Below are 55,845 nucleotides of genomic sequence, written 5' to 3' on the forward strand. Positions count from 1 at the left end.
GGCCTTCGACTTCAATATCTTCGCCTCGGAACTGTTCTCGAAGGTGGAGGTCGAGAAGACCTTCGAGGCGGCCCAGAACGAGGGCGGCATGGCCGGCACCGTCGGGCTGTTCACCGGCAAGCCGTTCGACTACGCGCCGGGCGCCAAGGGCGCCATCTCGGTCAAGGCTGGCACCAATCAATATACCAAGGACACCCAGCCGCGCGTCGCCGGCCTGTTCAGCTACAACTGGGACAACAAGTTCGGCGTGGCGGTTTCGGTCGCCTACAGCAAGCGCGAGACCACCGAGCAAGGTCACAACACCTATAACTACGACAAGCCCAGCGCCTCGGACATGGGCAAGCTGGTCGCCAACGGCTTGGACATCTCCCACCTGTCCGCCGCGCAGCAGGCCAAGTTCCTGTCCGGCGACCTGTATATCGCGGATGGCAACCGCATCTCGTCTTGGAACTCGAAGGCCGAGCGCCTGGGCCTGACGGGCGCCGTGCAGTGGAAGCCGGCGGACAATCTGCTGCTGACGCTGGACGTATTGCATGGTGAGTTCACCACCCACCGCGACGAGTATCACCTGGCCACGCGGCCACTGGGGTCGGGTACGAAATCCTTTGCGTTCGACACCCCCGCGGGCGGGGTCTGGCCGTCGCAGTTCCAGAAGGGCTCGGTGCTCAACAACCTGGCGTGGGACAGCAGCAACTACGTCACCATGACCGACGTCACGGGCACGACCTTTGGCAGCGAGCATCGCCGGTCGCTGAATGAAAACCGCTTCAACCAGGTCGCGCTGACCGGCAAGTGGGACCTGTCCGATCGCTTCTCGATCGATGGTCACGTCGGCTACGAGAAGTCGACCTACAAGACCCCCTATGACGACAAGCTCTATATGCGCGCCAAGGGGAATATGGTCGCCAACTACGGCGCCGATGGCCAATCGGCGACCTTCTCCTATCCGAATTTCGACGCCACCAACCCGGCCAACTACGCGTTGGATTCCTTCTACTATCGCGGTTTCAACAACCAGTCGGAACTGAAGGAAGGCGTGCTGAACGCCAAGTATGAGCTGAACGACACGTGGACTCTGCGCGCCGGCGTGGCCTATCACAAGTTCACGCAAGGCGGCCGGGACCTGTTCTATGACGACAACGTCAATGGAACCCGGTCCAAGATGCGCGGCATGTCGGTCTCTGGCGTGACCTCGGTGTTCACCAACGCCTTCGGCTCGTGGCTGGTCGGCGACTACGACAAGACCTTCGCCAAGTACAACGAGTACCACCGCTTTGGCCCCAACAAGGACGGCACGGGCGGCGCGCTGCAGGACATCGAGAACGTCTACGAGACCTCGGAAGCGACCGTGTCCGAGTATGTTCAGGCGGATTGGGACAGCGAGCTTTTCGGCAAGCGCTTCCGCGGCAATGTCGGCCTGCGCGGCTATCAGAGCGACACCCACGGCACCGGCTGGATCCAGGGCGACAGCTACGCCTATCTGGGCACGACGGACGTGAAAGGCAGCTATGACGGCGTGCTGCCGGCCATGAATTCGGTTCTGGAACTGACGCCGCAGGTGATGGTGCGCTTCTCCGCCACGCAAAATCTGAACCGTCCGGGTCTGGGCTCGATGGCGGCCAAGGGCAGCGCGTTCCAGGCCGACAGCGGCGATATCACGGCCTCGCGCGGCAACCCGAACCTGAAGCCCTACAAGGACAGCACGCTGGACCTGGCGGCGGAATACTACTTCGGCCAGGACGGGCTGCTCTCGGCGAGCGTGTTCCACAAGAGCATCAAGAACTTCATCGGCACGCAAACGCTCGAGAACGTGCCGTTCAGCCAGACGGGCGTGCCTTACTCCACGATCCCGGGCGCTACGGCGACTTCGATCGTCAAAGAGTTCGAGATGCCGATCAATATCGCCGGCACGAAGCAGTTGACCGGCGTTGAGCTGGCCGCGCAGGGCCAGTTCTCGTTCCTGCCCGCGCCATTCGACAAGCTGGGCGCGGTGGTGAACTATACCTATGTGGACGCCGACGAAGCCCTAACCGGCATTTCCAACACCAGCTATAACGCCACGCTCTACTACGAAACCGAGCGCTGGGGCCTGCGCGGCTCCTTGAGCCATCGCAACAAGTGGTTCACCGGCCACAGCGACAGCCTGATGAGCGCCAGCACGCGCGGGTTCCAGGGCTCCACCTATGTGGACGCCTCTGCCTTCCTGAACGTCTCGAGCGCGCTGCAACTGACGCTGAACGCGATCAACCTGACGAACCAGAAGGACACCCAGTTCTGGGGCCAGAACGAGTATCTCTATAACCAGACCCAGAGCGGCGCGACATACATGGTCGGTCTTCGCTACAAGTTCTAAGACGAACAATCCTGGTCAACACCGCGCCCCGACCCGCCTTTCCGGCGGGGAGGGGCGCCCCCTTTTGCGTGGGCTCGAACGTGATTGTCTCCCATCGCCATCGCTTCATCTTCGCCGCGGTGCCCAAGACCGGCACCCATTCGGTGCGGCGCGCCCTGCGCGAACAGCTTGGCGACGAGGATGTCGAGCAGGTGGGGCTGTTCCTCAACAAGCGCTTCCCCTGGCAGGATCTGGCCGAGATCCAGCATGGCCATCTGTCGCTGGAGCAGGTCAGGCCGCATCTGGGGGAGGAGGCCTTTGGGGGCTATTTCAAGTTCGCCTTCGTCCGCAACCCGTTCGACCGCTTCGTGTCATACTGCGCCTTCATGCTGCGCGGCGGCCATGTCTTCCAGCAGCGCCCGCGCGATGTGATGCGTCACTTTCTCTTCGCCGAGCCGCCGGAGCAGCACATCCTGTTCAAGCCGCAGGCCTCGCTGCTGGTCGGCGACGACAGCGCGACCCTGCTGACCGACGCGATCGGCCGGGTAGAGGACATGCAGGGGTCCTACGACGCCATCTGCGCGCGGATCGGCATTCCTTCCCATCCGCTCGAGCACGTCAACGGCAGCCAGCACGGTGACTATCGCCAATACTACGATCAGGCCCTGATTGACGGCGTCGCGGCTCGCTACGCCCAGGATCTGGAGCTGTTCGGCTACACTTTCGAAGGCCTGCGATGAGCGCCGCGCCCGACGCCAATCCGCGCAAGACCACGACGGTCCGCCAGCTCGGACTGGTCGACATCGCCGCCTTGCGGACCGCCGTGCTGGCGATTCCCGAGGCGGTTTGGGCGGCGGAGAACGCTGATAAGCCGAACCGGTTCGAGGCGCTGGGCGCCACGCGCCACATCGTCTTCCGCTTCATCGACAGCCCGCGCGACTGGCGCGGGTCGCACGATCGTCCGGCCTGGGCTCCATGGCGCGCTCTGCTGGAGCCGGTGCTGGCGAAGACGGGTAGCGAATACGGCTACGCGAGAGGCATGTTCCCGCGCGTGATGCTGGCCAGCATGCCGCCGGGCGGGGTGATCCACCCGCACATCGACGCCAACCCCGCCGCGAAGTGGCCGCACAAGATCCACGTCCCCCTGACGACCAATCCCGGCGTGGTGGCGTTCTTCGGCGGGAAGGAACGCCATTTTCCCGTGGGCGAGGCGGTGGAGGTCGACAATCTCGGCCCGCACTGGGTGCGTAACAACGGCGACACCGATCGCATCCACCTGATCTTCGAATATTACGACGCCGACCAGCCGGATCCGGACTGGCTGGCGCCGTTCCTGGCGGCGAGCGCGACGCGGTGACGGAACGCGACGCCTTGCTGCGCGAAGCCCAGAGCCTGCGCGTCGGCCAACGCGTGCCGGACGCCCTGGCCACGCTGGCGCGGCTGGAGGCGCTGCACCCCCGGTTCAGCCGCCTCCACCAGGAACGGGGGCACTGCCTCATCCTGCTGCGAGACGGCCCAGCGGCGATCGCGGCGCTGCGTGAGGCCGTGCGCCTGAACCCGAGCCTGCCGGCCAGTTGGGACATGCTTGAGCAGCTCTATCGGATGCAGGGCGACATCGCCCAGTCGGCCATGGCGGGCCAGCATCTGGCCATCCTGAAACAGCTGCCGCCGGCGGTGGTGATGGCCAGAAGCCTGTTGGCCGATGGCGACCTGGAGCCGGCCGAGGAAGTCCTCAGCGACTATCTGCGCCAGGATCCTCTCAATGTCGGCGCGTTGCGCCTGTTCGCGCGGATCCGCCACGAGCGCGGCGACCTCGCCGAGGCCGAGAGGCTGCTGGAATCGGTGGTGGAGCGCGCGCCGGACTACCACGCCGCCCGCTTCGACTACGGAATGGTGCTGCTGCAACGGCAGAAGCCGGCGCAAGCGCGGCGGGAGGCCGAGCGCCTGCTGCGGGACGATCCCGACAACCGCGACTATCTCAAGCAATATGGCGCGGCCTGCGTCGCCCTGGGTGACCATGAGCCCGTGATCGATCTCTATGCGCGCCTGCTGGACGGTCTGCCCCCGACGGGTCCGGAAGTCGCCGACCTGCGCCTGTGGCGCGCCAACGCCTTGAAGATCACCGGCCGGCGGGCGGAGGCCATCGCTGACTATCAGGCTTCGCTGGCGGCGCGACCGGACAATGGCGTGGCCTGGTTCAGTCTGGCCAACCTCAAGACCTATCGCTTTACCGATGACGAGGTCGCGCGGATGGGCGCCCTGGAGGCTCGCAACGACCTTCAGGACATGGACCGCGTCTATCTCGGCTTCGCCTTGGGCAAAGCGCTCGAGGATCGGGGCGAACACGAAGCTTCGTGGCGCGCCTACGCTCGCGGAAACGCGGTGCGCCGCGACCTCGGTCGCTGGCGACCGGAGGTGACGGAGGCGTACGCCGCCCGCCTGAAGCAGGTCTTAACCGCCGAGGTCTTCGCCGAACGCGCCGGCTGGGGGGCGGAAGATCCGGCGCCGATCTTCGTCCTGGGCCTGCCGCGTTCGGGGTCGACCCTGATCGAACAAATCCTGGCCTCCCATTCCCAGGTCGAGGGTACGCAGGAGTTGACCGAGATCGGCCGCTATGTCGGCGAGGTCTGCGGCCGGGATACGAACTGCGGCCTGCCGCTGCAGCCCGAGGCTCTTCTGGATCTGACAGCCGAAGAGGCGAGGGTGCTGGGCCAGCGTTTCCTGGCCGACACACGGACCTATCGGCGGCTGGGCCGGCCGTTCTTCGTCGACAAGATGCCGAACAACTTCTGGCATATCGGCCTGATCCACCTGATCCTACCGCGCGCGACGATCCTCGACGTCCGGCGCGAGCCGATGGCCTGCGGCTTCAGCAATCTCAAGCAGCTGTTCGGCACGACGAACCAAGAATTTACCTACGGGGTCGACGATATCGCCCGCTACTACCGAACCTATCTCGAGGTCATGCGGCACTGGGACAAGGTGCTCCCGGGACGGGTGCTGAGAGTCTCGTACGAGGACGTGGTCGACGATCTCGAAGGGGGCGTGCGGCGGATGCTGCTCCATGCGGGGCTGCCCTTCGAGCCGGCCTGCCTGACCTTCCACGAAACGCGGCGCAGCGTGCGCACGCCCAGTTCCGAGCAGGTGCGTCAGCCGCTTGGCCGGGAGAGTCTGACCCAGTGGCGGAACTACGCGCCGTGGCTCGAGCCGTTGCGTCATGCGCTAGGCGACGCCGCGACCGGCTACAAGGACTGACCGATGCGGCTATCGCGCCCCTTCTTCCAGCTGCCTGTGCTCTTCGACGTGGCCCGCCTCCAGGCCGAGGTCGCGGCGTTGCCGAGCGAGGCCTGGGTCTCTCACCCGGATCGCCTGCCCGGCAACAGCGCCGCTCGGTTGATCAGCGTCGGGGGGGCCGAGACGGACGCCGTCCACGGACAGATGCTGCCGACGCGTTGGCTGGAGGGCATGCCCTATCTGCGGCAGGCTCTGGCGGGATTCGGCGTGGTCTGGAGCCGCTCACGGCTGATGCGACTGGCGCCCGGCGCGGGCGTGCCCGAGCACGCCGACATCAACTACCACTGGCACACGCGGGTGCGGCTGCACATCCCGGTCTTCACCCAGCCGGCGGTGCGATTCCATTGCGACGGCGAGGCGGTGCACATGGCCGCCGGCGAGGCCTGGATCTTCGACAACTGGCGGCGGCACCACGTCGAGAACAACGCCGACGCCGAGCGCATCCATCTGGTCGCCGACACTACCGGCACGGCGGCGTTCTGGCGGCTCGCCTGCGGGCCGACGCCGCCGCGCCCGCAATGGCGCACGGTGGCCTGGGACCCGATCGCCTCTCCGGACCTGCTCACCGAGGACGACCAACGCTCACCGGTGATGCCCGCCGCCGAGGCGCAGTGGCTGATCGACGACCTGCGCTCTGAGCTGGCGGCCGCCGTCGACACCGCCGACGCCGGGGTCCGCATCGCGCGCTTCGGCAAGCTGCTGGAGAGCTTCGTGTTCGACTGGCGTCAGCTGTGCGCGTTGCACGGCGTCAGCGGCCGGGGACGACCCGACTTCCAACGCCTGGCCGGCGCTGTCCGCAAGGCCGCCGAGCCGCTGGCCGAGGGGTTGGTCATGCGCACCAACGACGCCAGCGCTCTACTGGTGCTGGAGAAACGCGTGCTGCGGCACCTACTCGCGGACTAGATCTTACCCTCGCGATCGATCAGGTCGCGCAGAAGATCGTGATAGGTCTCGAAGCCAGCCACTTTGGCGTCGGGGGCCTTGCCGGCCTCGTCGTAGCCGCGCAGGCGCAGGGCGGTCTGGGCCGACGGATCGGCCAGGAAATCCTCGATCTCGGCGGGCGACATCGGTCCGCCTTGCAAGGCCAGGCTCTGCAGCGAAGCGGTGCTGAGACGCTGGTGATAGTCCGGATCCACCGCGACCCGATAGCGCTTGGCCGCCACGTGCAGGCGGATCGGCTCGGTGACCCCAGGGCCAAAGGCGCGAGCCAGATAGCCGGCGCTGATGTGCTCGTGGCGGGTGTCGATACCCAGGTCGGCGGCGTTCTCGCCGACCTTCTGCATCAGGTGACCGACGTCGTGCAGCAGGGCGGCGGCGACCAGTTCCGGCGGCGCGCCGTCTAGCTTGGCGTGGTGCGCGGTCTGCACCGCGTGCTCCATCTGGCTGACGCCCTCGCCGTAGTGCAGGCCGCCCAGGCGCGTGAAAAGGTCTGTCAGTTCGGCCACGTAAGCGTCGGCCGCAGGACGAGAAGTCATCGAATATCCGTGTACTGAAGGCTTAGAGGCGCATCCGGCCGATGCCGGGATCGGTGCGGCTGGCGCGGCCGGTTTCGAGGTGTCCGGCCAAGCGTTGGGTGAAGCTGGGATCGTCGGCCAGCGAGAGGGCCAGGTCGTACCAGTGGTCGCTGCCGCGCAGGTCCCAGACCGAACGGACGACGCCCTTGGGCTCCAGCATCACGGTCTCGCGGGCTTCGCCCTCGGCCAGCGGATAGTCCTCGGCCATGCGGAGAGTCGCCAGACCGGCGCCTCTCAGGCTGACGACCAGGCGCGCGCGGGCGTCGGCCGCGACCGTGACGATCGGCTGGGGCTTGGACGTATCGCCGGCGAAGCGGCGATAGAAGCCGTTCGGACCGTGGACCGTCAGGTCGTAGGGGCCGGGCGCTCGGCCCACCTTGTTCCAGTGACCCGCAGCGTATTTCTGGCCAGCCGCCAAGGTGAAGCGCCAGGGGCCGTCGCGGTCGGTGTTGTCGAACACCTGGAACACCGCCCCGGCCCGGCCGGCGTTGATCAGGTCGATCCACAGCGCGCCGTCCGCGACGCGAGCGTCGGCCGACAGGACGTAGGGCAGGGGACGCGCGCCGCGCCGCGGGCCGTCCTGGACCGAGGGGCTCTGCTTGACGGGGATCTTCAGGCTTGGCGCGGCCTTGGAGCGGGCCACGCGCTGCATGTAGTCGGCGGTGGCGGGTAGGGTCAGGGCCGTCCAGTCCTGGTTCGGCGTGGCGAAGTCGAAGGCCGAGGTCAGGTCGCCGCAGACCGTACGGCGCCAGTCGCTGATATTGTCCTCCCGCACCCCGAAGCGCTTCTCCAGGAACTTCAGCGTCGAGGTATGGTCGAACACCTCCGAACAGACGAAGCCGCCCCGGCTCCAGGGCGAGACGATGATGGCCGGCACGCGGATGCCCAGGCCCAGGGGGTAGGCGCCCTTGTTGACCCCATCGGCGTCAGGTCCATAGGTCTTGGCCTCACCGGCGACCGACACCGAGCTCCAGCCCTGCTCCGACGTCAGCGGCGGCATTGGCGGCTGCATGTGGTCGTAGAATCCGCCGGCCTCGTCGTAGTTGACGATGAAGACCGTCTTGGCGAACACCTCGGGGTGGTCGACCAGGGCCTTGATCAGTTCGGCGCAGACGTGCTCGCCCTTCGACGGCTCGGCCTGAGGGTGTTCGGAAAGGTCGGCGGCGGTGACGATCCATGAGATACGCGGCAGGCGGTCCGCGGCGACGTCGGCGCGGAAGGCCTCGACCAGTTGCTCGCCGTCCGAGCGGGTGCGGTCCGGACCGGTCTTGCCTTCGGACACCCAAGAGCGCCCGCGCGCATAGAGTTCGGAGTCCTTGGCGCAGGGGCGGAAGGGCTTGAACACCGACAGGATGTTGTCGCCGAAATTATCGTACTCCTGGTAGACCTTCCAGCTGACGCCGGCCGCCTGCAGGCGCTCGGCGTAGGTCGTCCAGTCATGCGGCCCGTTGGCCATGAGCTTGTCTTCGGTCATGTCGGCGCTGGGCGTCTCGTCCTCGCCGTAGTTGCTCATTTCCGGATCGCCGCCGACCTTGCCGCCGCCGTTGCAGCCTGTCCAAAGGTGCAGGCGGTTCGGATAGGTCTGGGTCAGGGTCGAGCAGTGATAGGCGTCGCAGACCGTGAAGGCGCTGGCCAGGGCGTGGTAGAATGGCAGGTCGGAGGCCTTGTAGTAGACCATCCGCTTGTGCAGTTCGCCCGAGTGGCCCCACTGGTCGTAGCGGCCGCCGTTGACGATGGTGATCGCCGCCTGATGGCCCTGGTCCGAGCCGTCGACGGTATAGGCGTTGGTGGCCGAGGCGTCGCCGTGGAACGGGGCGACGAAGCCGTCGGGGTGCTCCTTGCTCGGCTGGCGCCAGACCGAGGCTCCGCCCGGCAGGCGCTGCGGGCGGGGATCGCCCAGGCCGCGTACGCCGTTCAGCGCCCCGAAATAGTGATCGAAAGAGCGGTTTTCCTGCATGAAGATCACGACGTGCTCGACGTCCATGATCGTGCCGGTGCGATGGCGCGCGGGAATGGCCATGGCCTTGGCCACCGTGGCCGGCAGCAGGCCGACAGCCGCGCTGGCCGTGGCGGCGGCGCGCAGGAAAGAGCGGCGGTCGGTCGGCATCGGCCCATCTCCGAAATTCAGCGTTGGTATAGACCAGATAGTCGAGGGCTTTGGCGAAACTTTCATGACACCGTGACGAGTGGCGGGTGTGCTTGCGTCTGGTCCAATCCAGTTCCTTGACCCTGGGGGAGCGCCCTCCCATCCTCGTCGCTTGGCGGGATTCGACCGCTGGCCAGGTCGCCCGATGCAGCAGCCCGAAAGCCTTCAGTATATCGGCGTGCGCGACGAGATCGCCGCGCGCATCGCTGGCGGCGAGTTCAAGCCGGGCGAACGTCTGCCGTCAGAGCGCCAGATGCAGATTGGCGGCGGCGTCGCGCGCGGCACCGTCCGGGAAGCCCTGTTCCAACTGGAGGCCGAGGGGGTCGTCTACCGTAAGGAGCGTAGCGGCTGGTACGTCTCGCCGCCGCCGGTGGTTTATGATCCGACCCGCTGGGAAGGCTTCATGTCCTATGTCGAGGCCCAGGGGCGGCAGCCCTCGACCGAGACCCTCAGCAAGATCGAGATCGCCTGTGACGGCGTGCTGGCCGAGATTTTCTCGCGCCCGGTCGGGGCGCCCATGTACTGGATCCGTCGTCGGCGTTCGGTGGATGGTCGGGCGGTGCTGTTCGAGAGCATCGTCGTCGACGCGTCTCTGACTCCAGGCCTGATTGATCACGACCTGAACGGGTCGCTGACCAGCGTGCTTAAGTCGGTCTATGGCATCGGCGTCGCGCGCAACAAGGTCGACATGCGCCCCTGCGCCCTGACCGGAGAAGAGGCCGAGGCCCTGAGGGTCAAGTCCGGCTTGCCTGGGCTGAATCTGGTTCGGGTTTGCTACGACGCGCAAGGGCGGGTGGTCGAGTTCGACCGCGAGCACTGGCGTCACGACGCGGTGAAGATCAGCGTCGACATCCGCGTCCGCTAAGCGCGCGCGACCGTCACCGAGCTGACATGCAGTTGGTCTAGACCAAAACGCTCCATTGAGGGGCGTTCCCATGACGACTGGTCCCAAGCGCTGGCTGGAGCGGGCGAACCCGCTGGTCTTCACTCTGTTCGCCGGGCTGGCCGGCTTCTGCGCCTATTTCTCGATGTACGCCTTCCGCAAGCCGTTCGCGGCGGCGACGTTCGGAGCGGTCGAGGGCTGGCATTTCGCGGTCGACTACAAGATCGCCCTGGTTCTGGCCCAGGTGGCGGGTTACGCCGCCTCCAAGATGATCGGGGTCAAGGTGATCTCCGAGATCGCGCCGCGTCATCGCGGCGTCGCCATTCTGGGCCTGATCGGCATATCGTGGGTGGCGCTGCTGGCCTTCGCGGTCACACCAGCGCCTTGGAACGTCGCCGCGCTGTTCCTGAACGGCCTGCCGCTGGGCATGATCTGGGGCCTGGTGTTCGGCTTCATGGAAGGCCGTCGCACCTCGGAAGTGCTGGGGGCCATTCTCTGCGCCAGCTTCATCCTGTCGTCGGGCGTGGTGAAGTCGGTCGGCAAGTGGCTGATGGTCGACCTCCACGTCTCGCCGTTCTGGATGCCTGCCGCCACCGGCGCGATCTTCATGCCGCTGCTGGCGGTTTCGGTATGGGCGCTGGTGCAGATGCCGCCGCCCAGCGCCGCCGACGAGGCCGCCCGCGTGCGTCGCCAGCCGATGGATCTGGTCCAGCGCCGCGCCTTCCTGGCCACCTACGCGCCCGGCATCGTGTTGCTGGTGCTGGCCTATATCCTGCTGACGGCCCTGCGTGACTTCCGCGACAACTTCGCCGCCGAGATCTGGACGGCCCTGGGCTTCGGCGAAGCCTCGGGCGTGTTCACCGCCAGCGAGCTGCCGGTCGCGGTCGTCTCTCTGGCCGTGATGGGCGCGGTGATGCTGGTGCGCGACAACCTGCGGGCCCTGCTGGTCATGCACGGGGTGATCCTGGCCGGCTTCCTGCTGCTGGGCGGCTCGACCCTGGCGTTCCAGGCCCATATGCTGACGCCTCTGACCTGGATGATCCTGACCGGCGCGGGGCTGTACATGGCCTATACCCCGTTCAACGCCATGCTGTTCGACCGCATGATCGCCTTCAGCGGCCGGGTCGGCACGGCGGGTTTCCTGATCTATGTGGCCGACGCCTCGGGCTATCTGGGCAGCGTCGTCCTGCTGGTCTGGCGCAACTTCGCCATGGTCGATCTCGACTGGCTGAGCTTCTTCATCAACAGCGCCTACGCCACCAGCGCGGTGGGCGCGGTCTGCACGCTGTTCGCGGGCCTCTACTTCCTGCGTCAGCGCGTCAGGTCCGGCGAAGGACAGGGCGCGGCGGCTTTCCCGGCCGCCGGCCAGACGGTCGAGTCGTGACCATGGAGCGCGCCTTCGATCTCGCCGTGGTCGGCGCCGGCATCGTGGGCTTGGCCCATGCCCTGGCCGCCGCCCGCCTGGGCAAGCGCGTCGTGGTCATTGATCGCGACGCCCAGGCCAACGGCGCCTCCGTGCGGAACTTCGGCTTCGTGACGGTCACGGGCCAGGCGCGCGGCGAGGTCTGGCGGCGCGCGCGGCGCTCGGCGCGGGTCTGGGACGAGGTCGCCGGTCCGGCCGGGATCGAGGTCGTTCAGCGCGGCCTGACCATGGTCGCCCGTCGCCCCGAGGCCAAGGCCGTGTTGGAAGCCTTTCTCGAAACCGAGATGGCTGAAGGCTGCGCCTGGCGCGAGGCCGTCGATCTCGACGATCGTTTGCCGAGCCAGGGCGCGGTGCTGGGCGCTTTGACAAGCGCGGTCGATCTGCGGGTGGAATCTCGCACCGCCATTCCGCGTCTGGCTGCATGGCTGGAGGCCGCGCATAGCGTGACCTTCCTACGCGGCGTCGCCGTTCATGGCGTCGAGACCGGTCGCCTGGAGACGTCAGTCGGAGACGTGCTGGCCGAGACCATCGTGGCTTGCCCCGGCGATGACCTGATCACCGTTTTCCCAGACGCCTTCGCCCAAGCCGAGGTGACGCGCTGCAAGTTGCAGATGCTGCGTCTGGCTGCCCCCGGCTGGCGACTTCCCGGGCCGGTGATGTCGGACCTCGGTCTCGTTCGCTACCTTGGCTATGCCGCCCTGCCGGAAGCCGCCGCCCTCCGCGTGCGACTTGAGGCCGAGCAGCCGGCGCATCTGGAGCACGGCGTCCACCTGATCGTGGCCCAGAGCGCCGACGGCTCGCTGGTGGTCGGCGACAGCCACCACTATGCCGCCACGCCCGATCCCTTCGCGCGCGACGATGTCGACGCCCTGATCCTTGACGAGTTCGCCAAGGTGTTCGGCCAGGCCCCGCCGCCGGTTCTGGAGCGCTGGACCGGCACCTATGCCTCGGCCGCCGGCCACAGCCTGGTCGAGGCTCCGATGCCGCGCGTGCGTTTGGTGACCGTGACCAGCGGAACCGGCGCTTCGACCGCCTTCGGCCTGGCCGAGGACGTTATCGCGGGCCTCTACGACCTTCCCCGGCAAGGAGCCGCCGCATGAGCCCTATCCAGGCCGTCGTCTTCGACTGGGCCGGCGCCATGATCGATTTCGGCTGTCGCGCGCCGGTCCTGGCCCTGAGTGAGGTGTTCGCCGAGGCGGGGATCGAGATCTCGGAGTCCGAGGCTCGCGCCGACATGGGCAGGGCCAAGCGCGATCACGTGCGGGCCTTGCTGGCCATGCCGCGCGTCGCCGCCCTCTGGACTGAAAGCCACGCCGCGGCCTCGACGGAGGCCGATGTCGACCGTCTGCACGACGCCGTCGAACCGAAGATGCGCGCCGCCGCCCGCGACTGCGCCCGGTTGATTCCCGGTGCGGCCGAACTCGTCGCCGACCTGCGGGCGCGAGGCGTGAAGATCGGCTCCACGACCGGCTATACCCGGCCGATGATGGCGGACATCCTGCCGCTGGCGGCGGAGCAGGGCTATGCGCCCGACGTCGTTGTCTGCGCCGGTGAGACGATGGCGGGGCGGCCTTCGCCCCTGATGATGTGGAAGGCCCTGGTCGAGCTGGGCGCCTGGCCGGCCCGGGCCTGCGTCAAGGTCGATGACGCGGTCGTCGGCATCGGGGAGGGGCTGGAGGCTGGCGCCTGGACGGTTGGCCTGTCGGCCTCGGGCAATGGTGTTGGCCTGACGCGCGAGGACCTCGCCCTGCTGCCGGAAGCCGAGCGCGCCGAGCGGATCGAAGCCTCCGCTCAGGCTCTGCGCGAGGCCGGCGCGCACTACGTGGTCGACAGCGTCGCCGACCTTGGGCCAGTCCTGGCCGCGATCGAGACGCGGATCGCGCGCGGCGAGCGTCCGGCGGCCTGACCTCGGGACGACCCTATTCGGCCGCCAGGGCCACGCCCCCGAAGCGCTGGGCGCGGGCGGCGCTGGAGCGCAGGTCCGAGAAGCTCTGCGCCACCAACGGATAGTCGGCCGGCAGGCCCCACTTGGCGCGATACTGGTCCTCGGTCAGGCCGAGCTGGTTCAGGTGTCGGCGCAGCGAACGATAGCGGCGACCGTTCTCGAAGCTGACGATGGCGTCGGGGGTAATGCTGGCGGCGATCTGGTCAGGCGTCGGCGGCTCGACGGGCGAGACGATGGTCGCCGGGCCGGCGAAGACCGCTTCCAGCGCTGCGTAGGTGCGAGCACTGAGCGCCGGCAGATCGTCCACCGACACGGTATTGCGGCTGAGATAGGCGCATAGCAGCTGAGCAGCGATCTCGGCAGCGCGTTCCTGGGCCTTGGTCATGAGACTCCCTCTAGACGTTGGGAAGAAACCCAGGGGCGCTGGGATCGCGCCCCTGGGCCAGTTGGCGGGCGAACGGTGGGTCAGTGCGCGCCCGCGGCTCGGAGGCGATCGCCGAAGGCGCAGGCTGGCGGCAGCTCGACCTTCACTCCGGCGCGCGCCTTGCTTTTCAGCCAGTCGCTGAGGGCCTCGGCGACGGTGTGGTCCAGGCTGGTGAGGCCGCGGGTGTCCAGTTTCACGCGACCGTTGTTCGGCGCGCCGTCGAGGACCTTGGCGATCTTCGGCAGCTGGATGAACGTGGCCGCGCCCTCCAGTCGGATCTCGCTCTCGTCGGGACCCAGTTCGTGCTGGGAGACGCTGAGGCGCATCTTCTTCAGGTTCGGGATCAGCTCCAGCAGCGTCAGGCCCATGCCGACCAGCACGCCGGTCAGGAGGTCCGTCGCCACCACCATCACGAAGGTCGCCGCCCAGATCATCGCCGGCAGCAGGCCGTAGCGGGCGAACAGGTGACGGACGTGCTGCAGGCTGACCAGCTTCCAGCCCGTGACGACCAGCACGCCGGCGAGGGCGGCGCTGGGCACCATGCGCAGCAGCCAGGGCAGCAGGGCGACGAACGCCAGGATCCACACGCCATGCAGGATCGCCGACAGGCGGGTCATGGCGCCGGCCTGGACGTTGGCCGAGCTGCGCACGATCACGCCGGTCATCGGCAGGGCGCCGACCAGGCCGCACAACATGTTGCCAACGCCCTGGGCGCCCAGCTCCTTGTTGTACTTCGTGCGCTCGCCATCGTGCATTCGGTCGACGGCGGCGGCCGACAGCAGGGTCTCGGCCGAGGCGATGAAGGCCACCGCGATGGCGGTCACCAGCAGCATCGGATCGGCCATGCGGGCGAAGTCCTCCACGCCCGGAATAGCGATCGCCGCGGCGATCGATTCCGGCACGACGATCTTCTGGACGTCCAGGCCCAGGACCGTGGCCAGCACTGTGCCGGCGACGACGCCCAGCAGAGCGCCCGGAACCAGCTTCAGCGCCTTGGGACGGAACTTCTCCCACAGCAGGATCGAGCCGATCGTCACCACGCCGACCGCCAGGGCGGCTTCGACCTGGGTCAGTGTGGCGAACTGGACGCCGGCCAGGGCCGAGGGGATAGTCGCCAGATTCTGCAGGCCGTGGGCCTTGGGCGAGTCGCCGAACAGGACGTGGAACTGGCCCGCCACGATCAGCACGCCGATGCCGGCCAACATGCCGTGCACGACGGCGGGCGAGATGGCGCGGAACCAGTTGCCCAGTCTGGCGGCGCCGGCGATCAGCTGGATCAGGCCGGCGACCACCAGGATCGGGCCCAGCATGGTCAAGCCATGCTTGGCGACGATCTCGAAAACGATGACGGCCAGGCCAGCGGCGGGGCCGCTGACCTGCAGGGGCGAACCGGCCAGGGCGCCGACGATGACGCCGCCGATGATGCCGGTGATCAGGCCTCGCTCGGCTGGGACGCCGGAGGCGACGGCGATGCCCATGCAGAGAGGCATCGCCACGAGGAAGACGACGATCGAGGCGATGAAGTCACGTGACAGGATCGTCGAGAAGCCAGGCTTCACGCCCTGGGGAGAGGAGGCGACAGCTTGGGTCATTCCGCGGCGATGCCCAGGTGGTCGGCGGCGACCATGCGGCGCGACGGGCGCTGGGCGACGGGCAGCGGAGCGCCTTCATAGACCTGCTCGAACTGGCCGGTGTCGCCGTTATAGGCCTGGATCTGGCCGGTCTCGATCTCGAAGAACCAGCCGTGCAGGGTCAGTTTACCCTGGGCGATGGCGGAGGCCACCGACGGGTGGGTGCGCAGGTGGTTCAGCTGGACGACGACGTTTTCCAGCGACAGGGCGCGGGTCGTGCCATGCTCGTCCAGGCCGTGATAGGCGTTGCAGACGACGCTGTGGGCGGCGTGGGCGTGGCGCAGCCAGGCGGCCACGTTCGGCATCTTTTCCAGGGCCGCCGGGTTCGAGAACGCCTTCATCGCGCCGCAGTCCGAGTGGCCGCAGACCACGATGTCGCGAACGCCCAACGCCATGACGGCGTACTCGACCGCCGATGAGACGCCGCCGTTGGCTTGGCTGAACGGCGGGACGATGTTGCCGGCGTTGCGGCAGACGAACAGGTCGCCGGGCGCGGCCTGGGTGATCAGTTCGGGGACGACGCGGGAGTCGGCGCACGAGATCATCAGGGCCGAGGGGCTCTGGCCGTGGCTGGCGAGGCGTTCGTAGAGGGCGCTCTGAGCGGGGAAGACCTGGCCGCGAAAGAGCGCGGCGCGTTCGAGAAACTGTTCCAAGGGACCTCCATGAACTGATCGCCGCGACGCCCAAAAGGGGGGCGGGCGCCGCGGCGAGCGTCACGGCGAGAAGCGCCGGATGCGTCGATGAAGGTCGTTCGAGGTCTTTGCTGCGATGCAGCGGCTTTGTGACAAAGGATGTCTTGGGGATTGGGAGCCGCCTAGAGCGCGGGCAGGCGGATTTCCACGCGCAGACCGCCTTGCGGGCGGTTCCGTAGGGCCAGGGTTCCGCTTTCACGCTGCAGAATCTGCTGAACGATGGTCAGGCCCAAACCGAGACCGGCCGTGTTGCGGGTCCGGGCGCTGTCCAGGCGATGGAACGGCTGCAACACATGGACCATCTCGGCCTCGGGGATGCCGGGTCCATTGTCCTCGATCACCAACACGGCCGTGTCGCCCTCACGGGTGAGGGTGAGGGCGGCGTCGCCGCCATAGTGCAGGGCGTTCTCGACGATGTTGCTGATCGCCCGCTTCACCGACAGGGGACGGGCCAGCACGGGCAGATGGTCGAGGCCGGCATAGCGGGCTGGTCGTTCCGCGTCGACGGCGTCATTGACGAGGGTCATGGCCATGGCGGCCAGGTCCGTCCGCCGACGGGGCTCGGGATCTTCCTGACCGCCCAGATAGGCCAGGAGCGAGTCCAGCATGGAGGTCATCTCGTCGACATCGGCCTCCAGCGCTTCACGCGCGTCGGCGTCCGTCACGAAACCGGCCCGCAACCGCAGGCGCGCCAGGGGTGTTCGGAGATCGTGGCCGACGGCCGCCAAGGCCTCGGTGCGGGTGTTCAGCAGGCCGGCGATGCGGTCCTGCATGGCGTTGAACGCCTTGGCCAGCAGCTTCAGGTCGCCGGCCCCGCTTTCGGCGATCCGGACCTGGGCGCCCTTGCCGACCTTGTCGGCGGCCTCGGCCAACGCCCGCAAGGGGCGGCTGAGATTGCGCAGCACCAGCGCCGCGGCGACGATCACGCCCAAGCCCAGCGTGAAGGCCGAGCCGACGCCGCTGAGCAGCACCGCCCAGGGCGCGACATGGATGCGCGTATTCAGCGCCATCCAGCTCCCGTCGCGCAGCTTCAGCGCCACCTTCAGATGGGTGTCGCGCGGCACGGTGTGGTCGATGTCGGCGCGCAGACGCAGGTCACGGCCGCGCAGGCCTGGCTCCGCCTCGAGGAACTCCTCGCGGAATTCCCGCTCGGCGTCGCGCCCGCCGTCCGCCAGGGTGGGCAGGACCGACCAGCTCAGTTGGGTGATCCGGGTGGACATGACGGCCGCCCGCGCGGCGCGGTCGTCGGGGGAGGCGTCTTCCAGAAGCGCCTCGGCGGTGACCAGCTGTTCGGCCACCCGCTTGGTCTGGTTCTCGAGATCGGGATAAAGGCGACTGCGTTCGAACAGAAGCGAGCTGCCGATGAACTCAAGGGCCACGGCCAGCATCAGAACCAGGGTGACCTGGCCGACCAGACGCTGCGGCCATAGCCGCAAGGGCCTCATCGACGCTCCCAGTTCATCGACGTTCTACTGTGGCCGTGAAGATGTAGCCGACGCCGCGCACGGTGCGCAGCAGCGGTTCGGCCTGGCCGACGACGGCCAGCTTGCGGCGCAGGCGGCTGACCAGCACGTCGATGCTGCGGTCCGAGGCGTCGGAGAACCGTGCGCGCGACATCTCCAGCAGGCGCTCTCGGCCGATCACCCGTTGAGGCGAGCTGACGAAGGCCAGCAGCAGGTCGAACTCGGCGCCCGACAGGTCGACGAAGGCTCCGTCCGGCGACAGCAGTTCGCGGCGGCCAGGATCCAGGCTCCAGCCGGAGAAGGTCATTCGCTGGTGACCGCGCGGTTCGCTGGCCTGCGATCCGCTCTTGGTTCGGCGCAGGATGGCGCGGATGCGGGCGATCAGCTCCTTCTTGCTGAAGGGCTTGCCGATATAGTCGTCAGCGCCGAGCTCCAGGCCGATCAGGCGGTCGGTCTCGTCCTGGCGGGCGCTGAGCATGACGATCGGAACGTCGCTCTCCCGGCGCACCAGGCGGCAGAGATCGAAGCCGTTGCTGCCAGGAAGCATGACATCCAGCAGGATCAGGTCGACCGTGTTGGTCTCCAGCACGCGGGCCATTTCGGCGCCGTGGGCGGCGCTGAGCGGCTGGAAGCCTTCCTCGCGCAGGAGGCGCATCAGCAAGGTGCGCAGAGCCGGATCGTCCTCGACGATGAGGATGGTGGGCGCGAGCGGCGCGGTCGCCAAGTCGCGCGGCAAGGCGGTCAATCCGTGGCCAGAAGAATCCATATGCTCGGGCTAGTTAGGCGCCACGGCGCCGTGAACAAGGCCGGAGCCGACGATTTCTCGCCGGCTCCGCGCCAAAACTGGGGATACCCTTGGGATCCCGCGAAACTGGGCCCTCGCGCGCATTTTGCAGGTAGGGGAGCACGCGAGGGCGGGCCACCGTTGACGATGAAGCTACGGCGACCGTCCCGGACGCCGCGCTAGCTGGCGCGGCAGGTGTCGATGGCGCCAGGCGTGGCCGCGTCAGCGGCCTGGGCCTTCGGCCTGGCGCAGTCGACGACCGCCTGGGCCTTGGCGGCGCGTTTCTGGAAGTTCTTCTTGGCGACTTCCTCGGTGAAGGTCAGGCCGGTTCCGGCGGGACCCGCGAGGGCCGGGGAGGCGAGCAGACAGGCGGCGGCGAGGCCGAGGGATACGAGGACTTTCATAAGCGGTACAGACTCCGGGGAACTTCTGGGACTAACCGCCCGCGGCGGTGTCGGCTTGCGCCTGGATGGCGGGCAAGGCGCGGCGGTAGGTGTCGACGGCCTTCAGAAGGCCCTCGATCTCTGCATGGGTGATGGCGGTCCGGTGCTCATAGCCCTTGGCCGAGATGAACTTGAACGCCCATGCGCCCGGCGTTGCGGCGGCGCGGCGCAGTTCGCTCTCGGCGACGCCGAACGAGACCTCCTCGCGGCAGACTTCCGGCGCTTCGAACAGGAAGCAGTGGCTGGCGTTGTCGCGGATCTTGGTCAGCGGCGCGGCGACCGGCCAGTGACCGGTTTGGTGCGAGACCTCGCTGTAGCTTCGGATCGAGCCCGGATAGGTCAGGGTCTGGCGGACCTCGAAGCGCGTGGCGCCTGAGCGTTTGTCGACGACCGCCCGCAGGTGGTTGTCGTTGCTGGGCGACTTGAAGACGCCCTTGCCCGTCTGGAAGCCGCGCTCGGTGCTGATCACCGTCTCGATGTCCAGCGGATCGTCGATGACTTGCGTGCGGGCGTGGAAGTGGTCGGCTGTCAGGGCGGTCTGCTTGGCGGGCAGGCGGACGGTCTCGGCGCGCGCGGCGCCGGCGACGGCGAATCCCGCGACGGCGGCCAGGGCCAACAGGCGGGTATGGGTCTTGCGCATCCTTGTTCTCCCGAACAGGGGCCGCGCCATCGGGTGCGGCCTTTCAACGGTTCGAGAGTGGCGAGGTCGCCTTGCGGCTCTGCATCGCGATTGTGACAAAGCATGACAGGCGATGGTCGCTCGCGTGACGACCTTCGTTTTCGGCTTTCGCTGAAAGGCCGGAGTCTAGGCCGGCAGGCGCACCGCGCCGGCCTCGCGCAGGGCCTTGATCGTGGGGAAGCCGTCGACGGCCATCAGCAGGTCGGCCTCGGCCAGCAGAGAGCGCAGGACGTGGACCGCGCCTTCGGTCCCGCCCAGGGCCAGGCCGTACGAATACGGTCGCCCGACGCCGACCGCCGTCGCGCCGATCGCCAGGGCCTTGGCGACATCGCTGCCCGAGCGGATGCCGGAGTCGAACAGCACCGGCATGTCGCCCGCCGCCTCGACCACGCCGGGCAGCATGTCGATCGCGGCGATGCCGCCATTGGCCTGCCGGCCGCCGTGGTTGGAGCAGTAGACGCCGTCGACGCCCTCGTCCTTGGCGCGTCGCACGTCGTCTGGATGGCATATGCCTTTCAGCACGATGGGCAGCTTGGTCAGCGACCTCAACCACGGCAGGTCGCTCCAGGTCAGGACCTTTCCGAAGGTCGCCGCCCAGGTCATCACCGAAGCCTGGAGATCCGTCTTCGGATCCTTGCCGACCATGGCGTGAAAACGCGGGTCCGAGAAGTAATTGGCCAGCACATGACCGCGCAGCTGCGGGAAATTCGAGTCGTTGAGGTCGCGCGGCCGCCAGCCGGTGACCCAGGTGTCTAGAGTGACAACGATGGCCTTGTAGCCGGCGGATTCGGCGCGGTTGACGAGGCTGGCGGCCAGCTCCGGGTCCTTGGGCGTATAGAGCTGGAACATCCCGGGCGTGTCGCCCATGGCGGCTGCGACGTCTTCCAGCGGGTCGTTGGTCAGGGTCGAGACCACCATCGGCACGCCGGTCGCGGCGGCGGCGCGCGCGGCGGCGAGGTCGCCGTGGCCATCCTGGGTACAGAGCCCGGTCACGCCAATCGGGGCCATGAACAGTGGGCTGGGCAGCTTCATGCCGAACAGTTCGATGGAGAGATCGCGCGACGAACAGTCGACCATCATCCTCGGGATCAGCCCCCAGTGCTTGAAGGCCGAGGCGTTGCTGTCCTGGGTGTGCTCGTCGCCGCAGCCGCCCTGGACATATTTCAGGGTCGAGGGCGACATGGCCGCCTGGGCGCGGGCCAAGAGGCCGGCGAAGTCTACGGGATACTTCGGCAAAACGCCGTGAAGGCCCTGGAAATAGATCTCGGTCTGGTAGTCGCCATAGTGCGGCATGGTTCGCTCCCCGTGCTGCTCGACGTCTGGGCGTCGATGCGTCAAACCGATTTGACGCGATCGCGCCGCCGGCCGCTAGTCCTCAAGCGCGCGATCGGCGCTCCAGCCACCACAGAAGGCCGAGCACGGCCAGCAGGCTGGCGGCCCAGGGCCAGGAAGAACCGGGCGTCGTACGACCGGCGCGGGCGCCGCGCATGACGCTGGCCGCCACCGCGTCGAGCGTCGCGGCCCGGCTGGTGGCCTGGGCCAGCGAAGGCGCGGCGTTGGCGGGGTGTACATAAACGGCCGCGCCGTCCGAGACCCTGTGCCAGCCGGCCTGACGCGGCCAGTAGGCGGCGCAAGCGGCGGGGCCGGTCGCCGGATCGACAATAGGCCGGCTTTCGACGCCATCTGGGGCGACGATACGGATCGATCCGGTGACGCCGCAGAGCGCCGTGCGTTGGCCCACCCGCGCGATGTCATCCAGGCGAACGCCCGCGCCGTCGCTGGGACGCGCCAGGGTGGAGAATAGTTCGCTCCAGAGTTCCCCGTAGCGATCGGCGTGGCCGGCCAGGGTCAGGCCGTAGCTGTCGGCCACGATCCATAGGCCCACGCGCCCCTGGCCGCGCGGACGCCAGGCGGCCAGCGGCGCGCCGGCCTTGTCGCGGATCATCGGCACGCCGTCGCGCGGGGCTTGCGCCAGGTCATAGCGGCTGAGTTCCAGGTCGGATGGGCCGCCCAGCCGGAAGGCCTGAGCCTCGCCGTCGCCCGAGGTCGCTATGCCCAGGCTGGTCCAGTCGCGTCGGGTCGCGGCCGAGAGCGGACCGGTCGGCCGCAGCAGCAGGCCGAGGCCATCCTGGGTCGCCGCGGCCAGGGAGGCCTGGGCGCCGGGCGACAGGCTTTCCCAGCGGCGATCGTCCACCACCACCAGGTCGATCTCGGCCACGCTCGCCCGGGTGATCGGCGTCGGCGGATCGCCCAGGACCACGCCGCCGCCCACGTCGATGTCGACGCTCAACGCGATGCCGGCGTCCTGGGCCCAGCGGCGCAGGTACTTGGTCTCGGCGCTGGGCGCGCCTGCCAGGACCAGCACGCGCGGCTGACGCTGGGCGCGGGTCTCGACGGGGATGTCGATGTTCTCGACCAGACGACCCGCGCCGTCCTTCAGGCGCAGGTCGAACAGCGCCAGACCGGGCGCGCGGGCGGTGGCCGACACCTGGAAGCGTCGATTGGCGGCCACGGCGGTCTGGTCGACCAAGGCGCCAGAGGGATCGAGCAGTTCGATGGTTCCCGCGCCCTCGACCTGACCGGTGACCGTGAAGCGCGCGCCCGGGGCGATGGGCTTCGGCGGCGTCAGGTCAACAAGGCCTTGCGGGGGCGGTGAGGGCGCGAACGTGGCGGGTCGATCCAGCGGGATCCGATCGCGCGGCGTCAGGCCGTCGCCCTCGATCAGAAGGCGGCCAGGCTCGGGATAAAGCCGCAGCGCCGAGCCAAGGTCGGGCAGGCGGACCGCGCCGGGCAGCGGGCCGGCTTCGGGCAGGGCGACGAGTACGTCTCCCGAGGCGCGTACCGCGGGCTTCGCGCCGTGGGTGGCGACCACGAGACGACCGGGCGCGTTGCCAACCGAAGGCGGGAAGAGCGTCAGATAGAGCAGCGTGGCGCTCAGGGGCTGCAGAGCGATCAGCGCGGCGAACCGCCAGGTGGGACCGCGTGTGTCGGCTGACCGTCGTCGCAGAACCGTCCGCGCGATCCCGCCCATCGTCGCGACCGTGATCAGGATCGCCGTCCAGAGTTCGAAGGCCCCCGTCATCGCAGCGCGTCCAGATAGCGTCGGCCCCGCGCGTCGGCGGGATCACGGCGACTGACGGCGGCTGGCGGGCGCTCCAGCGCGGTCCACAGCAGGGCGCGCAGCTTGCGGCGGCAGTCCTGGCACTGGGGCTCGTTGCGGACCGTGTCGATCGCGGCCGACAGGGCCAGCGGATCGGCCAGGCGCTTTGGGTTGGCGTTCACCCAGCGGGCCAGGGCGTCGAGCTGGAGCGGCGCGCTGGGGCGCTCCCCCAGCGCGCGCCAGACATCGACGGCCGGCGTGTCCGCGGGATCGCGGCGTGTCGGCGCCAGTCGACCGGGCGCGATACCCTCGCGTTTGCCGGTCAGGCGGCGCGAAAGGTCGACCGGTGGCAGCTTCGGCGGCGTGCGCGCCAGGAAGATGCGTCCGGCCTGCTGGGCGGTCTTCAGCAGGTTCAGGGCCTTGTAGGCGTGGGGCAGGGCGTCCTTCGGCTTGCCTTGGCGCAGGGCGCGCTCGGAATCCCACATGGCGTCCAGCGCCTGGGCCAGGGTCGAGCGCGTGCCCGGATCGAACAGCGTCGCGGCGTCCCCCGTATCGTGGGCGTGGCCGTATTTGGCGACGACGTCGGTCATGTCATTGAGATTGGCCCCGCCGCCATGGTCGTGGCCGTCATCGTCGTCGTGATGCGCCTCGGCCTTGGCTGGCGCAGCGGCGGGGGCGTCGTCGGTCGGCAGGGCCGGCGCGTCATTGGTCGGCAGGTCGAGGCCGCCGCCGCTGCTCTCCCCCTCGGCCTTCTCGCCCATGAACTGGCCGTAGCGCAGGCGCAGTTGGGCCTGGTCGGCGCCGAGGCCGTTCGAGCGGTCCAGGAAGGCGTCGGGCGTGATCTTGCCGCGCTGGGCGATCAGGGCCTCGGCGTCGATGATGATCTGGCGCTGGCTGCGAAAATAGACGGGCATCACCTGCTTGGCCATGCCGTCCAGGCCCTCGGCCAGCCCCATGGCGGCCGGCCAGCGCAGGATCACGCTCGGGCCTTCGACGATCTGGCGGCGGGGGCTACGATTGTCGCTGACCACCAGCTGCACGATCATGTCGCCACCCGGAGCCAGACCCTCGCGCGCCAGGTCGAGGGCGGCGGTGAAACGCTTGAGCCGCGCGGCGCCCTGGCCTGCCAGAGGCTGGGTCCGCTGGGCGGTGTTGATGTTCTCGCCTTCGCCCTTGGTGACGGTGATGCGCAGTTGGGCGACGCCGTCGACGCCGTAGTCGTCGCGGACCTCGAACACGGGCGCCCATCGGCTCTGGCCGGGCGTGACCAGAGTCAGAGAACTATCCGGTGCCACGACGCGGACGACCGGCGGGGTGTCGGGGATCAGTTCCAGCCGATGCAGGCGTTGCCGGGCAAGGCCTGCAGCCTCGACGCGATAGAGCGCCGAGCGTTCGAATACCCGCCCGCCCAGCCAGCGTCCGCCGTCGCGGCGTAGCGGTAGCAGGGCCTCGCCCGGGAAACTCAAGGCGGCGGTGTCCGGATGCGGCCGGAAGCTGACGGCCCACTCGATACGCGAGCCCTCGGGCGCGCGGGCGTCCAGACCGCCTTGCTCGAATGGGCGCTGGCCGGTGTAGGCGGGCGGCGTTATCCGCAGCTTGGCGCTGGTCACCCTGGGCGCGCCGGGCGGGGACGCGGTTTCCGCCTCTTCGGGGCCGAGCGGGACGCTGGATGCGGGTGGCCAGAACAGGGCGGCGAGGATCACCAGGGCGCTGACGCCGGCGGTCCAGGGGATCCAGCGACGGGACCAGTCGGGACGGAGGTCGACGGCGGCAGCTTCGGCGACGCGCGCCTCAAGGCGGGCGCGCTGCAGGGCGGCCAGACCGTCGCCGGAGGATTGGAACAGGAGGGCGCTGCTGTCCTCCAGGCCGGGCGCGTGGGCGTCGAGGGCGGCGATGAGCCAGGCTTGGTCGAAGCGTCGGCTGCGTCGGATGGCGACCCAGCCCAACACGAGGGCGCCGATCACGAGGGCAGCCACCGCCCCCACGACCTCGAACCCGCGTAGAGCCAGCGCGGCTATCGCCAGGACCACCGGCAGACCGACGGCCAGCGTGTCGAGCACGCTTCTTTGCCGGGCCGCGCGCGGATGACGGGCGAGGGCGGCGATCATGCGGCTACCGGGCGGTCGCGCCGCGTCGCCAGCCAGCGCTCGGCGGCGAAGATCAGGGCGATCAGCAGGGCCAGCCAAGGGCGCAGGCTGACGGGATGCGGGTTGTAGGTCACTCCGCCCGCCGCTGGGCGGACACTCGGGGCATAGTCGGCCGCCGCGACCCGGTTCGGCGCGGGCGGCGGGGCCAGCAGCGTCCAGAGTTGCTCGGGGAAGTCCGGCTCCACTAGGATCGGCATAGCGCTGGGTTCAAGGGCGCGTGTAAGGCGCAGCACGCGGCCCTTGCCGAAGCGGCCGGCCGTGGCCAGTGGCGCGCCTTGGGCGTCACGCCAGACCGTGGGTTGGGCGCCTTCGACGGGCGAGGGCGCATCCTGGGCCAGAAGGGCGACGCCGCCGGCCTCGATCCAGTCGAGCGTGGCCGCCGGCATGGGCGCGCCGGACAGCCAGACGAGATAGCGCGCGGCGCGAGGCGCGGAAACGTCGGTGGAGGCCGCGTCGAAGGCGGTAGCCTTGCCGGGGTGGGCGAAAGCCGCTGCGGCGGCGCGAAAATAGCCGACGGCGGGTTCGCCGCCGGGGGCGTAGCGCACGGTCAGGGCGGGCGGCATGGGGGCCGGGATCGCCGCCGAGCTTCGCGCGGGCTTGCCGATCCGCCATTCCACCTTACGGGACAGGTACAGCCGCTCGGCGTCGGCGCCGCTCACTTCCGGCGGCGCGACGACCGTGATCGCCGTCTTGCCGGGCGTCTCGGCGTCCAGTTGGCGCGCAAGGCTGGCGAAGTCCGCCGATGGCGCGGGAGGTGGACGGTCGAGGCCTGGGAAGCCGGGCGCGAGCCACACCCGCCGCTCGCCATGGTTCGGAACACTGCTGGCGTCGACCGCTGGGGAGACGGCGATCACGGCCCGGCCATCGCCGCTCGGCCGCGGTACGGGCTCGGCCAGAGCCAGGACGACCGCGACGACCAGGGCGATCCGCACCGCCAGCAGCAGCCGCTCGTCGAGGCGCAGGCGCTGGACGGGCTTGGGGTTCGGATTCAGCCAGCGCAGGGCGGCGAAGTCGATGACTTGCGTCTCGGTGCGGCGGGCGATGTGGATCGCCAGCGGAACCAGAACCGCGAGCAGGGCGCCGAGCGCGGCGGGGACGAGTAGGGCGGGGATCATCCGCGCGCCACCGGGCGGGACAGGTCCTGGATCGGCTGGTCCGGATCCCGGTCGCTGAAGTGCTCGACGAACCGCGCGCCATGGGCCTCGAGCCGGGCGCGCAGGGCGGCGCGGGCTTGGGCGAAGCGCGCCAGGAAGTCCGCGCGAAGCGCCCGGCCGTCGCCTGCGACCTTCGCGTCGCTCTCCGGGTCGCGGAACAGCAAACTACGGTCGAACGGGAAGTCGCGTTCGTCGCCGGTCAGCAGTTGAACGAACGCGACGTCGCGACCGGACGCGGCCAGACGCTCGGCGGCCGCCACGCAGGCGTCGTCGAAGCCGTCGGAAATGAAGACCACGAGGTCGGCCGGCGAAATCCGTTCTCCCAGCACCTTGAGGTCCCGCTGCCACTGGGGGACGCCCTCGGGGCGCAGTGGTCCCAACGCCAGGCGGATGCGGTCACGGTGGCGGCTGTCGCTGGACGGCGGCAGGACGATCGCACCCTCGGCGCGGGCCACGACCACGCCGAACCGGTCACCCTGCTGCAGCGCCACCTCGATGATCGCGGCGGTCAGACGGCGGGCGGCGTCGAAGCGGGTCCAGGCGGGCTTGCCAAGATCGGCCTGGGCCATAGAGGCGCTGGCGTCCAGCACGACCCAGATCGCCACCGGGCTCTCGCGCTCGGCGTCGCGGACGAAGAACTTGTCCGAGCGCGAATAGAGCTTCCAGTCGATGCGCCGCAGATCATCGCCGCGCTCGTAGGCGCGGTACTGGGCGAACTCCATGGCCCCGCCGCGATTGGGGCTGGCATGGTGGCCGTCCCCGATCAGCACCGCGGCCGCGCGCGGCGTCAGCGACAGACGTCGCAGACGGCTACGCAGGTCCGGGGGCAGGTCGAACGGAGACATCCGCTGTTAGTCGCGGGCCGGCGCGGGCAGGGCGGCCAGCAGCGCGGCGACCACGTCGTCGGTCGACTTGCGCTCGGCCTCGGCGGCGAAGGACAGCAGGATGCGGTGGCGCATGACCGGCGCGGCCAGGGCCTTCACGTCGTCGCGCGTCGCGGCCAGCCGTCCGTGCAGCAAGGCGCGAGCCTTGGCGGCCAGCACCAGGGCCTGGCCGGCGCGAGGACCAGCGCCCCATCGGACATACTCCTGGACGGCGGCGGGCGCGTCCGAGCCGGGACGCGTGGCGCGGATCAGCGACGTGATCCAGGTCAGCAGGCCGTCGCTGACGTGGACTTGGCGCACCCACTTTTGAAGTTCGACGATGTCCTCGCCCGTCATCACCGCCGCCGGGGCGGTGATGGCGCCGCCGGTGGTCAGGGTCAGGATGGCGCGCTCTTCTTCCGCCGTTGGATAGCCGACGCGGATGTTGAGCAGGAAGCGGTCCAACTGCGCCTCGGGCAAGGGGTAGGTGCCGGCCTGCTCAAGCGGGTTCTGTGTGGCCAGCACAAAGAACGGTTCGGACAGCCGGTGGGTGACGCCGGCGTAGCTGACCTGGTGTTCCTGCATGGCCTCGAGCAGGGCGGCCTGGGTCTTGGGCGGCGTGCGGTTCAGTTCGTCGGCCAGGAAGAGGTGGGTGAAGACCGGGCCGGGCTGGAAGCGGAAGTGACGGTGACCGGTGCCGTGGTCTTCCTCCAGCACCTCGGTGCCGAGGATGTCGCTGGGCATCAGGTCGGGGGTGAACTGCACGCGACGGAAGTCCAGCGACAGCGCCTGGCCCAGGGTGCGGACAAGCAGGGTCTTGCCCAGGCCCGGCACGCCCTCGATCAGGCAGTGGCCGCCGGCCAGCAGGCCGATCAGCAGCTGCTCCACGACCTCGTCCTGGCCGACGATGGCCTGGCCGATCGCCGCGCGCAACTGGCCCAGGCGCTCGAGCTTGGCCGCGATATCGGCTTCGGTGGGGGTGACGCTCATCGGAACTCCGGACAGGTCGTAAGGCGGATCAGGCCGTTAGGGCGTAGAGGACGATATTGACCGCGAACTTGGTGTTGTCCTCGGCCAGGAAGCGCTTGTTGCGCCAGTCGTAATCCCACTCGCAGCCGTAATCCTTGTTGCTGTAGAGCACCCCGAGGCGCCCATCGATCTCGATGCCCTTCAGGTAGTCATGAACGAGATCGTCGCCCCAGCCATTCAGTTCGAAGCTGGTGGCGGGCGGGCCGTCGAACTTGAAGAAGCTGCGATAGATCGGATGGTCCTTGGCCAGCTTCTTCAGGGCGTCGCCGCCGAACAGCTTGGCCATCTGGCGCTCGAACGACTTGGCGAACAGGCCGTCAATGTCGTGGTTGCAGTCGTCGACCAAGACGAAGCCGCCGTTGCGGACGTAACGCTGGAAGTTGGCGGCCTCGGCGGGGCTGAACTCGACCAGCTTGTGGCCGGCCAGATAGCAGAACGGCGCGGTCAGCATGGTCGGGTCCGAGAGGCGCACGACGCGCTCCTCGGTGTCCACGCGCAGGTTGGTGTAGTCGACCAGCGAGGTCAGGATGTTCGACGGCATCCGCTGGTCGACGTCCCAGTCGCCGGATTCGTAGCGCAGGCGCGTGAACCAGAAGTCGTAGGTCGGCGCTGCCTGAGCGGCGGACGGGCGGCTGGCGAACCAGCTTCCCATCGCGCCGGCCGCCAGCAGACGCAGGCACTCGGTACGCGTTACGCTTCTACTCGGCATGTCGAACGTCAGACAGCGTCCGACAGCGAGGTGAAGGTGAAGTCCCGCAGGCGCATGGCGGGGATCATCATCTGCATGCGACCGCCTTCGCTGACCCGGACCGGACGGCCCAGCTCATCGATGTTGTTCAGCATGATCACCGGCGACTCGTTGAAGCGGAAGTTCTTCACCGGGTGTTTCAGCTGGCCGTTCTCGATGTAGAAGGTGCCATCGCGGGTCAGGCCGGTCAGCAACACGGTCTGTGGGTCGACCATGCGGATGTACCAGGTGCGGGTCACCAGGATGCCGCGCTCGGTCTCGCGCACCATGTCGGCCGTCGACTTGGTTCCGCCCGACATGATGACGTTGCCCGGACGGCCGGTGACCTTCTTGCCCTGTTTCTGAGCCCAGTAGGGGCTGTAGAGCAGGTTGGCGATCTTGCCGTTCTCGACCAGAGGCATGCGCTCGCGCGGACGGCCCTGCTCGTCCCACGGGAACACCGGCATTTCCTTGTCCCACGGGTCGGCCATGAAGGTGACGCGCGGATCGAAGACCTGTTCGCCCAGCTTGTTGCCGCCGCCCTTCTTGGACAGGAAGCTCCGGCCCTCGTCGGCCTGGCGGGCGTCGAAGTAGTTGAACATGAACGAGATCAGGCCCGAGGCGGCGTTCGGCTCGAGGATCACGGTGTACTTGCCCGGCTCCAGAGCCTGGGCCTCGGCCGAGGCGCTGGCCTTGCGCATGGCGATCTCGATGTCGCTGGCCGCCTTGAAGCCGCTGGAATCCTGCAGGTTGCGGGCGACCCAGCCCGAGCCGCGGCCGTCGGCCGTGCGCACGGTGCAGGTGTAGTCCATCGCCGTGGCGCGCTGATAGCCGAACGCGCCCTTGCTGTTGGCGAAAGCCACGAAGCTCTGCTCGTCCTGCAGGAAGCCGGCGGCGACCAGCTTCTGGGCGCGGCAGGGAGCGATCGAGGCGCGGGCCACCTCGGCCCGCTGATCGGGCGTGATCGCCGCGGTCGCCGGGCTGAAGGTGTCGCTGGGCTTGTAGGTGGTCGCCTCCACCGCCGTGACGAACTCGGGGTTCTCGGGCGCCAGCTTGGCCAGCTCCTCGGCGCGCTTGACCACGCGGGCCAGGGCCGAGTCCGAGAACTCGTTGATCGTCGCCGTGCCGACGCGACGCCCGAAGGCGACCGTGACGGCGAGGTCGATATTGCTGACGACGCCACTGGTGGAGACGTTGTTCAGGGCGAAGCGGATATTGCCCTCGATCGAACCGGCCAGTTGCGCGGTGCACTCATCGGCCGTCGACAGCTTGATGACTTTCGCGAGGATCGTCTTGGCCTCGGCTTCGGTCATGATGCTCATTGGATAATCTTCCCCGAACCGATCAACCGAGCGAACGCGCGGTGTTGATGACATTGATGCCGTTGAACCGCGTGGTCGACGAGCCGTGGCTCACGGCCGAGACCTGACTGGGTTGGCCCTTGCCGTCGAAGAACGAGCCGAACAGGCGGTAGTCGCGCTCGTCGCAGATCGCCGAGCAGGCGTTCCAGAACTCGGGCGTCCGCATCTGGTAGGCGACGTCTTCCAGAGGCTGGGTGATCTTGCCGTTCTTGATCTCGTAGAACAGCGTCCCGCCGAACTGGGCGTTGTAGCGCTGTTGGTCGATCGAAAACGAGCCGCGGCCCAGGATGTAGATGCCGTCCTCCACGCCCGCGATCATGTCGTTGAGGCTGAGCGGGCTCTTGCCCGGCTGCAGCGAGACGTTGGGCATCCGCTGGAACTGCACGGTCGACCAGGAGTCGGCGTAGGAACAGCCGTCGCTCTCGGTCTTGCCCAGGATATGGGCCTGGTCGCGGGTTGCCTGGTAGTCGACCAGCTTGCCGTCCTGGATCAGCGGCCACTGCTTGGTCTTGATACCTTCGTCGTCGAAGCCCACGGCCCCGAGGCTGCCGGGTTGCAGCTTGTCGGCCATGATGTTGACGAGGTCGCTGCCGTACTTGAAGTGCGCCGCGCGCTTGTCCAGCGTGGCGAAGCTGGTGCCTGCGTAGTTGGCCTCGTAGCCAAGCACACGGTCCAGTTCGAGCGGGTGGCCCACCGACTCGTGGATGGTCAGGCCCAGGTGGTTGGGATCCAGCACGAGGTCATAGCGGCCCGGCTTGACCGACTTGGCGGTCAGCTTCTCGCGCGCCTGCGCGGCGGCGGCCTGGGCGTCCTCGACCATGTCATAGGACTTGCCGTAGCTGATGATGCCGTTCGGCGAGAGCGTCTTGTCGCCGGCCTGCGGGTCCAGATACTCGTAGCCCATGCCCATCGGGGCCGACAGGCCTTCGCGCGAGCGGAACTTGCCGGTGGTCTTGTCGACGGCCGTGACCGTGAACGGCGACCAGATGCGGTGAACGTCCTGATCGATGTACGAGCCGTCGGTGCTGGCGAAGTACTTCTGCTCGTTGATCAGGAACAGGCTGGAATTGACGAAGTTGGCGCCCGCCTTCAGGGCCGCGCCATTGACCCGCATCAGCAGGTCGACCTTTTCCTGCAGCGAGACCTCCATGCCGTTGCGGCGCAGTGGCGTGGCCCATTTCACTTCGCCGACGCCCTTGGTCGGGGCCAGCTGCACGGGGGCGGTCTGGTTCTTGGCGTTGGCCTTGGCGATAGCGACAGCCAGGCGGGCGGTGTCTGCCACCGCCTCCGCCGACAGACTGTTGGTCGCCGCGAAGCCCCAGGCCCCACCGGCGATGACCCGAACGCCAACACCGCTTGATTCGGTGTTGGTCACGCCCTGAACGTTGGCTTCGCGCGTCTGGATGAACTGGCGCAGGTAGCGGCCCACGCGCACGTCGCAATAGCTGGCCCCGGCGGCCTTGGCGGCGCTCATGGCCGCGTCGGCCAAGCGCTTCTTGACAGCCACGTCGAGGGTCTCGACCAGCTGTTCGGCGGCGATGGCGCGGCCGAAGCCGGGCAGCAGCACGCCGCCGGCGCCGATCCCGCAGGCGGCAAGGAACTGACGTCTATCCAAGTTTCTTCTCCCCAACGGCCCAAAAACACAGGCGTTCGCGCTGGCTTCCGCTCCCGACGGAATCCGAGCGCGAGAAGTTCTGTGCCGCCCATCGCCGGAGGTCAAATCTTTCCCGAACATCGGGCGCGGGTATGATCAGATTGCGCGCATCGGCGGCTATGCCCTGTACAGCACGCCGAGCAAGGGCGTCGCACGGCTGGTAGTGTCCCTCCAGCGACGCCGTCTGTAAGGTCGCCGACTTCGGGAAAAGGGGGCGTCATGGATCGCTGGCAGGCGATGAGAGTGTTCGTGAAGGTCGCCGAGACCAAGGGCTTCGCCGAGGCCGCGCGGCGTCTGCACATGAGCCCGCCGGCCGTGACCCGGGCGATCGCGACTCTGGAAGAGGCGATCGGCGCCCGCCTGCTGGTCCGCACCACCCGTTCCGTGACCTTGACCGACGCCGGTGCGCGGTTCTTCGAGGACTGCTCGCGGATCCTGGCCGATCTCGCCGAGGCGGAAGCCAGCGCTGCCGGCAGTTTCGCCACGCCTAGCGGCACGCTGACCATCACCGCCTCCGTGATGTTCGGCCATCAGTACATCCTACCGATCATCATGGACTATCTGGCGGCGTATCCGCGGGTCAGTATCCGCACCCTGTTCGTCGATCGCATGGTCAACCTCGTCGACGAGGGCGTGGACCTGGCGGTGCGGATCGGCAACCTGCCCAATTCGGGGTTCAGCGCCTTGCGGGTCGGCGCGGTGCGTCGCGTGGTGTGCGGCTCGTCCGGCTATTTCGAGAAGAATGGCGAGCCCGCGACGCCGGCGGACCTCGCCGACCACTCGGTCATCGCCGCGACCAGCGCCTGGGCCTCGACGGAATGGCGCTTCGGCCAGGACCAGAAGACCATCGTCCACGTCCATCCACGCCTTTACTGCAACACCAACGACGCGGCGCTGCGGGCGGCGATCGACGGTTTTGGCCTGACGCGCGTGCTGTCCTACCAAGCCGCGCCGTCACTGGCGTCCGGTGCGCTGCGCACGGTGCTGTCGGCCTATGAGGAGCACCCGCTGCCGGTTCACATCGTCCACCCCGAAGGCCGGCACGCGCCGGCCAAGGTCCGCACCTTCATAGACTTCGCGGCCGAACGGCTGCGGGCGGATCGGCGGCTCAACTAGGTCAGAGCAGGCCCATCCATGCGATCGCATCGACGTTCTGGCCCTCGCTGAGTTTGAGAAACATGTCATGCAGCCTGGCCTTGGGCTTCCATGACCGGAAACGGAAGCGAGAGATCGGCTTCGTCTCGCTGATTGACCCGCGAAGCCGGCCATCGATTAGCGCGCTATTCATCGTCGCCTCCAGTCTTGGGACGCCGTGGAGGATGGCGCCCGGCAGCGCCGGCAAGAACGGCGAACCGGAGGAATGGATTGTTCCGGTTTTCGGAACGCGAACTATTCCACTGAGTGGAATAGTGCCTTTCCTCCGTCATGGCTTCAGCTCGTCCGGCGGAAGGCGTGTTCTTGGCTCACCGGATGGACGCCGTGTCCAGCCGCTCCGCGAAGGACACGACGATGCGCCTCTATTACCACCCGCTGTCAGGCCACGCTCACCGAGCTCACCTGTTCCTGTCGCTGATCGGCGCGGACTTCGAACTGGTCGAGGTCGATCTGGTGGCGGGCGAACACAAGACGCCCGAATTCCTGAAGCTGAACCCGTTCGGCCAGGTGCCTGTGCTGGACGACGACGGCGTCATCGTCTCGGATTCCAACGGCATCATGGTCTATCTGGCTCGCAAGTTCGGCAAGACCGACTGGCTGCCGGAGGGCGTCATCGAGGCCGCCCAGGTGCAGCGCTGGCTGTCGGTGGCCGCCGGTGAGCTGGCCTATGGCGCCGCCGCCGCCCGCCTGATCACGGTGTTCGGGGCCAAGCGCGACGCCGACGAGGTCATCGGGCGCGGCGCCGCGCTGCTGACCACCCTGGAAGGCCTGTTGGCCGGGCAGGACTGGCTGGTCGCCGGCCGCCCGACGATCGCGGACGTGGCGCTCTACAGCTACACGGCCCGCGCGCCGGAGGGGAACGTCGATCTTCGACCCTATCCGGCCGTTCGCGCGTGGCTGGCGCGCGTCGAGGCCCTGCCGGGCTTCGTGCCGTTCCGCCAGACGCCCGTCGGCCTGGCCGCATAACGTCGAGCGCCGGGGAGCGGGCCCATGACCACCACCGAAAAGCCCTCTCCCTGGCATCGCGGCGAGGTGGAGATCCAGCGTAGCGTCGGCGTCGAGACGCGGATGGAAGATATCGGCCGCCGCGTCATCCGCGACTTCCTCTTGGACCAGCACCGCGCGTTCTTCCCGCAACTGCCGTTCCTGGTTGTCGGAAGCGTCGATCCGACCGGCGAGCCCTGGGCGACGGTCGTCGCCGGTCAGCCGGGCTTTGTCAGCTCGCCCGACATCCACACCTTGGCGATCAAGGCCGTGCGCCAGGCCAGCGATCCCGCCGACGCGGGCATGGAGGACGGCGATCCCGTCGGCCTGCTGGGCATCGAGCTGCATACGCGCCGTCGCAACCGCATGAACGGAACCGTGCGCCGTCAGGCCTATGGCTTCGACGTCACGGTAGATCAGAGCTACGGCAACTGCCCGCAATACATCCAGCTGCGCGACTTCGCGGTGGTGGGGGACCCGGCCGCGCCCTATGCCGGCGAGGTCGAGACCTCCACGGATCTGGACGCTGACGCCCGCGCGCTGATCGGCGACGCCGACGCCTTCTTCGTGGCGTCGTACAGCGATGAGAACGGCCGGCAGGTCGATGTCTCGCACCGGGGCGGCAAGCCTGGTTTCGTGCGGATCGGCGAGGACGGCGTCCTGACCATCCCGGACTTCGCCGGCAACCTGTTCTTCAACACGCTGGGCAACATCCGGCTGAACGGCAAGGCGGGGCTGGTCTTTGTCGACTTCTCGTCTGGCGACCTGCTGCAGCTGACCGGCGAGGCCGAAGTGGTGCTGGACTCGCCCGAGATCGCGGCTTTCCAGGGCGCGGAGCGTCTATGGCGCGTGCGTCCGACAAGGATCATCCGTCGTCGGAGTATCCTCCCGGTTCGGTGGGTCGATCGGTCGAATGGCGCGTCGCCCAACGCCCTGATCACCGGCGACTGGGACGGTGCGGCGGCCCGCCTCAAGGCCGCCGAGTTGGCCGGTCGGTGGCGCCCGTTTCGCGTCAGGAAGATCACCCGCGAGAGCGCGACGATCCGTTCGTTCGAGCTGGAGCCGGCCGACGGCGTGGCGGCCATCCCGCACCTGGCCGGCCAGCACCTTCCGATCCGCGTCCTGCTTCCGGGCGATCAGCGGCCCGTCATCCGCACCTACACCCTGTCGGTCGCGCCCTCGGATCCGTTCTACCGGATCAGCGTCAAGCGCGAAGGCGCGGTCTCCCGATACCTCCACGACCAGATCCGCGAGGGCGACCTGATCGAGGCCCGCGCCCCGGCTGGCGACTTCACCATCGACGCCAAGGAAAAGCGCCCGGCGGTGCTCCTGGCGGCTGGCGTTGGCATCACCCCGATGATCGCCATGGCCCGACATCTCCTGTTCGAAGGTTTCCGCACGCGCGGCATTCGGCCGACCTGGATCTTCCAGGCCGCGCGAACCAAGGCCGAGCGGGCGTTTGACGAGGAGCTCTCAGCGCTGGTCGAGGCCGGGCAGGGGGCGATCCACCTGACGCGCATCCTCAGCGACAGGGCGGGCGCGGACGGCGACGACTATGACCTGCTGGGTAGGCTCGACATGGACGTCCTGCGCGCCGAGCTGCCGTTCGACGACTACGACTTCTATCTGTGCGGCCCGCAGGCTTTCATGCAGGCGATCCACGACGGCTTGCGCGGCTTGAACGTCGCCGACAAGCGCATCCACGCCGAGGCGTTCGGCCCCGCCTCGCTGCGACGCACGCCCGACCTTGGGGCCGCGCCCGCGAAGGCCGGCCCTCTGCCAGCGACAAGCTCCAAGCCGGTTTTCTTCATGGAGTCCGCCAAGGAGGCCCGTTGGGAGCCTGGCTCGGGTACGCTGCTGGAGCTGGCCGAAGCGCGGGGGCTGCGGCCCGAATTCAGCTGCCGGGCCGGAAGTTGCGGTTCGTGCAAGACCAGAGTGCTGCAAGGCGCTGTCTCCTATCTCACGCCGCCGACCGCTGCGGTCGCCGAGGACGAGGCGCTGATCTGCCGCGCCGTTCCGGCCGCCGAAGGCGAGGCGCTGCAACTAGCCCTTTGATCCCCGAGAGAGAAACCCATGTCCCGTCCGCCGCTGCCCCCGTTCACCCGCGAAACCGCCATCGAGAAGGTCCGCCTGGCCGAGGATGGCTGGAATAGCCGCGACGCCGCCAAGGTCGCTCTGGCCTATACGACCGACACGCGATGGCGGAACCGCGCCGAGTTCCTTAACGGCCGTGATCAGGCCCAGGCCTTCCTGGAGCGCAAGTGGGCCAAGGAGCTGGACTATCGGCTGATCAAGGAGCTGTGGGCTTTCGAGGGCAATCGCATCGCCGTGCGCTACGCCTACGAATATCACGACGACAGCGGCAACTGGTTCCGCGCCTACGGCAACGAGAACTGGGAGTTCGACGCCGACGGCCTGATGCGCAACCGTCACGCCAGCATCAATGAGCAGCCGATCGCCGAGTCCGACCGCAAGTTCCGCTGGCCGCTGGGCCGGCGTCCCGACGATCATCCGGGCTTGAGCGACTTCGGCTTCTGACCACGGTCATCCGGATCATCACCCGTCCCGAGCCAAGCCCCGAGCCGCGGCGCGCGCTAGGCCTCGTCCAGCAGATTCAGGATGTTGGCCAGGGTGGGGGTGAGGTCGTCGCGCCGCCAGGCCAGGCCCGTCTCCAGCATCGGGGCCGCGCCGGCCAGAGGGACGTAGCTGACCCCCGCCCGCGCCAGGTTGCGCAGCGAAGCCGGTACGAGGGCGATTCCCAGACCGCTGGAGACCAGGCTGATGATGGTCTGCATCTGGATCGCCTCCTGGACGATCCGCACCGTCCCGCCCAAGGAGGCGAAATAGCCGGTGACCAGGTCGTGGAACGCTGGGGCCACGTGCTTGGGGAACAGGATCAGCGGCGAGGCCAGCACCTCGGCGCTGGAGAGTTCGGTCTCGCGGGCGATGCGGCCGTCCTCGATCCAGGCGCTAGGCACGGCGGCGACCAGCGGCTCGCGCAGCAGGCGGCGGTAGGCGAGGGCCGGCGGCAGGGGATGGTCGGCGGGCGGGATGATGATGCCGGCGTGGCGTTCGCCGCTGACGATGGCCGGGATCTGTACGTCGCTAGTGGCCTCGAACAGGCGGATCTCGACGTCCGGATAGGCCTGGGAGTAGCGCCGCACCAGCGACGGTAGGACGCTGTAGTCGGCGGTGCTGACGAACGACAGCGCCAGGTAGCCGGTCTGGCCGTCGCGCATCCGCTGGGCCAGGCCAGGCAGGCCGTCCAGCGCCGCCAGCGTCTCCTGAACATGCGGCAGCCATTGCTCGCCCAAGGCGGTCAGGCGGACGCTGCGCTTGGTGCGCTCGAACAGCGGCGCGCCCAGGTCGCGCTCAAGGCCCATGATCGACTGACTGAGTGGCGGCTGGGTCATGCCCAGCCTCTCGGCGGCGCGGCCGAAGTGCAGGGTCTGAGCCACGGCGACGAAGTGGCGGAGCGGGCGCGCGTCCATTGATACTCTCAGCGACCTAATGGTGCTGAACTAATATATTTTGAGAGCGGGTGAAACGGCCTTAAATAACCCCATCGCCGACATTGAGATTTGCCATGCCTCCCTATCGCTCACGCACCTCGACCCACGGCCGCAACATGGCGGGAGCTCGCGGCCTCTGGCGCGCGACGGGCATGAAGGACGAGGACTTCGGCAAGCCGATTATCGCCGTGGCCAACAGCTTCACCCAGTTCGTCCCAGGCCACGTGCACCTGAAGGACCTGGGCCAGCTGGTCGCCCGCGAGATCGAGGCGGCTGGCGGCGTGGCCAAGGAGTTCAACACCATCGCCGTCGACGACGGCATCGCCATGGGCCACGGCGGGATGCTGTACTCGCTGCCCAGCCGCGAGCTGATCGCCGACAGCGTCGAATACATGGTCAACGCTCACTGCGCCGACGCCATCGTCTGCATCTCAAACTGCGACAAGATCACGCCCGGCATGCTGATGGCCGCCATGCGCCTCAACATCCCGGTGGTCTTCGTCTCGGGCGGGCCGATGGAGGCTGGCAAGGTGCGGGTGAAGGGCGAGATCCGCGCCCTGGACCTGGTCGACGCCATGGTGGTGGCGGCCGACGACAAATATACCGACGAGGAAGTCACCGCGATCGAGAAGGCCGCGTGCCCGACCTGCGGCTCGTGCTCGGGGATGTTCACCGCCAACTCGATGAACTGCCTGACCGAGGCCCTGGGTCTGTCTTTGCCCGGCAACGGCTCGGTCCTGGCCACTCACGCCGATCGCGAGGCCCTGTTCAAGGAGGCCGGCCGCCTGGTCGTCGACCTCTGCCAACGCTGGTACGAGCAGGACGACGCCACGGCCCTGCCGCGCGGCATCGCCACGCGGGCGGCGTTCGAGAACGCCATGAGCCTGGACATCGCCATGGGCGGCTCGACCAACACCGTGCTGCACCTTCTGGCAGCGGCCCAAGAGGGCGGGGTCGACTTCAAGATGGAGGACATCGACCGCCTTTCGCGTCGCGTGCCGTGCCTCTCGAAGGTCGCGCCGGCCAAGGCCGACGTGCACATGGAGGACGTCCACCGCGCCGGCGGCGTCATGGCTATCCTGGGCGAGCTGGAACGCGGTGGGCTGATCGACACCACCCAGCCGACCGTCCACGCCACGACCATGGCCGAGGCCCTGGCGCGCTGGGACATCGGCCGCACCAACAGCGCCGTCGCTCACGAGTTGTTCCGCGCCGCGCCGGGCGGCAAGCCGACCCAGATCGCCTTCAGCCAGGCCGCCCGCTGGGAGAGCCTGGACCTGGACCGCGAGAAGGGCGTCATCCGCTCGGTCGAGCATCCGTTCTCGAAGGACGGCGGCCTGGCCGTGCTGTTCGGCAACTTGGCCCCCGAGGGCTGCATCGTGAAGACAGCGGGCGTCGATGACTCGATCTTGACGTTCCGGGGCACGGCGCGCGTCTTCGAAAGCCAGGAGGCGGCGGTCAGCGGCATCCTGGGCGGCAAGGTCGTGGCCGGCGAGGTGGTGGTCATCCGCTACGAAGGGCCCAAGGGCGGTCCGGGGATGCAGGAGATGCTGTACCCGACCACCTATCTGAAATCGAAAGGTCTGGGCGCGGCCTGCGCCCTTATCACCGATGGCCGCTTCTCAGGCGGCACCTCGGGCCTGTCGATCGGTCACGTCTCGCCCGAAGCGGGCGAGGGGGGCCTGATCGCCCTGGTCGAGACCGGCGACTCGATCTTGATCGACATTCCCAACCGGGGCATCACGCTGGAGGTGTCGGATGCCGTTCTGGCCGATCGCCGCGCAGCGCAGGAGGCGCGCGGGTCCAAGGCCTGGAAGCCGCTGGACCGCAAGCGCGAGGTCAGTCCGGCCCTACGCGCCTACGCCGCCATGACCACGAACGCCGCCCGCGGCGCGGTGCGCGACGTCAGCCAGGTCGAGTAGATCCAAAGGTTAGAGCTGGGCCGCTGCTTCCCGGCAGAGGTCCAGCAGCCAGCCGTTGGGCGAGTCCGCCGCGTCGCTGGCGCGCAGCACCGCGCCGAACGGCGTGGGGGGCGTGGCGTTCGGCGGTTCGACCATGAACACCTTGCCGCGGTCGGCGGCCAGCTGGGCCAGGCGCCGTGGCAGGATGCAGGTCATGTCCGAGCGGCCGACCATGTTCATGGCGCTGAACGAGTCCTGCACGGTGAACGGCTGATAGGGATTTTCGCCCAGGGCATAGGTGTCGCCCCACGAGGTCACGCGCCGTAGGCCGAGGTGCCCGGCCGAGGTGCGGTCGGGATCGTCGTTGCCGCCGCCCGATACGCCCAGGCGTGGCAGGCGGGCCAGGGTGTCGTAGTCGATGCCGCCCGCGACCATGGGATGGTCGGCGCGCAGCACCCATACGCCGGTCTCCTCGAACAGCGGACTGTAGGAGAACCGACCTGGGATGGCCTCGAAGCAGCCGACGACCATGTCCAGCCGCCCGGTGTCGAGGTCCTCGGTCATGCCGGCATAGAGGTTGTGGAAATGGATCTGGACGTTCGGCGCGCTGGCGATCACCCGCTCGGCGATCAGCGGGCCCAGGACGTAGGAGATGTAGGTTCCGGCCGCGATGTTGAAGGTGTGCGTATCGACCGCCGGATCGAACCGCTGGTTGGTGACGGCGCTCTCCAGCAGCTTCAGGGCGGTGCGGGCCGTGTCGGCGATCTCCAGCGCGCGTGGCGTCGGGCGCAGGCCCGTCTGGCCTCTGACGAAAAGGTCGTCGCCGACCATTTCGCGCAGGCGGCGCAACGAATGGCTCACGGCGGACTGAGACAGCCCCAGGCGCTCGCCGGCGCGCGTGGCGTTCTTCTCTTCCAGCAAGGTGACGAACACCCGGAAGAGATTGAGGTCGGCGGTTCTAAAATTAATGGCGTTCATGGCTGTCGTGAAGACATATCATTTCTCTCATGACAGGCCGAGCCCTATCTGAGGGGCAAGGTTCGCGAGCCGAACGAACCTCGACGATTCCCCAAAACCTATCGAGACGTGGAGCAGCGCGTGAGCGACGCTGAAGGTTACGACGCCATTGCCGAGGCCGAGGTCGGCGCGGCCAACAGGCGGCGCGAGAAGACCCTGGGCCAGCGGCTGCGCTGGCCGTTGATGATCGGCGCGCCGCTGGTCGTTCTCGTGGGCATCGGCATCTTCGTCTTACTGACGGGCGGCAAGTCCGAGACCACCGACAACGCTTATGTCCAGTCCAGCCGCACGGGCATCAGCACCAGCATCGATGGCCGCGTGGTCGAGATCGACGTGCAGGAGAACCAGCGCGTGGCCAAGGGGCAGCTGCTGTTCCGTCTCGACCCGGCCGACTACCAGGTGGCGGTGTCGCAGGCCGAGGCCGCCCTGGCGCAGGCTCGCTTCGACGTTCAGGGCAAGCGCGCGGTCTACAACCAGCGCCTGGCCGATCTCGCCGCCGTTCAGGAGACGGCCGGCTACGCCCAGCGCGAGGCCGCCCGCCAGCGCGATCTCGCCGCCGCGGGCGTCGCCACCAAGGCGCAAGCGGACGAGGCCCGTCACGCCGCCGACCAGGCCCAGCGCCAGGTCGCTATCGTCCAGCAGCAGATCGCGACGGCCCTTGCCGACCTCGGCGGCCGCGCCGACATCGCCACCGAAGGCCAGCCCGGCATTCTGGAGGCCACCGCCAAGCTGGAGCGCGCCAAGCTGGACCGCTCCTACGCCGCTGTCATCGCCCCGACGGACGGCGTCATCGCCAAGGTCGAGCAACTTCAGGTCGGCCAGCGCGTCGAGGCGTCCAAGCCGCTGTTCTTTCTGATCTCGGGCAAGCCCTGGATCGAGGCCAACTTCAAGGAAGACCAGCTGGCCCACATGCGCGTAGGCCAGCCGGCCACGATCAAGGTCGACGCCTATGACAAGCCGCTGAAGGCCCATGTCGCCAGCTTCAGCCCCGGCACCGGCGCCAGCTTCGCTCTGTTGCCGGCCGAGAACGCCACGGGCAACTGGGTCAAGGTCGTCCAGCGCGTGCCCGTGCGCCTGACCCTGGACCAGGCGGCGCCGAGCAACCTGTCGGCGGGGCTCAGCGCCAAGGCCACGGTGGATATCCGTTCGGGCAAGCGCGGATGACCCCAAAGGCGCTCCAGGACGGTCACGCGCGCGATGTCGCCAATCGCACGCCGATCACCATCTCGGTGATGCTGGCGACGATCATGATCTCGCTGGACACCACGATCGCCAACGTCGCCCTGCCGCACATCCAGGGTAGCGTCTCGGCCTCGACCGATCAGATCACCTGGGTGCTGACCTCCTACATCGTGGCCTCGACGATCATGACGCCGCTGACCGGCTTCCTGACCGAGCGGATGGGCCGCAAGATGGTGCTGATCGTCTCGATCATCGGCTTCACCGCCGCCTCGATGCTGTGCGGCGTGGCCCAGAACCTGGTCGAGATCGTGCTGTTCCGCTTGCTGCAAGGCCTGTTTGGAGCGGCTCTGATCCCGTTGTCCCAGGCCGTGCTGCTGGACATCAATCCGCCCGAGCGCCACGGCCAGGCCATGGCCGTCTGGGGCGCCGGGGCGGTGCTTGGCCCGCTGCTGGGCCCCGGCCTGGGCGGCTGGCTGACCGACAATCTCGACTGGCGGTGGGTGTTCTTCATCAACCTGCCGATCGGCATCCTGGCCTTGTGCGGCGTGTTCTTCTTCCTGTCCGAGAAGAGAAGCAGCGAGAAACGCAAGTTCGACACCCTGGGCTTTCTAGCCTTGGCCATCGCCATCGGCGCCTTCCAGCTGATGCTGGACCGCGGCCCAAGTCAGGACTGGCTGGGCTCGCGCGAGATCTGGATCGAACTGATCGTCGCCGTCATCGCGCTGTGGGTGTTCGGCGTTCAGCTAGCGACGGCCGAGAAGCCGTTCGTGGCGCGCGAGCTGCTGGCCGACGGCAACTTCGTCACCTGCTGCCTGTTCGGCTTTTTCATCGGCATACTGCTCTACAGCACCCTGGCCTTGCTGCCGCCGCTGATGCAGACCCTGCTGGGCTATCCGGTCGCCTTCACGGGGCTCGTCTCCATGCCGCGCGGCCTGGGCTCGTTCATCGCCATGTTCACGGTGGGCCAGCTGATGGGCCGGATGAACATCAAGCTGATCCTGAGCATCGGCCTGGCGATCAGCGCGCTCTCGCTCTGGCAGATGAGCCACTACAATCTACAGATGGACACGACGCTGCTCATCACGTCGGGCTTTCTGTCGGGCGTGGGCACCGGCCTGATCTTCGTGCCGCTCAGCACCATCGCCTTCGCCAAGGTCATGCCGCGGCACCGGGCCGAGGGCGCGGGGCTCTTTACCCTGATCCGCAACATCGGTTCGGCGGCGGGCATCTCGATCATGCAGGCCCTGTTCGTCAGCGGCATCGAGAAGCACCACGCGGTGCTGGTCGAGCACGCACGGCCCGACAACCCGCTGTACCAGGCCTACGCCCCGAACGTCTTCTCGACCGAGGCCGCCATGGCCGCGTTCAACGGTGTCATCGGTCGGCAGGCGGCGATGCTGTCCTATCTCGACGACTTCCGGCTGATGCTGGTGATCACCATCGCCTGCGCGCCGCTCATTCTTCTCATGCGTACCCCGAAGCCCGGGGCGAAGGCCGCCAATGTCTCCGACCACTAAGCTGATCGCCACGTTGCTGGCGGCTTCCAGCCTGACCGCCTGCGCGACGGTCGGCCCGGACTTCAAGGCGCCCGACGCGCCCAAGACCGCCTCGACCCTGGGCGCGGGCGAGACGGCCCCGGCCGCTGCGCGCCTCGACGCTCAAGCCGCCAGCGCCGGTCCGTGGTGGACGGCTCTGAACTCGCCCGAGCTGGACGCTGTCATCCGCCAGGCGCTGAAGGACAGTCCCACCCTGGCCGAGGCCGACGCCACCCTGGCTCAGTCGCAATCGGCCCTGGCCCAGGCGCGCGGCGTCGCTGGCCCTCAGGTCACGGGCAATGCCGGCATCTCCCGCGAGCGCGCCAACCTGCAGGCGTTCGGCTTCACGGGCTTCGGAGACATCCAGCTCAGCAACCCGACCTTCAGCCTCTATTCGATTGGCGGCGCGGTCAGCTACGACCTCGACCTGTGGGGCGGGAACAAGCGCCGCATCGAGAGCGCCACCGCTCGGGCCGAAGCCCAGGGCCGTCGCGCCGAGGCGGCCTATCTCAGCCTGACCGCCAATGTCGCCCTCCAAGCCGCGACCATCGCCACGTTGCGAGCCCAGATCGCCAGTGTCGAGCGGATGATCGCCGACGACCAAGCCAATATCGAGCTGATCCGCGAGGCCAACGCCTTGGGCGGCTCGACCAGCCTGGCCAAGGTCTCGGCCGCCAGCCAGATGGAAGAGGATCGCGCCCAGGTGCCGGCGCTGCAAGGCGAACTGGCCGCCGCCCGTCACGCCCTGGCCGTGCTTGTGGGCAAGGCCCCGGCCGACTGGAGCGCGCCGGCCTTCGACCTCTCGACCATGGTACTGAGCGCGCCCGTGCCGGTGACCCTGCCGTCGCAACTGGTGCGCAAGCGGCCGGATATCCTGGTCGCCGAGGCTGAGCTTCATGCCGCCACCGCCGACATCGGCGTGGCGACAGCCGACCTCTATCCGGACCTGAAGCTGACGGCCTCGCTGACCCAGGGCGCGCTTAAGCCGGGGGATATCTTCTCGTACGACGCCAGCGGCTGGGACCTGGGCGCCGGCCTGACCGCCCCGATCTTCGACGGCGGCGCCCTGAGGGCCCGTCGACAGCAGGCCCGTGAGGCCGCGCGCGCCGCCAGCGCCCGCTACCAGCAGACCGTGTTGACCGCCTTCGGCCAGGTCGCCGACGCGCTGTCGGCGCTGTCATCCGACGAGGCGGCGCTGGCGGCGCACGCCCGCCGCGAGCAGCAGGCGACCGAGCGCCTGCGCTTGGCCCGGGTCGCGTTCGACAAGGGCGGCGGCACGTTGCTGGAGGTCGTCGACGCTCAGCGCACCCTCAACGCCGCCCGCTCGGCCCAGGCGCGCGCGCAAGGCCAACGCCTGGTCGACGCCATTCGCTTGTTCGCCGCGACGGGGGCCGATTGGCGCACGGGCTAACCGAATAGGGGGACGCCTCAATTCTGACGGCTTCACCTCGTCTTTCCGAGCGGCTAGCTTCGCGCGCCCGAAGGGACGAGCCCGCTGGCGCAGCCGATGAGAGAAGAGCCGTGATGAGCCGAAGCATGACGCGTGGACTGGTTGTGGCGCTGGCGCTGTGGGCCGGCGCGGGAGCCGCCACGGCTCAGACCGGAGCCGCGCCGCGCGCCGGCGACATCTACGGCGTCTGGCGCAACCCCAAGGGCAGCGTCCATATCGAGATCAAGCCGTGCGAAGCCCGCACCTGCGGCGTAGTCGTCTGGGCCAATGCCGACGCGCGCGAAGACGTCAGGAAGAAAAAGAACCAGGACCTTGTCGGCATGCAACTGCTGCGCGACTTCGCCGTCTCGGATCCCAACGAGTGGAAGGGCCGCGTCTATGTGCCCGACCTGGACATGACCTTCTCGGGCCAGGTCAAGCTGCTGGACCGCGCCTCGCTGAAGGCCAAGGGCTGCCTGCTGCCCAACATCCTCTGCAAGTCGCAGACCTGGACACGGGTCGACACGGCCACCGCCGGCACGGCGAAGGCGTCCTAGGTCTCGAACGACAGGAGGGCCAGCAGCGCGCCTTCGGTGTCCGACAGTCGCCAGCCGCGATAGGCGAAGACCGATCCTTTTCGGAAATCGGCGGCGGCCTGGGCGCGCAGGCGGGGCAGGGCGGCGAGACCGCGTCCGGCCGGGAAGAGGCGCTTGGCCAGCACGGCCGCATTGACGTTCGGATACAGTTCGCGCCAGGCCTTGCCGATCCGCTGCACGGCGGCGGGGTCGAGGCCGGCGAAGGCGTCGGGTGTCGCGGCGCGGGCTAGGGCCGGGGTAGCGGCCAGCGCCACAAGAGCGGCCAGGAGGTCGCGGCGGCTGGTCATTGTGCGGTCTCGCTCTTCAGGTGATCGGCCAGGCGCATGCACAGCGCCAGGATGGTCAGGGTCGGATTGACGATGCCGGAAGTCGGGAACACCGAGCTGCCGGCGACATAGAGGTTCCTGGCCTCGTGCAGGCGCAGGTCGGCGTCGACCACGCCCTTTCTCGGATCGGCGTGCATCCGCGTCGCGCCCATGTGGTGGCGCGAGGCGCTCGACGTCGCCAGCAGCTTGTCGCGCGGGATCGACCAGCACAGCCGGCCTTGGCCAGCGGCGCCGAACGCGTCGGCCAGCCCCGCCACCGACCGCTCCAGATCGGCATAGTCCTTCTCGCCATAGGCCCAGGTCAGGCGCACGCGCGGCATGCCCAGCGGGTCCTTGTGTTCCGGATCCAGGGTCACGCGGCTGTCGGGATTGGGGAAGTGCTCGGTCATGGCGAAATAGCCCAGCAACTGGGCCTCTTCCTGACCAGCGACGCGGCCGCTGGTCCGGCGGATCGTTTGCGTATCCGCGCCGACCTTGGTCTCGGTTCCCGAAGGCGTGGACTTGTAAAGCGTGGCGGTGAAGTTGCCGGTCTTCATCCGCGCCTGGGCCTGCAGGCCAGAGCCGATAACGCAGTGGGCCGCCAGGCGCTTGGACGGCGCGTAGAGCTCCATCGGCGCGGCGCGGGTGACGGCCACCACCGAGCCTTCGGTCTCGGCGTCGCCGTCGTTCGAGTAGGTGACGTGGCCCTGGAAGAACCGCCCAACCAGGTCGTGGCTGTTGCCCAGGTCGTCGGAGGCCAGCAACAGGCGGACGTTCTCGATGCCGCCGGTCGCCAGCACATAGCGCTTGGCCTTGGCGGTGTGGCGCGAGCCTTTGAGACAGGCGACATCCAGCCCAACGATTTCAGCGTCTTGCCGGCGGATTTTCACGACATTGGCGTAGAGATAGACGGTGATGTTCGGAGCCTCGGCGAACTTCGTCCGCCAGGCGTCGAAAGCCGCCTTGTCGCCGCCGCCGGAGAACTTCGAGAACACCCTCGGCGCCGGGAAGAAGCCGTCGGCCGGGTCCAACGCCAGGGGCTGGCGCTCGGGTTCGGTCGGTTTGGCCATCTCCAGCGGGAAGCGCGGGATCTCCAGCAGGTCGCAGGCCCGGTCATAGTAGGTCTGCATCCGCGGGCGGGTGACCGGCCAGCCGCTGTAGGGGATCCAGGACCGCTCGGCGAAGTCGGCGGGATCCAGCGGTCCGCACTTGCCGCCCCAGACGTGGCCCGAGCCGCCCAGAGCCCTGATGCGGGACTGAGCGGGATAGTTGTCGAATGGCCGGTCGGGATTGCCGGGCGCCGTCTGGACGCCGGAGCCGGCGTAGAGGGCCTGGTTCTCCATGTCGATTTCCAGGCCGCCGCTCTCCAGGATCGCGACCTTCAGCGGGCCGCCGGCCAGCTCCTTGGCCAGGGTGATGCCGGCCAGGCCGCCGCCGATGATCACAAGATCGGCTTCGATCCGGCTGGCGTCAGGCAAGGTTCGGGCGTCGATGATCGCCATCGTTGAAAAACTCGCTGATTTTAAAGGGGAAGTTTGGGGCGGGTCCCTTAGGACCGCGCGCCCCGGGTCTTCAGGTAGTTCACGACCGCGCCGTGGCCGTTCTTGCGAGCCTGGCCGAGCGGAGAGCGTATCTCGCCTTCATTGGCCTCGACCGCGCGGTTCACGTCGGCGCCGTGCTCGACCAGGTAGGTAACGATGGGCAGGCTGCCGGCCTGGGCCGCGTTGATCAGCGGGGTCTCGTCGCCGGGGACGAAGATCTCGACATTGGCGCCGCGCGCCACCAGGGCCTGAACGATGTCGAGGTGGCCGGACAACGAGGCCTGGATCAGCGGGGCGCCGTCGCCGCGCACGGCCAGGTTCGGATCGGCGCCGGCCGCCAGCAGGGCCTGGACGATGTCCATCCGGCCGCGCCGGGCGGCCTCGATCAGCGGCGAGCCGTCGCCGACGACCACCGTGTTCACATCGGCCCCCAGGGCGATCAGTTCGCGCACGGCGGCGATGTCCTTGGCGCGCACGGCCTCGAACAGCGGTTGGCCCAGGTGACGGGCAACGGCTGACTTGGCTTGGTCGGGGCTCCGCTGGACGACTTGGGCCGGCTGGGCGGCCCAGGCGGCGACGCCGGCCGAGAGGCTGAGGACCGCGACAGCGGCCGCGCCGGCCAGATGGCGGCCGCGTTGGGCATGGTGACGGGTAAGCAAGGTGAAGCGCTCCTTCAGTTGGTTGTTGGCCGAGGCGGGCCAATGACAGCCCATCGGCGGGGCGAAGGCGGCCAGCTGGGTCTTCAGCATGGCTTCGCCATAGGCGCGGCGGGTCTTGGGGTGGCGAGACAGAACGGCGGCGTCACAGGCGATCTCCTGATCGATCCGCAGCACGGCCGCGCCCAGGTGGACGAAGGGGTTGAACCAGAACAGGCACCGCAGGCCGGTGACCACGCCGTTGATCTGGGCGTCGCCAACGGCGAGGTGATTGCGCTCGTGGGCGATGATCAGGGCCTGCTCCTCGGGCGTGAAGCGCTCGGCGAAGTCGGCGGGCAGCACCACGCAGGGCGCCAGGGCGCCGATCACGGCCGGGCCTACGCCGGGACGCTCCGCCAGCAGCAGGCTGGCGTCGTCGGTGACGCTGAGGCGGCCCAGCGACCGGACGAAGCGACGCTGGCGCTCGGCCTGGACGATCAGGCCGGCGAAGGCGACGAAGGCCCACAGGCCCAACACGATCTCGGCGACCGGCAGAGCCCTGACCTGCCTTGGTACGAGGATCGGGGACGGCGCGGCCTTGGTGGACGAGGGCGCTTGGGCCGTGACGACCGAAGCTGTCGGTCGAGGGGCGACCGGCGAGGACACGGTGATGGTGCGGGCCGGGATGAGCAGGGCCAGGATCGACAGGGGCGCGACCAGCCACAGGGCGTAGGCGCTGCGGGCTCCGAACGCGGCGCGGACCGGCTTGCGCAGGGCCAGCACCAACAGGACCGCCGCCGCCAGGGCGAGATTGGCCTTGGCCAGGAAGAGGATCAGATCACTGGTCATCGTCGATCTTGTCCAGCAAGCGGCGCAGTTCCGCGATGTCCTCGGGGTTCAGCTTCTCGCGCTTGGAGAAGTGGCTGACCAAGGGCGCCAGGCGGCCATCGAACAGGCGGTCCAGCAGGCCCTGGCTCTCGGAGTCCACATAGTCCTCGCGGCCGACCAGAGGGCGGTAGAGGAAGCGGCGGCCATCCTTGTCGGCGGCGATCGCGCCCTTCTTCAGCAGGCGGTTCAGGAGGGTCTTCACCGTGCCCTCGGCCCAGCCGTGGTCCTTGGCCAGGATGGCCAGGACGTCCTCGGCGGGCTTGGGGCTGTCGGCCCAAAGCACCTTCATGACTTCGCTCTCGGCGGCGCTGATGCGTTGTGGGTTGATATCCATGCTCTAACGATTACGCACGTAAACGACCGCGTCAAGCCAGCGATTACGCTCGTAAACGAATTGTAATGCGGCGCTTCCTTGACCCGTTGGATTAGAACCCGAAGCGGCTTAACCCTCGCGGCGAGACAGGAGGCGCCGGATGGCCGAGACATTGCAGATGGGCCTGCCGGGTTTCGACCCGCCGACGCCGACCGACCGGCTGATGTTCCTGCTGTATCCTGACGCCGCGACGGCCGAACGGATCGCCGCCGAGGCTCGCCGGCTGAAGGTGGCCCTGGACCTGCGCGGCCCGCCGCTGCTGACCGACCGCTTCCACATCACATTGCATCACCTGGGCGACTATGTGGGTCTGCCCAACGACATCGTGGCGAAAGGTAAGGACGCCGGTGCGGCTCTGAAGGCAGCGCCGTTCGAGGTCGCGTTCGATCAGGCCGTCAGCTTCGCCAACCGGCCGGGCAACAACCCCTTCACGCTGCAGGGCGGGGAGGGCGTGCAAGACCTGATCGCGTTCCAGAAGGCGCTTGGCGAGGCGATGGCTTGGGTCAGGTTGAAGCCCGACAGCAGCTTCACCCCGCACATCACGCTGCTCTACGACAGCCAGGTAATCCCGGCCCAGGCCATCGCGCCGATCCGCTGGACGGTGGATCGTTTCGTGCTGGTTCAAAGCAAGCTGGGCCAGACCCAGCACATCGTGCTCCAGGCCTGGGATCTGACCAGCTAGGATCACGCGGATTCGCTCCAGGAGACCCAGCCATGACCCCGACCATGTATGGCATCAAGAACTGCGACACGGTCGCCAAGGCGCGCAAGTGGCTGGAAGCGCGCGGCCGCGCCTACGATTTCCACGACTACAAGGTGGTCGGGATCGATCGCGCGACGCTGGAAGGCTGGGTCCGGGAGCACGGCTGGGAGACGATCCTGAACCGCGCTGGAACGACCTTCCGCAAGCTGGACGAGGCCGATCGCCAGGACCTGAACGCCGACAAGGCCATCGCCCTGATGCTGGCCCAGCCGTCGATGATCAAGCGCCCGGTGCTGGACCTGGGCGGCCGCCGGCTGGTCGGCTTCAAGCCCGAGATCTACGAAGCCGCGATCGGCTAGGCCGCGATCCATCCGAGCTTCCCTAGCGTCCCGAGCTTCCCTAGCGTCGAGAGCGAAGTTTAAGACGACAATTTCCAGAGGATCAGTCTATCACTGGACGGAAGGTCTCGCGTCGTCGCGAGCCATGAGGGGGTTTTTGACGCGTGGGGGACGCTGTCTCGCGATACGAACTGGTCATCTTCGATTTCGACGGCACGCTGGCCGACAGCGCGGCCTGGATGATGCGGGCTGTCAATCCGATGGCGCGCCGGTACGGCTTCAAGACCGTCACCAATGAAGAGATCGAGATGCTGCGTGGGCGCAGCACCCGCGAGGTCATCCGCTATCTTGGCGTCTCGCCCTGGAAGCTGCCGCTGATCGCCCGCGCCGGCAAGAAGCTGATGGCCGCCGACGCCCACACTATTCCGCTGTTCCCCGAGACCGCCCAGATGCTGCGCGCTCTGCACGCGGCCGGCGTGAAAATCGCGGTGGTCAGCTCCAACAGCGAGGCGGTGATCCGGCGCGTGCTGGGCGAGGAGCTGGGCGACCTGATCAGTCTCTATGCCTGCGGGGCTTCGCTGTTCGGCAAGGCCCGCAAGTTCAAGCAGGTCACGGCCCGGGGCGTCAGCCGTGACAAGGTCATCTGCATCGGCGACGAGACCCGCGACATCGAGGCCGCCCGCGCGGTGGGCCTGGACTGCGGCGCCGTCGGCTGGGGCTACGCCAAGCCCTCGATCCTGGCCCAGCACCAGCCCACGGTGTCGTTCGCCACGATGTCGGAAATTATTTCGTACGTCTCCGCATCCAGCTCGGCGGTCGGCGGCGACTAACCTTCGAAAGCGCGAATGATCGCGCCCTGATCGAAGGACCTGACCGTGGACAACCTGTTCCGTGACTTCTGGTGGCTGATGTTCCCGATCGGCGCCATGGCGTTGAGCGCCTTGCGCGCTTGGCTGAATTACCGCGCCCGTCGCGAAGTGGTGAAGACCCTGCGTGAGCTGGCCGTCGAGGGCCGTGACCCGCCGGCCGCGCTGCTGGCGCAACTGCAACGCTGAGGGCGCGAGATGTTCGAGGACCTTTTCCGTCAGTTCTGGTGGCTGATCTTTCCGATCAGCGCCTTCATGGTGGGGGCTTGGCGCAGTTGGCTATCCTACCAGGCCAACCGCGAGACGCTGGACCTGATCAAGACCTATGCCGCCGCCGGCCGCGATCCGCCGGCCGAACTGCTGAGCAAGCTGGAGCGGCGCTGGCCCGACGAAAACCTGGACGATGACCGTCCCCGCTATCGTCGCCGCCGCGAACGCAGCTGGTATCAGGTCGTGTTGTTTGGCCTGTTGAGCGCGGGTTTCGCGGTCTCGGCGGCCACCGACCTTTATGGTTCGGGTGAGGCTTTCACGATCGTCGCCTTCGTTCTGGGCGCCCTCTGCGCGGCGACCCTGGTCCAGGTGCTGCTCGACCGAAACGGTCCGACGATCTGATGGACGCCGCGCTCGTCAGGCAGGCGCGCGCGGGCTCCCAGGCCGCTTTCGCGCGGCTGGTGGCGATCCACGAGAAGGCGCTGCGGGGCTTCCTGCGCAAGAGCGGCTGGATCGACGCCGACGACATCGCCCAAGAGGCCTTCGTGGCGGCCTGGGCCGGCCTGCCCAGGCTGCGTGAGGACGAGGGCTTCCGGGCCTGGCTCTATGGCGTGGCCTGGAAGAAGGCCCTTTCGCAGCGACGCGGCGCCCAGCGCGCCGCCGCTCGCGACGAGACGTGGCGGGGAGAGCAGGAACTGGAGGCGACCGCCGAGGTCGGGGCCGAGGACCGCATGGCCCTCGAAAAGGCCCTGGCGACTCTGCCGGAAGACCAGCGCGCCTGTGTCACCCTGTGCCTGGGGCAAGGCTGGTCGCATGCCGAGGTCTCCGATGCGCTCGGGCTTCCCCTGGGCACCGTGAAATCGCATGTTACCCGCGGCCGTGAGCGGCTGCTGTCTGTTCTTGGAGGTTCCCAATGAGCCTGGACGATCAACTTTCGGCTTTCCTGGGCGAGGCGCCCAAGCGGAGCCGCGCCGACGTCTTCACCGCCGAGGTGATGACGCGGATCGAGCGCCAGGTGTTCGTGGATCGGCTGACGACGAGCGCCGCCGGGGCGGCGGTCATCGCCCTGGTGATGTGGGCCTGCGCGCCGATATTGACGCGAGCGGTGGAGATCATCGCGCCAGGGCTGGCGCCTGTCGCGGCCCTCGGGGCTTTCGTCGCGGCGGTGCTGATGGTCGGAGGCCCTTCGGTATGGCGTCGCCTGGGACTTACGATCAGCTAGCTATTGGCCTTACGAAAGTTTCATCCCGGCGGGCGCCTCCAATCAGGACCGTGAACGCCTCTTACTAGTGAAGGCGGCGCGGGGGCGTCGTCCAAACAACTCGTTGGAGGATTTAAAATGGGTCCTGATATCATCGTTCCGATCGGCGCTTTCGCCATGATCGTCGCCATCGTCTGCCTGCCGTTCTACTTCAAGAGCCGTGAGCGTCGCGAAATGCAGCGCACCCTGCGCGTGGCCATCGAGAAGGGCCAGCCGATCCCGCCCGAGGTCATCGAGGCCATGAGCCGGAGCGTGAAGACGCCGCCGACCCGCCTGCGCGATCTGCGCACCGGTGTGATTTGGCTGGCAGTCGGCATCGGCATCGCCGGCGCCACCTACTTCGGCGACTTCATCCATGGCGGCAACGACTTCGACGGTTTCGGCTTCGCCTGCATCCCGGTCGTGATCGGCGTGGCCTTCATCGTCCTCAGCTTCTTCAATCCGAACAAGGAAGAGCGGGTCTAGGCGGCTCGCGAGCCTTGGGAGGGGCATGATCCAATGGGCACGGAACGCCCGCCAACTGGTCACGACGTCGAGCTCGCCGCGCAAGCGGCGGGGGGGGATCGCCGGGCCTACGGGGAGCTGGTGCGCAGGCACGGCTCGGCTGTCCGCGGTCTCTTGAGACGCATGGGCGCCGACTCGGCCACCGCCGACGACCTGGCCCAGGACGCCTTCATGACCGGTTTCGAACAGGCCGCCGAGTTCCGCGGGGAGGGGACCTTCGGGGCCTGGATCAGGAAGATCGCCGCGCGGCTCTATCTGAAGAAGGTCAAGCGCGAGGCGCGGCTGATCTTCTCGGACACTGTCGAGCCGGTCGAGGACGTCATGGCGCGCGACGCGTCGGGGGACGCGGCCAGTCGCATCGACCTCGACGAGGCCCTGAAGTCGCTGTCACGCGGGGAGCGGCTGTGCGTTTCCCTGTGTTACGGCGCCGACTGGTCCCACGCCGAGGCGGCCGAGGCCTTGAATATCCCGATCGGCACGGTCAAATCCCATGTCAAACGTGGTTTGGATAAACTCAGGGCGAAGCTCGCCCGGCCCGAAACCCAACCTGAGAAAGGCGCGAGGAGGGAAGCTCATGGCTGAACCCGATTTCGAAGCCCAGCTAAGCCATATGTTCGCCGAGCCGCCGTCGTTCCCAGACGCGGCGCTGTTCAATGCCGAGGTCGCGGCCAAGCTGGATCGCGGCTGGGCGATGCGGCGACTCTTTATCGCCGTCGCGGGCGGCGCGGCGGGGCTGGTCGCGGCCTTCCAGCTGCTGTCGACCCGCTTCTCCAGCGAAGTCGCGCAGCTGTCGAAGAACGGCAGCCACACGCTGGAGAACGAGATCAGCGCCGGCGTGGCCAAGTTCAACGCCGTGCTGACCACCCCGTCCAGCGCCGAGGCGGTCTGGCTGGCGGCGGGCCTGGCGGTGGTGGCGCTGGCGTTCTTCGTGACGCGCGCGGTCGAGGACTTCTGACGCGGCGGGACCAAGGTCGGACGCGCCGCGCCGTTCTGAACGGTTATCGCTGTTCATGTTGCGGCGCGGCGCGTTCCAGCCCACAAACGGCGTCTCAAAAGACCCGCTTCAGGGAGCGAACGCCTGTCAGCCCATCGTGAAGAGACGGTCCGCCGTCTGGCCGCCCCCGACATCACCGCCCGCAAGGGCGGCGTCCCCATCGTCTGCCTGACGGCCTACACCGCGCCGGTCGCCGCCGCGCTGGACGAGGCCTGCGACCTGCTGCTGGTAGGGGATTCGCTGGGCATGGTCGTCCACGGCCTGCCCAACACCGTCGGCGTGACCCTGGAGATGATGATCCTGCACGGCCAGGCCGTCATGCGTGGCTCCCGTAAGGCCATGGTCGTCATCGACATGCCGTTCGGCTCCTACGAGAATTCGCACGAAGAGGCCTACGCCAACGCCGTCCGGATCATGAAGGAGACGGGCGCCCAGGCGGTGAAGGTCGAAAGCGGCCCGACCGTGCCGGCGACCATCGCCTATCTCACCCAGCGCGGCGTGCCGGTCATGGGCCACGTCGGCCTGCGACCCCAGGCGGTGCTGTTGGAAGGCGGCTTCAAGGCCAAGGGCAAGGACGAGACGGGCCGCGCCAAGGTGCTGGAAGAGGCCCGCCTGACCGCCGAGGCCGGGGCCTTCGCCATCGTCGTCGAAGGCGTGGCCGAGAGCCTGGCCCGTGAAGTCACGCAGGCCGTCTCGGTCCCGACCATCGGGATCGGCGCCTCGGCCGGCTGCGACGGCCAGGTGCTGGTCGTCGACGACATGCTGGGCCTGTTCGACTGGACCCCGAAATTCGTCCGCCGCTACGCCGACCTGAAGGGCGAGATCGAGCGTGCCGCGGCCGAATTCGCCCGTGACGTGAAGGATCGCAGCTTTCCGGGCGACGCCGAGACCTACTACGCCAGGAAGCCCTGAAGCGCTTTCGTGACGAACCTGGAACGACGATCGAAATCGCCGCTCCAGCGGGCGTTGCGGCCCGGCGCGGCACGCTATAGGTTCGCCGCCTCGGCGAGCGGCCCTCCGCCCGCCACAATCTGTCTTCAACCCAGCGGCGTCGCTCCAGTGCGGGCGGCGTGCCTGGGTTAGCGCCTGTTTCGGAGCCTCGTTTCGTGGTCGATGTTTTTGACGAAGTCGAAGAACAGCTTCGCTCGGAGCGCTATCGTACGCTGGCGGTGAAGTCGCTGCCGTTCGTAGCGGCGGCCGTTGCGGCCGTGGTGATCGGCGTAGGCGGCTACTGGGGCTGGACCTCGCACCAGACCACCCAGGCCAACAAGGCCTCGGAAGGCTACCAGGCCGCGCTGGAAGCCGCCCAGAAGCAGGGTCCAGCCAGCGCTTTTGGCCAGTTCAAGGCCGTCGCCGACAGCGGCGCCCAGGGCTACAAGGCCCTGGCCTTGCTGCAGATGGGCGACATCCGCCTGGAAGAAAACAAGACCAAGGAGGCCATCGGCTATTTCGACGAGGCCGCCAAGGCCGCGCCGAATGTCCTGCTGGGCGACCTAGCCCGCCTCAAATCCGCCTTCGCCCTGATGGACACGGCTCCCTACAAGGATCTTGAGTCGAGGTTGACGCCGTTGGCGGGGGAAAAGAGTCCGTACCGCGTGTACGCCAAGGAAGCGCTGGCCTTCGCAAAGCTGCAGGCCGGCGACCTGAAGGGCGCGCGCGGAGATTTCGTGATCCTGGCCAATTCGCTGGACAGCAGCACGTCCGAAGAGGTGCGCCAGCGCGCCCAGGCGGCGATGCAGCTGATCGACTCGGGCACCGCCAAGGACCTGGCCGCCGCGGTGAAGGCCGCCGCCGCTCTGCCGCCCATGCCGCCGATGAGCCAACTGCCCGCGGGCCTCGCGCCGCAAGCCGCCCCTAACGCCCAATGAGCCGCCTGATGATCTCCAAGCGTTCCGTCGCCCTGGTCGCGCTGATGTCGGCGTCCATGGCCGTCACCGGCTGCTCGACGGTTTCGAAGCTCAATCCGTTCCACGGCAAGGACAAGAACAAGTCCACCGCCAGCCAGGGTCAGCGCATCTCGATCATCGCCTTCGACCAGAAGGTCGAGGCCAATGAATCGCTGAAGGGCGCCGACTTCTTCCTGCCTGAACCGGTCGCGCAGACTGAATGGCGACTGCCCGGCGGCAACGCCGAGCAGTCGATCGAGCACGTCGACGCCGGCAAGGACTTCCAGATCGCCTGGAAGAAGGGCTTCGGCAAGAAGAGCGGCAAGACCTTCCACGTCACCG

Annotated in this window: 55 protein-coding genes (2 of these 55 only partly in view); 31 read left to right on the forward strand and 24 right to left on the reverse strand. The window is 68.2% G+C overall.

Annotated features, from left to right (window positions below; genetic code table 11):
- From ACW175_RS10210 to ACW175_RS10230, 5 genes are all read left to right on the forward strand, one after another.
- Positions 1–2,353 carry the 3' portion of a TonB-dependent receptor gene (locus tag ACW175_RS10210; RefSeq protein ID WP_492104372.1) on the forward strand. 449 nt of this gene lie to the left of the window's left edge, so 2,353 of the gene's 2,802 nt are visible here — the last part of the coding sequence; the start codon falls outside the window, past its left edge; the stop codon is at positions 2,351–2,353.
- 80 nt (positions 2,354–2,433) lie between these two features.
- Positions 2,434–3,072 (forward strand): sulfotransferase family 2 domain-containing protein, encoded by a 639-nt coding sequence (locus tag ACW175_RS10215; RefSeq protein ID WP_492104373.1) that lies wholly within the window; start codon positions 2,434–2,436, stop codon positions 3,070–3,072.
- A complete protein-coding gene (locus tag ACW175_RS10220) occupies positions 3,069–3,689 on the forward strand; it encodes an aspartyl/asparaginyl beta-hydroxylase domain-containing protein (protein WP_492104374.1) in 621 nt (206 codons plus the stop codon). Before ACW175_RS10215 ends, ACW175_RS10220 begins: the two co-directional genes overlap by 4 nt.
- Positions 3,686–5,587, forward strand: coding sequence for a tetratricopeptide repeat-containing sulfotransferase family protein (locus tag ACW175_RS10225; protein ID WP_492104375.1), 1,902 nt, complete (start codon positions 3,686–3,688; stop codon positions 5,585–5,587). Before ACW175_RS10220 ends, ACW175_RS10225 begins: the two co-directional genes overlap by 4 nt.
- A 3-nt stretch (positions 5,588–5,590) precedes the next feature.
- On the forward strand, positions 5,591–6,529 hold the full coding sequence (locus tag ACW175_RS10230; RefSeq protein ID WP_492104376.1) for an aspartyl/asparaginyl beta-hydroxylase domain-containing protein: 939 nt from the start codon (positions 5,591–5,593) through the stop codon (positions 6,527–6,529).
- On the opposite strand, the gene ACW175_RS10235 is transcribed toward ACW175_RS10230, so the two are convergent.
- Both ACW175_RS10235 and ACW175_RS10240 read right to left on the reverse strand, forming a co-directional pair.
- Positions 6,526–7,101 (reverse strand): HD domain-containing protein, encoded by a 576-nt coding sequence (locus tag ACW175_RS10235; protein WP_492104377.1) that lies wholly within the window; start codon positions 7,099–7,101, stop codon positions 6,526–6,528. The genes ACW175_RS10230 and ACW175_RS10235 overlap by 4 nt on opposite strands.
- A gap of 22 nt (positions 7,102–7,123) precedes the next feature.
- The gene (locus tag ACW175_RS10240; protein WP_492104378.1) at positions 7,124–9,247 is read right to left on the reverse strand and encodes a phosphocholine-specific phospholipase C; all 2,124 of its coding nucleotides are present in this window, start codon (positions 9,245–9,247) and stop codon (positions 7,124–7,126) included.
- Between the two features lie 184 nt (positions 9,248–9,431).
- Between ACW175_RS10240 and ACW175_RS10245 the strand changes: the two genes are divergently transcribed.
- The 4 genes from ACW175_RS10245 to phnX all read left to right on the forward strand — a co-directional run bounded on the left by ACW175_RS10245 (position 9,432) and on the right by phnX (position 13,498).
- A complete protein-coding gene (locus ACW175_RS10245; RefSeq protein ID WP_492104379.1) occupies positions 9,432–10,151 on the forward strand; it encodes a GntR family transcriptional regulator in 720 nt (239 codons plus the stop codon).
- 70 nt (positions 10,152–10,221) lie between these two features.
- Positions 10,222–11,553: a DUF5690 family protein gene (locus ACW175_RS10250; RefSeq protein WP_492104380.1), complete on the forward strand. Its 1,332-nt coding sequence runs from the start codon at positions 10,222–10,224 to the stop codon at positions 11,551–11,553.
- Between the two features lie 2 nt (positions 11,554–11,555).
- A complete protein-coding gene (locus ACW175_RS10255) occupies positions 11,556–12,692 on the forward strand; it encodes a TIGR03364 family FAD-dependent oxidoreductase (protein WP_492104381.1) in 1,137 nt (378 codons plus the stop codon).
- Positions 12,689–13,498 carry a phosphonoacetaldehyde hydrolase gene (phnX, locus tag ACW175_RS10260; protein WP_492104382.1) on the forward strand — a complete coding sequence of 270 codons (810 nt, stop codon included), beginning with the start codon at positions 12,689–12,691 and terminating at the stop codon, positions 13,496–13,498. Before ACW175_RS10255 ends, phnX begins: the two co-directional genes overlap by 4 nt.
- 13 nt (positions 13,499–13,511) lie before the next feature.
- On the opposite strand, the gene ACW175_RS10265 is transcribed toward phnX, so the two are convergent.
- The 16 genes from ACW175_RS10265 to ACW175_RS10340 form a co-directional block, all read right to left on the reverse strand.
- On the reverse strand, positions 13,512–13,922 hold the full coding sequence (locus ACW175_RS10265) for a Ros/MucR family transcriptional regulator (RefSeq protein ID WP_492104383.1): 411 nt from the start codon (positions 13,920–13,922) through the stop codon (positions 13,512–13,514).
- Positions 13,923–14,002: 80 nt separating this feature from the next.
- Positions 14,003–15,553: a SulP family inorganic anion transporter gene (locus ACW175_RS10270; RefSeq protein WP_492104384.1), complete on the reverse strand. Its 1,551-nt coding sequence runs from the start codon at positions 15,551–15,553 to the stop codon at positions 14,003–14,005.
- Positions 15,550–16,245, reverse strand: a complete 696-nt coding sequence (locus tag ACW175_RS10275) for a carbonic anhydrase (RefSeq protein ID WP_125157796.1) — start codon at positions 16,243–16,245, stop codon at positions 15,550–15,552. Before ACW175_RS10275 ends, ACW175_RS10270 begins: the two co-directional genes overlap by 4 nt.
- Before the next feature lie 161 nt (positions 16,246–16,406).
- Complete coding sequence (locus ACW175_RS10280; protein ID WP_492104385.1) at positions 16,407–17,729, reverse strand: ATP-binding protein; 1,323 nt, start codon at positions 17,727–17,729, stop codon at positions 16,407–16,409.
- A 13-nt stretch (positions 17,730–17,742) separates the two neighbouring features.
- On the reverse strand, positions 17,743–18,492 hold the full coding sequence (locus tag ACW175_RS10285) for a response regulator (RefSeq protein WP_492104386.1): 750 nt from the start codon (positions 18,490–18,492) through the stop codon (positions 17,743–17,745).
- Between the two features lie 218 nt (positions 18,493–18,710).
- Positions 18,711–18,935, reverse strand: coding sequence for a hypothetical protein (locus ACW175_RS10290; protein ID WP_492104387.1), 225 nt, complete (start codon positions 18,933–18,935; stop codon positions 18,711–18,713).
- A gap of 31 nt (positions 18,936–18,966) precedes the next feature.
- Positions 18,967–19,614: a hypothetical protein gene (locus tag ACW175_RS10295; protein WP_492104388.1), complete on the reverse strand. Its 648-nt coding sequence runs from the start codon at positions 19,612–19,614 to the stop codon at positions 18,967–18,969.
- 165 nt (positions 19,615–19,779) lie between these two features.
- Positions 19,780–20,946, reverse strand: coding sequence for an alpha-hydroxy-acid oxidizing protein (locus ACW175_RS10300; RefSeq protein ID WP_492104389.1), 1,167 nt, complete (start codon positions 20,944–20,946; stop codon positions 19,780–19,782).
- Between the two features lie 82 nt (positions 20,947–21,028).
- Entirely contained in the window at positions 21,029–22,735 is a 1,707-nt protein-coding gene (locus ACW175_RS10305; RefSeq protein WP_492104390.1) for a hypothetical protein, read from the reverse strand.
- Positions 22,732–24,861: a DUF4175 family protein gene (locus ACW175_RS10310; RefSeq protein ID WP_492104391.1), complete on the reverse strand. Its 2,130-nt coding sequence runs from the start codon at positions 24,859–24,861 to the stop codon at positions 22,732–22,734. The genes ACW175_RS10305 and ACW175_RS10310 overlap by 4 nt, the downstream gene beginning before the upstream one ends.
- The gene (locus tag ACW175_RS10315) at positions 24,858–26,015 is read right to left on the reverse strand and encodes a BatA domain-containing protein (RefSeq protein WP_492104392.1); all 1,158 of its coding nucleotides are present in this window, start codon (positions 26,013–26,015) and stop codon (positions 24,858–24,860) included. Before ACW175_RS10315 ends, ACW175_RS10310 begins: the two co-directional genes overlap by 4 nt.
- Entirely contained in the window at positions 26,012–26,899 is an 888-nt protein-coding gene (locus ACW175_RS10320) for a DUF58 domain-containing protein (RefSeq protein ID WP_492104393.1), read from the reverse strand. Before ACW175_RS10320 ends, ACW175_RS10315 begins: the two co-directional genes overlap by 4 nt.
- Before the next feature lie 6 nt (positions 26,900–26,905).
- Complete coding sequence (locus ACW175_RS10325) at positions 26,906–27,907, reverse strand: AAA family ATPase (RefSeq protein WP_492104394.1); 1,002 nt, start codon at positions 27,905–27,907, stop codon at positions 26,906–26,908.
- Positions 27,908–27,935: 28 nt separating this feature from the next.
- The gene (locus ACW175_RS10330) at positions 27,936–28,655 is read right to left on the reverse strand and encodes a DUF4159 domain-containing protein (protein ID WP_492104395.1); all 720 of its coding nucleotides are present in this window, start codon (positions 28,653–28,655) and stop codon (positions 27,936–27,938) included.
- A gap of 8 nt (positions 28,656–28,663) precedes the next feature.
- Complete coding sequence (locus ACW175_RS10335) at positions 28,664–29,995, reverse strand: TldD/PmbA family protein (RefSeq protein WP_492104396.1); 1,332 nt, start codon at positions 29,993–29,995, stop codon at positions 28,664–28,666.
- Between the two features lie 22 nt (positions 29,996–30,017).
- Entirely contained in the window at positions 30,018–31,649 is a 1,632-nt protein-coding gene (locus ACW175_RS10340) for a TldD/PmbA family protein (RefSeq protein WP_492104397.1), read from the reverse strand.
- 258 nt (positions 31,650–31,907) lie between these two features.
- Here ACW175_RS10340 and ACW175_RS10345 point away from each other — a divergent pair, with 258 nt between their 5' ends.
- The 4 genes from ACW175_RS10345 (at position 31,908) to ACW175_RS10360 (ending at position 36,365) form a co-directional block, all read left to right on the forward strand.
- Positions 31,908–32,804, forward strand: coding sequence for a LysR family transcriptional regulator (locus ACW175_RS10345; protein WP_492104398.1), 897 nt, complete (start codon positions 31,908–31,910; stop codon positions 32,802–32,804).
- A 363-nt stretch (positions 32,805–33,167) separates the two neighbouring features.
- Entirely contained in the window at positions 33,168–33,809 is a 642-nt protein-coding gene (locus ACW175_RS10350) for a glutathione S-transferase family protein (protein WP_492104399.1), read from the forward strand.
- 24 nt (positions 33,810–33,833) lie between these two features.
- Positions 33,834–35,882, forward strand: coding sequence for a 2Fe-2S iron-sulfur cluster-binding protein (locus ACW175_RS10355; protein WP_492104400.1), 2,049 nt, complete (start codon positions 33,834–33,836; stop codon positions 35,880–35,882).
- Positions 35,883–35,900: 18 nt separating this feature from the next.
- Positions 35,901–36,365 carry a nuclear transport factor 2 family protein gene (locus tag ACW175_RS10360; protein WP_492104401.1) on the forward strand — a complete coding sequence of 155 codons (465 nt, stop codon included), beginning with the start codon at positions 35,901–35,903 and terminating at the stop codon, positions 36,363–36,365.
- 56 nt (positions 36,366–36,421) lie between these two features.
- Here ACW175_RS10360 and ACW175_RS10365 read toward each other — a convergent pair whose 3' ends face one another.
- Positions 36,422–37,318, reverse strand: a complete 897-nt coding sequence (locus ACW175_RS10365; RefSeq protein WP_492104402.1) for a LysR family transcriptional regulator — start codon at positions 37,316–37,318, stop codon at positions 36,422–36,424.
- 95 nt (positions 37,319–37,413) lie between these two features.
- Here ACW175_RS10365 and ilvD point away from each other — a divergent pair, with 95 nt between their 5' ends.
- A complete protein-coding gene (gene ilvD / locus ACW175_RS10370) occupies positions 37,414–39,261 on the forward strand; it encodes a dihydroxy-acid dehydratase (protein ID WP_492104403.1) in 1,848 nt (615 codons plus the stop codon).
- 9 nt (positions 39,262–39,270) lie between these two features.
- Here the strand turns inward: ilvD and ACW175_RS10375 are convergent, their stop codons facing one another.
- Complete coding sequence (locus ACW175_RS10375; RefSeq protein WP_492104404.1) at positions 39,271–40,218, reverse strand: LysR family transcriptional regulator; 948 nt, start codon at positions 40,216–40,218, stop codon at positions 39,271–39,273.
- A gap of 120 nt (positions 40,219–40,338) precedes the next feature.
- Between ACW175_RS10375 and ACW175_RS10380 the strand changes: the two genes are divergently transcribed.
- The 4 genes from ACW175_RS10380 to ACW175_RS10395 all read left to right on the forward strand — a co-directional run bounded on the left by ACW175_RS10380 (position 40,339) and on the right by ACW175_RS10395 (position 44,960).
- Entirely contained in the window at positions 40,339–41,421 is a 1,083-nt protein-coding gene (locus ACW175_RS10380; RefSeq protein WP_492104405.1) for an HlyD family secretion protein, read from the forward strand.
- Positions 41,418–42,956 (forward strand): DHA2 family efflux MFS transporter permease subunit, encoded by a 1,539-nt coding sequence (locus ACW175_RS10385; RefSeq protein WP_492104406.1) that lies wholly within the window; start codon positions 41,418–41,420, stop codon positions 42,954–42,956. The genes ACW175_RS10380 and ACW175_RS10385 overlap by 4 nt, the downstream gene beginning before the upstream one ends.
- Positions 42,940–44,385: an efflux transporter outer membrane subunit gene (locus tag ACW175_RS10390; RefSeq protein ID WP_492104407.1), complete on the forward strand. Its 1,446-nt coding sequence runs from the start codon at positions 42,940–42,942 to the stop codon at positions 44,383–44,385. The genes ACW175_RS10385 and ACW175_RS10390 overlap by 17 nt, the downstream gene beginning before the upstream one ends.
- A 113-nt stretch (positions 44,386–44,498) precedes the next feature.
- Positions 44,499–44,960 carry a DUF2147 domain-containing protein gene (locus ACW175_RS10395; RefSeq protein ID WP_492104408.1) on the forward strand — a complete coding sequence of 154 codons (462 nt, stop codon included), beginning with the start codon at positions 44,499–44,501 and terminating at the stop codon, positions 44,958–44,960.
- On the opposite strand, the gene ACW175_RS10400 is transcribed toward ACW175_RS10395, so the two are convergent.
- Genes ACW175_RS10400 through ACW175_RS10415 form a run of 4 tightly spaced genes read right to left on the reverse strand, consistent with a single transcriptional unit; the run spans position 44,957 to position 48,702 of the window.
- Positions 44,957–45,286, reverse strand: a complete 330-nt coding sequence (locus ACW175_RS10400; RefSeq protein WP_492104409.1) for a hypothetical protein — start codon at positions 45,284–45,286, stop codon at positions 44,957–44,959. The two genes, ACW175_RS10395 and ACW175_RS10400, sit on opposite strands and share 4 nt — an antisense overlap.
- Positions 45,283–46,806, reverse strand: coding sequence for an FAD-dependent oxidoreductase (locus tag ACW175_RS10405; RefSeq protein ID WP_492104410.1), 1,524 nt, complete (start codon positions 46,804–46,806; stop codon positions 45,283–45,285). The genes ACW175_RS10400 and ACW175_RS10405 overlap by 4 nt, the downstream gene beginning before the upstream one ends.
- 47 nt (positions 46,807–46,853) lie before the next feature.
- Positions 46,854–48,329, reverse strand: coding sequence for a M56 family metallopeptidase (locus ACW175_RS10410; RefSeq protein WP_492104411.1), 1,476 nt, complete (start codon positions 48,327–48,329; stop codon positions 46,854–46,856).
- Entirely contained in the window at positions 48,319–48,702 is a 384-nt protein-coding gene (locus tag ACW175_RS10415; RefSeq protein WP_492104412.1) for a BlaI/MecI/CopY family transcriptional regulator, read from the reverse strand. The genes ACW175_RS10410 and ACW175_RS10415 overlap by 11 nt, the downstream gene beginning before the upstream one ends.
- A gap of 139 nt (positions 48,703–48,841) precedes the next feature.
- Here ACW175_RS10415 and ACW175_RS10420 point away from each other — a divergent pair, with 139 nt between their 5' ends.
- From ACW175_RS10420 to ACW175_RS10480, 13 genes are all read left to right on the forward strand, one after another.
- Positions 48,842–49,423, forward strand: a complete 582-nt coding sequence (locus ACW175_RS10420; RefSeq protein ID WP_492104413.1) for a 2'-5' RNA ligase family protein — start codon at positions 48,842–48,844, stop codon at positions 49,421–49,423.
- Positions 49,424–49,455: 32 nt separating this feature from the next.
- Positions 49,456–49,803 (forward strand): ArsC family reductase, encoded by a 348-nt coding sequence (locus tag ACW175_RS10425; RefSeq protein WP_492104414.1) that lies wholly within the window; start codon positions 49,456–49,458, stop codon positions 49,801–49,803.
- Positions 49,804–49,946: 143 nt separating this feature from the next.
- A complete protein-coding gene (locus ACW175_RS10430; RefSeq protein ID WP_492104415.1) occupies positions 49,947–50,612 on the forward strand; it encodes an HAD family hydrolase in 666 nt (221 codons plus the stop codon).
- 45 nt (positions 50,613–50,657) lie between these two features.
- Positions 50,658–50,837 (forward strand): hypothetical protein, encoded by a 180-nt coding sequence (locus ACW175_RS10435; RefSeq protein WP_492104416.1) that lies wholly within the window; start codon positions 50,658–50,660, stop codon positions 50,835–50,837.
- A 9-nt stretch (positions 50,838–50,846) separates the two neighbouring features.
- A complete protein-coding gene (locus tag ACW175_RS10440; RefSeq protein ID WP_492104417.1) occupies positions 50,847–51,260 on the forward strand; it encodes a hypothetical protein in 414 nt (137 codons plus the stop codon).
- Complete coding sequence (locus ACW175_RS10445) at positions 51,260–51,775, forward strand: RNA polymerase sigma factor (protein WP_492104418.1); 516 nt, start codon at positions 51,260–51,262, stop codon at positions 51,773–51,775. Before ACW175_RS10440 ends, ACW175_RS10445 begins: the two co-directional genes overlap by 1 nt.
- Positions 51,772–52,080 (forward strand): hypothetical protein, encoded by a 309-nt coding sequence (locus tag ACW175_RS10450; protein ID WP_492104419.1) that lies wholly within the window; start codon positions 51,772–51,774, stop codon positions 52,078–52,080. The genes ACW175_RS10445 and ACW175_RS10450 overlap by 4 nt, the downstream gene beginning before the upstream one ends.
- 117 nt (positions 52,081–52,197) lie before the next feature.
- Positions 52,198–52,584, forward strand: coding sequence for a DUF6249 domain-containing protein (locus ACW175_RS10455; protein ID WP_492104420.1), 387 nt, complete (start codon positions 52,198–52,200; stop codon positions 52,582–52,584).
- A gap of 33 nt (positions 52,585–52,617) precedes the next feature.
- Positions 52,618–53,205: an RNA polymerase sigma factor gene (locus ACW175_RS10460; protein ID WP_492104421.1), complete on the forward strand. Its 588-nt coding sequence runs from the start codon at positions 52,618–52,620 to the stop codon at positions 53,203–53,205.
- Complete coding sequence (locus ACW175_RS10465) at positions 53,198–53,578, forward strand: hypothetical protein (RefSeq protein WP_492104422.1); 381 nt, start codon at positions 53,198–53,200, stop codon at positions 53,576–53,578. Before ACW175_RS10460 ends, ACW175_RS10465 begins: the two co-directional genes overlap by 8 nt.
- Before the next feature lie 123 nt (positions 53,579–53,701).
- Positions 53,702–54,529 (forward strand): 3-methyl-2-oxobutanoate hydroxymethyltransferase, encoded by an 828-nt coding sequence (gene panB / locus ACW175_RS10470; protein ID WP_492104940.1) that lies wholly within the window; start codon positions 53,702–53,704, stop codon positions 54,527–54,529.
- A gap of 194 nt (positions 54,530–54,723) precedes the next feature.
- Entirely contained in the window at positions 54,724–55,485 is a 762-nt protein-coding gene (locus tag ACW175_RS10475) for a tetratricopeptide repeat protein (RefSeq protein ID WP_492104423.1), read from the forward strand.
- On the forward strand, positions 55,482–55,845 hold the beginning of the coding sequence (locus tag ACW175_RS10480; protein ID WP_492104424.1) for a PQQ-like beta-propeller repeat protein. 1,067 nt of this gene lie beyond the right edge of the window; the window shows 364 of its 1,431 coding nt (coding positions 1–364); it begins with the start codon at positions 55,482–55,484; the stop codon falls past the right edge of the window. The genes ACW175_RS10475 and ACW175_RS10480 overlap by 4 nt, the downstream gene beginning before the upstream one ends.

Source organism: Caulobacter sp. FV1ye6ST (assembly GCF_058681225.1).

Bases quoted from the DNA above. Each gene is read 5' to 3' on its own strand.
- ACW175_RS10325 (WP_492104394.1), bottom strand. From the start codon at position 27,907: ATGAGCGTCACCCCCACCGAAGCCGATATCGCGGCCAAGCTCGAGCGC.
- ACW175_RS10230 (WP_492104376.1), top strand. From the start codon at position 5,591: ATGCGGCTATCGCGCCCCTTCTTCCAGCTGCCTGTGCTCTTCGACGTG.
- ACW175_RS10255 (WP_492104381.1), top strand. From the start codon at position 11,556: ATGGAGCGCGCCTTCGATCTCGCCGTGGTCGGCGCCGGCATCGTGGGC.
- ACW175_RS10415 (WP_492104412.1), bottom strand. From the start codon at position 48,702: ATGGATATCAACCCACAACGCATCAGCGCCGCCGAGAGCGAAGTCATG.
- ACW175_RS10410 (WP_492104411.1), bottom strand. From the start codon at position 48,329: ATGACCAGTGATCTGATCCTCTTCCTGGCCAAGGCCAATCTCGCCCTG.
- ilvD (WP_492104403.1), top strand. From the start codon at position 37,414: ATGCCTCCCTATCGCTCACGCACCTCGACCCACGGCCGCAACATGGCG.
- ACW175_RS10305 (WP_492104390.1), bottom strand. From the start codon at position 22,735: ATGACGGGGGCCTTCGAACTCTGGACGGCGATCCTGATCACGGTCGCG.
- ACW175_RS10450 (WP_492104419.1), top strand. From the start codon at position 51,772: ATGAGCCTGGACGATCAACTTTCGGCTTTCCTGGGCGAGGCGCCCAAG.
- ACW175_RS10355 (WP_492104400.1), top strand. From the start codon at position 33,834: ATGACCACCACCGAAAAGCCCTCTCCCTGGCATCGCGGCGAGGTGGAG.
- ACW175_RS10425 (WP_492104414.1), top strand. From the start codon at position 49,456: ATGACCCCGACCATGTATGGCATCAAGAACTGCGACACGGTCGCCAAG.
- ACW175_RS10395 (WP_492104408.1), top strand. From the start codon at position 44,499: ATGAGCCGAAGCATGACGCGTGGACTGGTTGTGGCGCTGGCGCTGTGG.
- ACW175_RS10390 (WP_492104407.1), top strand. From the start codon at position 42,940: ATGTCTCCGACCACTAAGCTGATCGCCACGTTGCTGGCGGCTTCCAGC.
- ACW175_RS10420 (WP_492104413.1), top strand. From the start codon at position 48,842: ATGGCCGAGACATTGCAGATGGGCCTGCCGGGTTTCGACCCGCCGACG.
- ACW175_RS10465 (WP_492104422.1), top strand. From the start codon at position 53,198: ATGGCTGAACCCGATTTCGAAGCCCAGCTAAGCCATATGTTCGCCGAG.
- phnX (WP_492104382.1), top strand. From the start codon at position 12,689: ATGAGCCCTATCCAGGCCGTCGTCTTCGACTGGGCCGGCGCCATGATC.
- ACW175_RS10360 (WP_492104401.1), top strand. From the start codon at position 35,901: ATGTCCCGTCCGCCGCTGCCCCCGTTCACCCGCGAAACCGCCATCGAG.
- ACW175_RS10345 (WP_492104398.1), top strand. From the start codon at position 31,908: ATGGATCGCTGGCAGGCGATGAGAGTGTTCGTGAAGGTCGCCGAGACC.
- ACW175_RS10315 (WP_492104392.1), bottom strand. From the start codon at position 26,015: ATGATCCCCGCCCTACTCGTCCCCGCCGCGCTCGGCGCCCTGCTCGCG.
- ACW175_RS10220 (WP_492104374.1), top strand. From the start codon at position 3,069: ATGAGCGCCGCGCCCGACGCCAATCCGCGCAAGACCACGACGGTCCGC.
- ACW175_RS10300 (WP_492104389.1), bottom strand. From the start codon at position 20,946: ATGCCGCACTATGGCGACTACCAGACCGAGATCTATTTCCAGGGCCTT.
- ACW175_RS10385 (WP_492104406.1), top strand. From the start codon at position 41,418: ATGACCCCAAAGGCGCTCCAGGACGGTCACGCGCGCGATGTCGCCAAT.
- ACW175_RS10365 (WP_492104402.1), bottom strand. From the start codon at position 37,318: ATGGACGCGCGCCCGCTCCGCCACTTCGTCGCCGTGGCTCAGACCCTG.
- ACW175_RS10330 (WP_492104395.1), bottom strand. From the start codon at position 28,655: ATGCCGAGTAGAAGCGTAACGCGTACCGAGTGCCTGCGTCTGCTGGCG.
- ACW175_RS10270 (WP_492104384.1), bottom strand. From the start codon at position 15,553: ATGACCCAAGCTGTCGCCTCCTCTCCCCAGGGCGTGAAGCCTGGCTTC.
- ACW175_RS10295 (WP_492104388.1), bottom strand. From the start codon at position 19,614: ATGCGCAAGACCCATACCCGCCTGTTGGCCCTGGCCGCCGTCGCGGGA.
- ACW175_RS10320 (WP_492104393.1), bottom strand. From the start codon at position 26,899: ATGTCTCCGTTCGACCTGCCCCCGGACCTGCGTAGCCGTCTGCGACGT.
- ACW175_RS10265 (WP_492104383.1), bottom strand. From the start codon at position 13,922: ATGACCAAGGCCCAGGAACGCGCTGCCGAGATCGCTGCTCAGCTGCTA.
- ACW175_RS10245 (WP_492104379.1), top strand. From the start codon at position 9,432: ATGCAGCAGCCCGAAAGCCTTCAGTATATCGGCGTGCGCGACGAGATC.
- ACW175_RS10280 (WP_492104385.1), bottom strand. From the start codon at position 17,729: ATGAGGCCCTTGCGGCTATGGCCGCAGCGTCTGGTCGGCCAGGTCACC.
- ACW175_RS10460 (WP_492104421.1), top strand. From the start codon at position 52,618: ATGGGCACGGAACGCCCGCCAACTGGTCACGACGTCGAGCTCGCCGCG.
- ACW175_RS10455 (WP_492104420.1), top strand. From the start codon at position 52,198: ATGGGTCCTGATATCATCGTTCCGATCGGCGCTTTCGCCATGATCGTC.
- ACW175_RS10445 (WP_492104418.1), top strand. From the start codon at position 51,260: ATGGACGCCGCGCTCGTCAGGCAGGCGCGCGCGGGCTCCCAGGCCGCT.
- ACW175_RS10235 (WP_492104377.1), bottom strand. From the start codon at position 7,101: ATGACTTCTCGTCCTGCGGCCGACGCTTACGTGGCCGAACTGACAGAC.
- ACW175_RS10240 (WP_492104378.1), bottom strand. From the start codon at position 9,247: ATGCCGACCGACCGCCGCTCTTTCCTGCGCGCCGCCGCCACGGCCAGC.
- ACW175_RS10375 (WP_492104404.1), bottom strand. From the start codon at position 40,218: ATGAACGCCATTAATTTTAGAACCGCCGACCTCAATCTCTTCCGGGTG.
- ACW175_RS10250 (WP_492104380.1), top strand. From the start codon at position 10,222: ATGACGACTGGTCCCAAGCGCTGGCTGGAGCGGGCGAACCCGCTGGTC.
- ACW175_RS10405 (WP_492104410.1), bottom strand. From the start codon at position 46,806: ATGGCGATCATCGACGCCCGAACCTTGCCTGACGCCAGCCGGATCGAA.
- ACW175_RS10310 (WP_492104391.1), bottom strand. From the start codon at position 24,861: ATGATCGCCGCCCTCGCCCGTCATCCGCGCGCGGCCCGGCAAAGAAGC.
- ACW175_RS10290 (WP_492104387.1), bottom strand. From the start codon at position 18,935: ATGAAAGTCCTCGTATCCCTCGGCCTCGCCGCCGCCTGTCTGCTCGCC.
- ACW175_RS10335 (WP_492104396.1), bottom strand. From the start codon at position 29,995: ATGAGCATCATGACCGAAGCCGAGGCCAAGACGATCCTCGCGAAAGTC.
- ACW175_RS10400 (WP_492104409.1), bottom strand. From the start codon at position 45,286: ATGACCAGCCGCCGCGACCTCCTGGCCGCTCTTGTGGCGCTGGCCGCT.
- ACW175_RS10440 (WP_492104417.1), top strand. From the start codon at position 50,847: ATGTTCGAGGACCTTTTCCGTCAGTTCTGGTGGCTGATCTTTCCGATC.